Genomic DNA, 57,671 nt, shown 5'->3' with positions numbered 1-57,671 from the left:
TGCCCCAGAAGAATCTGCCGCGCTTCATCAAGCTGCCGCTTGAGCTGGCTGGTCAAGAGGGCTTGCTCTACACCGCCATCGCCTTGGAGCAGGTGGTGGCCAACAACCTGGGCTTGCTGTTCCCCGGCATGAGCGTGGAGGCCCACTACACCTTCCGGGTCACCCGCGACGCGGACCTCGAACTACGGGAATTGGAAGCGGACGACCTGATGAATGCGCTGCAGGAGGGTCTGCGCAAACGCCGCATGGGCGGGGAGGTGGTGCGCCTCGAGGTGGCTGATGACATGCCCAGCGATGTGATCGGCCTGCTGATGGAAGGCATGGCGGTCGAGCAGGAGGACGTCTACCAAATCAGTGGACCACTGGGGCTCGACGATCTCTTCGCCCTCACCGGCGTGCCGCTGCCGAAGTTCAAAGACCAGCCCCAAAAGGCCCGCATTGCAGCGCCGTTGGCGCGCGCGCAGAAAGCCTTGCTGGCCGATGGCTCGATCCCAGAAGAGGAGTTTGAAAGCATCTTTGCTGTGCTCAAACGCGGCGATGTTCTGCTGCATCACCCCTATGACCTGTTCTCCTCATCGGTTGAGGAATTAATCAATCAATCGGCCGATGATCCTGATGTGCTCGGCATCAAAATGACCCTGTACCGAGTCTCAAAAGACTCGGCCGTGATCAGTTCATTAATCCGCGCCGCTGAGAATGGAAAACAGGTGATGGCCCTGGTGGAGCTCAAGGCCCGTTTCGACGAAGAAAACAACATCCAATGGGCCCGCCAGCTTGAAAATGCCGGTGTGCATGTGGTGTACGGGGTCATCGGGCTCAAAACCCACACTAAAATCACTCTGGTGTTGCGGCGCGAAAAAGAAGAGTTGCGCTCCTACGTGCACATCGGCACCGGCAACTACAACTCGAAAACGTCACGTTTGTACACCGATCTCGGTTTGCTCAGTGCCAGGCCTGAATTGGGGCAAGACCTGGTGGAGTTGTTCAACTACCTCACGGGTTTCTCCAAGCAGCAGACGTTCCGCAAACTGCTGGTTGCACCCGTGAGCCTGCGCTCCGGCATGGAGGCTCTGATCCGCCGCGAAATCGACCATGCCAAGGCAGGCCGCGGCGGTCACATCATCGCCAAGATGAACTCCTTGGTGGATCCGGGCATCATTGCCCTGCTCTATGAGGCCTCCCAGGCCGGAGTGCAGATTGAGCTGATCATTCGCGGCATCTGCAGCCTCAGAGCAGGGGTTCCCGGTCAGAGCGAGAGCGTGCGCGTGGTGAGCATCATTGGCCGCTTCCTCGAGCACTCGCGCGTCTTCTGGTTCGGCAATGCCGGAGCGGCCGAGGTGTTCATTGGCAGTGCCGACTGGATGGGCCGCAACCTCGACCGACGGGTCGAAGCGGTGACGCCCGTTGATGATCCAGTTCTACGCAGCCAACTCGAAGATCTAATGCAGACCTATCTCAAAGACAACCGCGGCGCCTGGGATATGGGCAGCGACGGTCAGTTCACACAGCGGCAACCACAAGAGGAAGAACGCAACTCACAACTGGAGCTCATGGACACATGGCGCTCCGTACAGGGCCAAGGTCACTGAAACTGTGGCAACCCGCACACATTGCCAGCCATTTGCGATCAAAACCAAAGAGTTTTGAAGCTTTAGAGACAAAGCATCAAAAGGGCATCAATGCATTAATTACTTAGCGATCAGAAACGCTGATCGAGTTGCTTTCTGTAAATCCAGATTGTCTTCCTAATAGGACCATTTAAGTGGTCGAAGCAGTGCTATGTTCTGGCCAAATTAAATTCGGAGACCAGGGTGATGGGGACACCACTGGAGCACCGATCTGAGGCGCCTAAGCCTCGGAATCGCAGTGGCTCGCGTTCATCAACTCGCGGCTCAGGTCGCCTTAGTACCGATTCCATTGGTTGGTATCTCAGCAATATCGGCCGAGTGCCGCTGCTGACCGCCGCAGAAGAAATTGAGCTGGCCCACCAGGTCCAGCAAATGAAGCAACTCAGCGAAATTTCTGCTGAGGAGCGCACTCCCAAGCAGCGCCAGCAGGTGCGCATGGGCTGCCGTGCCCGTGACCGCATGATGGCCGCCAACCTGCGCCTGGTGGTCAGCGTCGCCAAGAAATATCAAAACCAAGGTCTGGAGCTTCTGGACTTAGTGCAAGAGGGGGCCATCGGTCTCGAGCGCGCGGTCGACAAGTTCGACCCAGCCATGGGCTACAAGTTCTCGACCTACGCCTACTGGTGGATCCGCCAGGGCATGACGCGCGCCATTGACAACAGCGCCCGCACCATTCGCCTGCCGATTCACATCAGCGAAAAACTCTCCAAGATGCGCCGCATCACACGGGAGCTCACCCACCGCTTTGGGCGTCAACCCAACCGCCTGGAACTTGCCCATGCCATGGGCATGGAGCCCGATGAACTGGAGGAGCTCCTAAGTCAGAGCGCCCCTTGCGCATCCCTCGATGCCCACGCTCGCGGCGAGGAAGACCGCAGCACCTTGGGTGAATTGATCCCAGATCCGTCCTGCAACGACTCCATGGAAAGCATGGATCGGCGCATCCAAAAAGAACACCTGGGCACCTGGATCACCCAGCTCAACGAGCGGGAACAAAAAATCCTGAAATTGCGCTTTGGCCTCGAAGGCGCTGAACCACAAACGCTGGCGGAAATTGGTCGCCAGATCAACGTGTCCCGCGAGCGGGTGCGGCAACTGGAAGCCAAAGCCATCCTCAAGCTCAGACTGATCACCAACCAGCAACAGGCCGCCTGAGTTGAGCGCTGCCGCCAACCTGCTTTGGGTCGCCCTCTGGCTGGTGTTGGTCCTGGTTGCGGCAAAAACCGCACGGCGGATTTGGCCACTGCAAAAAGAGCTCAGCCGCAAGCTGGTGCACATCGGTGCTGGCCTGGCGGTGCCGCTGGCCTGGACTCTGCAAATTCCGCGGCAGTGGGCCCTACCAGCCGCTGGCCTGGCCACGCTGATCGCCCTGATCAATCACCGCTTCCGGCTAGTGCCAGAAGTGGAAGATGTTGGCCGGCGCAGCATCGGCACCATCGCCTACGGGCTCTCCATCACCTTGCTGGTGTGGTTTTGGTGGCCGCAACGGGCTGATCTGGTCAGCGCTTGCGTGCTGGTGATGGTGCTCGGTGATGGAGCCGCCGGCTTGCTGGGCTCTTCGTTCTCATCACCCCGTTGGCAGGTGATGGGTCAAACCAAATCGCTGATCGGAACCAGCGTGATGGCCCTCGTCAGCTTGCTGGTGCTGGGCTTGCTGCTGCGTGATCTCAGCTGGCCAACCCTGATCGCCCTCAGCGCGGCAGCCACTTTGCTGGAGCAAATCAGCTGGGGAGGCCTCGACAACTTCAGCGTGCCCATGGGCGTGGCCGCCATGGCCTACTGGCTTGGGGCCTAGGCCTCAAACATCTTTTCGCAGCGCAACTGCCAATCCTGAGGCGTTCCCAAACCAGCCACCAGCAATCGGTCGGCAGGCGCCTGACCCAAGATCCGTTGCCACTGGGCAATCAGCTCCTCTTTTTCCAGCCAACCCTTGAGCAGGGCTTGATGCACGAGCTGCTGATCCCAACAGCGCTGCTCAGCAGCTTGTTGGCCCCATCCCAGCAGGCGATCGAGCTGACAGGGGCGAAACCCAGCAAACACAGGGCCCGCCGGCTGACCCTGCTCCAGACGAAAGAGATTCAGCGAATCGCTGATGCCAAAAAACTGCAACAACAGGGCCATGACGGAAGGCCTCTTGGAGAGCTGTTTGACCTTAAGCAGAGAAAAACAAGTGGCCGTGCCCGTCGCTACCAGCCGTCAACGACCTACGCCACAGGAACCGGCACCGCCGCCGCCAGTTGCTCGAGCAGTTGTTCGGTGGTGGTGAGATCGATGCAGGCATCGGTGATGCTTTGGCCATAGGCCAGCTGACTGAGATCAGCGGGCAGTTTTTGATTGCCCTCCACCAGATTGCTTTCGAGCATCACGCCCAGAACAGACGTGGAGCCCTGGCGCACCTGATCGGCCACGGCAGTCAGCACCTCACCTTGGCGCCGGTAATCCTTGTTGGAGTTGCCGTGGCTGCAATCCACCATCACCCGATCGGGCAACGCCGCGGCCTTGAGTTCAGCGGCCACCGAAGCGATGGCTTCCGCATGGAAGTTGGTTTGGCCACCACCACCGCGCAACACCAGATGGCCATCGGGATTACCGGTGGTGGAGACGATCGAAGCGTGCCCCTGACGGTTAATCCCCAGGAAATGATGGGGCCGAGCGGCGGCCTGCATGGCATTGATCGCCACAATCACCCCGCCATCGGTACCGTTCTTGAAACCAATGGGCATCGACAAACCCGAGGCCATCTCACGGTGGGTTTGGCTTTCGGTGGTGCGGGCACCAATGGCCGTCCAGCTGACCAAATCAGCGATGTATTGAGGAACGATTGGATCCAGCAATTCCGTGGCCGCCGGCAGGCCCCGCTCAGCCAGTTGCAGCAGCAGCGAACGGGCCCGGCGCAAGCCGCTGTTGATGTCGTAGCTGCCATCGAGATGGGGGTCGTTGATCAGACCCTTCCAACCCACCGTGGTGCGGGGCTTCTCGAAATACACCCGCATCACGATCTCAAGGCTGTCCTTGAGACGCTCACGAATCAAAGCCAGCGCCCCGGCATATTCCTCAGCGGCGGCCACATCGTGAACCGAGCAGGGGCCCACGATCACAAGCAAGCGCGGATCCTCGCCACGAAGAATGCGTTGAATCCGCTGACGGGCCTGGCGCACCGTTTCACTGGCCCGATCCGACAACGGCAGATCGCTATGCAAGATGGCCGGTGCCACCAACGGGCGGGTCTCCACCACATGCAGATCGGAGGTGGGGAGCATCGGGCAAGACCTAGGCATCGCTCAGCCTAAGATCCGCCGCCATCCCGGCAAATCAGAGAATGGTTTGCTGAGTTTGTCGCTGACGCCGTACCGATGAGCCTTACCCCTGACGCGTTCCTGCCGGCTTACCGCGCCGCCGCCGCTGAGCGAGAAGGCCTCGGTGTGCCCCCCTTAGCTCTCGACGCTGAGCAGACCAAAGCCCTCACAGAACTGCTGGAAACACCGCCCAGCGGGGAGGAGCAGACGCTGCTGCATCTGCTCAGCGAACGCATTCCACCGGGTGTGGATGAAGCGGCCTACGTCAAAGCCGACTGGCTCAGTGCCGTGGCCGAAGGCCGGCGCAGCAGCCCCTTGGTGAGCCCGCTGGAGGCCACCCGGCTGCTGGCCACGATGATTGGCGGCTACAACGTGGCGGCCCTGATCCGGCTGCTCAGCAACAGCGACAACAGCCTGGCCGCAGCGGCGGCCGAAGGCCTGAGCCGCACCCTGCTGGTTTACGACGCTTACAACGACGTCCTCGAGCTGGCCGCTGGCAACAGCTACGCCAAGCAGGTGATCGATAGCTGGGCAAAAGCGGAGTGGTTCACGGCCAAGCCCGAGCTGCCCGAGTCGATCACCGTCACGGTGTTCAAGGTGGAGGGGGAAACCAACACCGACGATCTCTCCCCGGCCACCCACGCCACCACGCGTCCTGACATCCCGCTGCATGCCACAGCGATGCTCGAGACCCGTATGCCCGGCGGCCTCGAGCAACTCGAAGCCCTCAAAGCCAAAGGCCATCCGGTGGCCTACGTGGGCGATGTGGTGGGCACCGGCAGCTCCCGCAAATCAGCCATCAACTCGGTGCTGTGGCACACCGGCAGCGACATCCCCCATGTGCCCAACAAGCGCAGTGGTGGCGTGATCCTGGGCGGCAAGATCGCCCCGATCTTTTTCACCACAGCAGAAGATTCCGGCGCTCTGCCGATCGAATGCGACGTCACCGGGCTGAATAGCGGTGATGTGATCACCATCCGCCCCCATGCCGGCACGATCGAGCGCGACGGCGAAGTGGTGGCCCGCTTCGATCTCAAGCCCAGCACCATCAGCGATGAGGTGCGCGCAGGCGGCCGCATTCCTTTGATGATCGGCCGGGCCTTGACCGACAAGGTGCGCAGCCAATTGGGCTTGCCGGCCTCCGAGCTGTTTATCCGCCCAACGCCTCCCGCCGACAGCGGCAAAGGCTTCACGCTGGCGCAAAAAATGGTGGGCCGCGCCTGCGGACTGCCGGGCGTGCACCCAGGCACCAGCTGCGAACCGCTGATGACCAGCGTTGGCAGCCAGGACACCACCGGACCGATGACCCGCGATGAGATGAAGGAGCTGGCCTGCCTTGGCTTCTCCGCTGATCTGGTGATGCAGAGCTTCTGCCACACCGCGGCCTATCCCAAACCGGTGGACCTCAAAACCCACACCGAGTTGCCCGACTTCATGAGCAACCGCGGCGGTGTGGCCTTGCGCACCGGCGACGGCATCATCCACAGCTGGCTTAACCGCATGCTGCTGCCCGACACCGTTGGCACCGGCGGCGATAGCCACACCCGATTCCCCCTCGGCATCTCCTTCCCTGCAGGCTCTGGTCTGGTGGCCTTTGCCGCGGCCATCGGCGCCATGCCACTCGACATGCCGGAATCGGTGTTGGTGCGCTTCAGCGGAGAACTTCAGCCCGGCGTCACCCTGCGTGATGTGGTCAATGCCATCCCCTATGTGGCGATCGAGAAGGGGCTCCTAACGGTGGAGAAAGCCGGCAAGAAGAACGTCTTCAACGGCCGCATCATGGAGATCGAAGGCTTGCCCGATCTCAAGCTGGAGCAGGCCTTCGAGCTAACAGACGCCACTGCAGAACGCTCCTGCGCCGGCAGCACGATCAAGCTCAGCGTCGACACCGTCAGCGAATACCTGCGCAGCAATGTGGCACTGCTCAAAAACATGATTGCCCGCGGCTACAGCGATGCCCGCACCCTGGCGCGCCGTATCAAAGCCATGGAGGACTGGCTGGCGAACCCGCAATTGCTGGAAGCCGATGCCGATGCCGACTACGCCGCAGTCATCGACATCGACCTCAACACGATCACTGAGCCGATCGTGGCCTGCCCTAATGACCCCGACAACGTCAAAAGCCTCTCCGACGTCGCGGGCGACAAAGTCGATGAGGTATTCATCGGCTCCTGCATGACCAACATCGGCCATTACAGGGCAGCGGCCACCGTGCTGGAAGGTCAGGGGCAAAACACGGCGCGCCTTTGGGTCTGCCCCCCCACCCGCATGGATGAGGAGACGTTGAAAGCCGAGGGCTACTACGCCACCTTCGAAGCCGCCGGCTCACGCATGGAGATGCCGGGTTGCTCGCTCTGCATGGGCAACCAAGCGCGCGTGGAAGACAACACCACCGTGTTCTCCACCAGCACCCGCAACTTCAACAACCGACTCGGCAATGGCGCCCAGGTTTATCTCGGCAGCGCCGAGTTAGCGGCGGTGTGCGCCCAACTGGGACGCATCCCCAGCCGCGAGGAATACCTGGCTGTGGCCGCTGAGCGGATTGATCCCAACAGCGCTGAGCTCTACCGCTACTTGAACTTCGATCAGGTGCAGGGCTTCGCCGATGAAGGCAGGGTGTTGAGCCAAGCCGAAGAAGAGAAGCTGCTGGCCGAGGCCTAAAGCGCCGGCGGCCTGTAGCCGAAGCGTTCGGTGATGAAGCGGTCCCGCTGGGCCACCAACTCAATGCTGGCCTGGTCGTAATAGTCCTGCCAGCGGCTGCGTTTGCCGCGGGACGGATTGCTGCGGCCGCCCCCCAGGATCTGGCTGCGCTGCTCATCACTGATGGAGATCTGCAAACGCTCCAGCACCATCAGCAGGTCCTGCTCCAAGTGCTCGGTGCGGATCACGTGATCGAGATAGTTGGCGCGGGCGTCAAAGGCGCGCAGGCTCTCGAGATCAGCGATGGAGCGAAAACCGCCGCGGCAGAACAAATCGAGATAGCGGTAGGTCAGCAGACCCACCCGTTCAGCGCAGGCATGCAAGGCAAAGCGCTCGGCGCTGTCCCAACGGCGGGCGGGCTCATGCAACCAACGCAGCCAGGTGCGAAACGCCTGCACGTCTTGAACATCGCTGTAAAGCCGCCGCCACTCTGCGGGGCGCTGGCGCAGGCTGTGCAGCCACCGCCGGCCGGCATAGATCGGCGCAGCGCGCCAACCCAAACCCCGCACGCTACCGCGGCCGTGGGTGAGGGCTTCCCACAGCATTCCCTCCTGCTGGCAGCCATAGGCCCACAGCGAGACGTACCAAGCCCAGGGATTGCGAACGGAACCGAGAAACACCGGCCCGCGATCGAACTCAGCCTGGCCGGGTTTGTTGTGCTTCCCCCGCTGCTCACCGGGAACCACCAGCGCCAACAGCTTGCCGATGTGGGTGCAAGCCGTCTTGGGCAGCTCCACATAGATCAGGCGATCGGCGATGAACATCCGCAGCCAGACCGTGGGCGCAGCAGCCTACCGATCGCAGGGATGATGGGAACACCACAGCCTTCCGCGCCTGAACCAGGAAACGCTGCTGTTTGAACCAGCCCAACCGGCGGCTGGTGCCCTACGCGCTGTGCTGGCCTTCCCCAGCACCTACTCGGTGGGCATCACCAGCCTGGGATACCAGGTGGTTTGGGCCAGCCTGGCCGGCCGCAATGATCTCGATGTGCGGCGCCTGTTCACCGATCAAGGCGACCCACCCCATCGCCACTGTGATCTGTTTGGCCTCTCCCTGAGCTGGGAGCTCGATGGCCCGGTGCTGCTCGATCTGCTGGAGCAGCAGCGCATCCCGCTATGGAGCACAGAGCGCGGGGATGACGATCCGATCGTGTTTGGCGGTGGGCCGGTGCTGACCGCCAACCCCGAACCCTTGGCCCCCTTCTTCGATGTGGTGCTGCTGGGCGACGGCGAACTGCTGCTGCCCGCCTTCATCGACGCCCTGCAAGAGGTGCGCGGGGAACCGCGGCAACAGCAGCTCAAGCGACTCGCCCAAGTGGAGGGGATCTATGTCCCCGGGCTTTATGCCCCGCGCTACGACGCCAGCGGCCAACTGCAGGCAATTGAACCAATCGATAGCGCTGTGCCGGCGCGCATCAGCAAGCAAACCTGGCGCGGCAACACCCTCAGCCACTCCACGGTGATCACCCCAGAGGCCGCCTGGCCTTCGATTCACATGGTGGAAGTGGTGCGCAGCTGCCCGGAGCTCTGCCGCTTCTGCCTGGCCAGCTACCTGACCCTGCCGTTTCGCACCCCCTCCCTTGATGACGGCCTGATTCCTGCGGTGGAGAAGGGCCTTGGCGCCACCAAGCGCCTGGGGTTGCTGGGGGCCTCGGTGACCCAGCACCCGCAATTCAATGAGCTGCTGCAGTGGCTCAGTCAGCCGCAATTCGACGACACCCGCATCAGCGTGAGCTCGGTGCGCGCTACCACGGTGACGCCGCAATTGTCCGCCAGCCTGGCCAGCCGCGGCAGCAAATCAATCACCATCGCCATCGAGAGCGGCAGCGAACGGCTGCGCCAGGTGGTGAACAAAAAGCTCAGCGAAAGCGAGATTCACGCCGCGGCCCGCTACGCCAAAGAAGGGGGGCTCAGCGCCCTCAAGCTCTATGGCATGGCCGGCTTACCGAGCGAAACCGACGACGACATCGAAGCCACAGCATCGCTGCTGCTGGCGCTAAAAAAAGCCACCCCTGGCCTGCGGCTCAGCCTGGGGGTGAGCAGCTTTGTGCCCAAAGCCCACACCCCGTTCCAATGGCAGGGGGTGCGGCCTGAAGCCGAAAAGCGCCTGAAGCTGCTGGCCAAACGGCTCAAACCCAAGGGCATCGATCTGCGGCCCGAGAGCTATGGCTGGAGCGTGATCCAAACGTTGCTCTCCCGCAGCGACAGGCGCCTAGCACCCGTGATTGCAGCCGTGCGCGGCAAGAGCGACAGCCAGGGCAGCTGGAAGCGGGCCTACAAAGAGCTCAAAGGCGATCTCCCGCCTTGGGATGAGGTAGTGCATGGCTGCTGGAGCAGCGATCGGGTGCTGCCCTGGGAGCACCTCGATGGCCCCCTGCCCAAGACAACCCTGGCCAAGCACCAGGCTGAAGCGCTTACGGCCTAGGCCAGGCGGCTGCCCGCAGCCCCGCTAGCAAGATCCAGCCCACCACATTGATCTGGCCGGAATACAGGGGCAGATCGGTGGCGTGCAGCAACGCCAAAATCACAAACGCTGTCCACCAGCCCCGCTCAAAAGGGTCAGCGCCGAACATGCCGCGCTGCAGCGAGCGAACCAAGAGCCACAGGGCCAAGCCAATGAGCATCAGGGCCGCTGGCAAGCCAAAGCTGATGGCCAACTCCAACGGCAGGTTGTGGGGATGGCCATGCCAAACGCCGGCCCGCTCGGGATACACCAGGCTGAACGCCGCCGCACCCCAGCCCAACCAAGGGCGATCAGCCACCAGGCTGACGGCCACCGACCATTGCCCCAGGCGGGTGGAGGCCAAGGGCCGTTCGCTAAAGGCCAGATCACTGAGCCGGCCCCAAATCGCCTCCGGCACGATCGCCCGCGCCGGCAACTGCAGCAGCTCCGGGATCCCAGGCAACACCGCCAGCAGCACCGGCAGCAGCAAAAGCAGTAGCACCGGCAGCAACCAAATCCAGCGGGCTGGGCCCAACACCAACGGCACCGCCACAACAGCTGCACCCCAGGCATTGCGTGAATCGGTGAGATAAAGGGCCGCCAGCTGCGAGACCAGCAGCAGCAGCACCGTGGGCTGCTTCCAGCTCCAGCGGCCCCACCACTGCCGCCCGATGCTCACGGCAACCGCCAGGAGCAATGGCCAGCTGAATGCCAACCAGGCCGCGGCCACATTGGCGTAATCAAACAGCCCAGAGAGGCGACCCGGCGGCAGACCACCGGGGTCCATGTGCCAAATCACCAAACGATTGAGCACTTCCCAGGGACCGCTCCAACCCAGCAGCAACTGACCCAGGCCTGTAACCACCACCGGCACGGTGCCAGCCACCAGCACTTGGGTGATGCGGCGCCGCGCTGCCGGCGTCATCACATAGGGCTGAAAACCCCAGAAACCCCAGAAAAAAGGCAGCCAATTCACCAAACCCGGCCAGGCCAACCAGCCGCTGCGGGCAAAGGGAGCTGCGCAGGTCATCAACGCCGCCACCGCCAACAACCAGAGGTTGACCCGATCACGCCACCAACGCGGGCGGTGATGGCGTGTGCCCTCCAGCAGGGCCCAAAACAAGGGAATAACCGCCAGCAACAAACTGCTGGCCAGCAGGAAGAGGCCAAGCTGAAACGCCAGCCAACCCGAGCGGGTGGCCACCGACGGGCGGTGCTGCTGTAGGCGCTCGATCAACGGCAAAGGCTTGGGTTGCTCAATCGAAAACGGCGGTGCGGCCGCGATAGACCATCACCTGATGGTGCAGATGCTGACGCAGGGCCCGCGCCAAGGCGAGGCGTTCCATATCGCGTCCTTTACGGATCAGATCATGGACCTCATCGCGGTGACTCACATGCACCGTGGCCTGTTCGATGATCGGGCCGGCATCGAGCTCTTCGGTGACGTAGTGGGCCGTGGCGCCAATCAACTTGACGCCCCGCTCCCAAGCGCGGTGATAGGGCTGAGCCCCGGTAAAGGCCGGCAAAAAGGAATGGTGGATGTTGATCACCGGGCTGAAGCGGCCCAGAAAATCGCCACTGAGCACCTGCATGTATTTGGCCAAAACGGCCAGATCAATCCCCTCCTCTGCCAAGAGCTCGAGCTGCCGCTGCTCAGCCTGGTGCTTGCTCTCTGCACTCACCGGCACCAACTCAAAGCGGGCACCAAAGTCTTCGGCGATCGCTCGCAGATCGGGGTGATTGCTGATCACCAGCGGCACCTGCATCGGCAACTCCCCAGCGCGGGTGCGCCAGAGCAGATCCAGCAAGCAGTGGTCTTGTTTGCTGACAAACAACGCCACACGCCGCTGCTGATCGGAAAAGTGCAGTTGCCCCTCACCACCCAACCGGGCTGAGAGGGCTTGAACCGCCTCAGGCAGGCTGGCTCTCGGCAAGCCAAAGCCTTCGAGGTCCCACTCCAAACGGCTGAGAAACAAACCCGCACCGCTGTCGGTGTGGTGATCGGCGTGGCGAATGTTGCCGCCATTGGCGGACACCCAACCCGATAACTCGCTGACCAAGCCAGGGCGATCAGGGCAGATCAACTGCAGGATTGCCGTTGGGGCAACCATGGCGAGGCGATAGCAGTGGGACCCGTTTTAACGCCAGCCTCAGTGGCTTGCTTGCCCCGCCTGCAAGCAAGCCCGCCGCGTCAGTGCCATGGAGGTGAGCGTTGGGCTCTGCCACCCCGATGACGGCCAGCTGGCCCCATCGGTGACCAGCAAATTGGAGCAACCACGCCAACGGTTCCAACCATCCAAGAGGGATGTGGCGGGATCTGAGCCCATCGGCACGCCGCCCAATTCATGGATGTAATAGCCGGGTGGCCCTGGCCGCTGGGAACCCGCTGCACTGGTGCGCACCCATGGCTCCACCAAGGGCAGATGCAGCAGCTCTTCAATCGGCCGCACCATGCCATCGGCCGCGTCCACCACCGTGTGGATGCGCTCGAGCATTTGCTCCAGCAACTGCTGTTCGGGCTCACGCCAGCCCATGGCGATATGCGGCACGGGCAAGCCCCAGGCATCACGGGCCTGGGCATCCAGCACAACCCGATTGCGCCCATCGGCCTGCACCTCGCCGTGGCCGATCAAAAAGCCCAAGGCGGTGTCGGGCTGACGCTGCAACACAGATGGTGGATCAAACCGTTGCACCGCACACCAAAGCCCATAGCCCTCACCGGTGTTGGGAATAAAGCAACTTTCTGCGCCTGATAAACCCGTGCCGGCTGGAGCAGGGGGTTGAGCCGGCAGCGTAAAGAATCGCGCCACCGACACGTGATCCATCAAGCCCAGGCCCAACAGCCCTTGGGGATCGATCAAGCCGCCGGATTGATGGTCATCGCGGGAGAGCAGCAGCAAGCGAATGGTTTCAATCGTCGAGGCGCAGAGCACCACCAACCGAGCTGAAGCCTGCTCAATAGCTCCAGTGGCGGCATCAATGAACAGCACCCCTTCGGTTTGATCCTGCGCGGGGTTGAGCAGCAGCTGCGACACCAATGCGCCACTGCGCAACGTCACCCGTCCGCTGGCCAGGGCTGCTTGCAGCGCACCCCCTTGAGCTGAAAAGCGGGGCCACGGACCATCACGGCTAGGCCGGTGCCGAGCAAAGCCGCGGGAGGCGATGAAGGGCAGATCCAAGCTTTCGCAGGTCTTGGAGAGTTGAACCTCACCCGGTGTGAACGGCGCCGCTGGCTGGGTATCGCCATCGGGCAGCAGCTCCAGCCCATCGCGGTGGCCCCAAACACCCAGCTGCTGTTCCAGGGCGCTGTAGTGAGGGGCCAGATCCTCGTGGCCCACAGGCCAACCCTGGGCAAATTCCCGCTCGGAGAGGCGCAGGGTGATGCCGCCCCAGCTCAGGCTCTTGCCCCCCACCTGGCGGCCCCGAGTCCAGAGGAAGGGCTGCTCTGCAGGGGTTGTGTAGGGATTGAGCTGCTCATCGATGTAGAGATCCGGGTTGTTTTTCCAGTAGCCCGGGTGCTGGCTTTGCAAGCGATGGCGCCCTGCCAGCAGATGCTGAAAACGGCGAGCGATGTTGCGAGGTTCCGAGCCGAGGGCCTGCTGCGCCGATAACTCCGGGCCGGCCTCCAGCACCAACACCTGCAGGCCCTGCTCCGCCAAGGTCTGAGCGGCCACAGCACCTGTGGCACCGCTTCCCACCACCACGGCGTCGTAGGTGAGGGCTGGATCAAAGCGGCGTGCCACACCTCGGTCGCTGTTACACCTGATGCTGCCGCAAGCCAGATCGGCAAAGGCGGCTCTTACACTCCCCCTGATTCAGATCCCCTGCAATGGCCTCCGCCTTGGCTTCTCTGCTGCGTCGACTCGCCGCCGTGGCACTGGTTCTTCTGCTCTGTGTTGGCTTCATCTCTCCAGCTGAGGCCAAGGGCAAAGCGGCCAAGACCATCAGCCCCGAAGACATGGCGGCAATCCGCCGTCAGGCCGAAGAGTTCATGGAAGCCAAGGATCGCCTACCCGAACTGGCCAGCTTGGTGAACGAGAGGGATTGGGTCTTCACCCGCAACCTGATTCGCGGCCCCATGCAGCCCCTCGGCCGCGAAATGCTCTACATCAACCAGCGCCTGCTGCCCCAAGACCGCAAGGAAGCCGACAAGCGCGCAGCTGAACTCAAGACCGCTCTGGCTGAGCTCGATGAAGCGGCCCGCCTGCAGGACGGCTCCCGCCTGACCAAGGAATACAGCCGGGTGGCGAGCGGCTTTGGTGCCTACGCCGAGATGATCCCCGCTGACGCCCTGAGCTGAGCGCCCAAGCCCGAATTGCCGTCATCGGCGGTGGCTTCGTTGGCCACTGCTGCGCTTGGCTGCTGCAACAGCAGGGCCATCAGGTTCAGCTGATTGCTCCGGCCACGGCTCCCCAAGGCAGTGCCGCAGCCCTGGGGCTGTTAATGGCTGAGGTGTATCAACGCCGCAGCGGCCGCGGCTGGCGCTTGCGACGCCGTTCGATGCAGCTGCTGCTGCAGTGGCAAGGGCAACTCCAGCTACCCATCCAGCGCGGCTTGTTGCTGCTGGCCTCTGAATCCCAGGAGTGGGAACGCCAGCAACGGCTGGTGCAGCAGAGCCAATCCTTGGAACTGCTTAGCGCTGCTGATCTCAGCGCGCGGGTCAACCAAGCAGCCCTGCCGGAACTACCGAATGGGGTGATCGGTGGCGTGTGGTCGGAGGGTGATGGCCAGCTCGATCCCATGCAATGGATTCAACGCTTGCAGGTGGCGAGCGCAGAACAAGGTCTTGAACGGGTTGAAGCCAACGTCATCGGCATCGATGGCAATGGCGGCGGACCCTGGACACTGCGGTTGGATAACAGCTCCAAACTCAGCTCTGACTGGCTCGTGATCGCTGCAGGGCTGGGTAGCAGCGGCCTGCTCGAATCACTGGGCCACTCCCTGCCGATGGAACCGGTATTAGGGCAGGCCTTGGAGCTGCAACTCCATCGCGGCCAACCGGCGTGGAGTGGGTGCCTGATTTGGAAAGGCATCAACCTGGTGCCGCGGCCCAATGGCCGGATCTGGCTCGGGGCCACCTTGGAGCCCGGAGACAAGGCATCGGCCCCAGCGCTGGCTGAGTTGCAGAGCCTGGAGGGCACAGCCCCCGGCTGGCTGCAACAGGCCCAAGTGCTGCGCCAATGGCAAGGCCTACGGGCACGCCCTAGCGGCCAACCAGCACCGGTGCTGGAGCAACCACAACCACATCTATTGGTGGTAAGCGGTCACTACCGCAACGGCATCCTGTTGGCTCCAGCCTGCGCTGAATGGGCCGCCACCCAAATCCAAAACAGCTGACGCCAGCCACAAAAAAGCCCCCCTTGCGGGAGGCTGAGGCAAAAAATTGAGCTAACGAAAGACCTATTTGGTCTCGGTGAATTCGGCGTCGATGACGTCATCACCGGCAGCGCTGCTGTCAGCACCACCGGCACCATTCGCCCCACCGGCGGCAGCTGCTGCACCATCAGCACCCTGCTGATACACAGCAGCACCGGCGGCGTACAGCGCCTGCTGCAGCTCTTCCTGGACGCTCTTCATGGTGTCGAAGTCGTCTTTTTCGATCGCCTCCTTGAGCTGGGTGGTGAAACCTTCCACCTTGCTCTTGTCATCAGCCGACACCTTGTCGCCAAGGTCGCTGAGCTGTTTTTCAGCTTGGTAAACGAGGGTTTCCGACTGGTTCTTGAGGTCGATGCGCTCGCGCTTCTCCTTGTCGGCCGAAGCGTTGACTTCGGCGTCCTTGACCATCTTCTCCACCTCGTTGTCGCTGAGGGTGGAGGCACCGGTGATGGAGATGGTCTGCTCCTTACCGCTGCCCTTGTCCTTGGCGGTCACGCTGAGGATGCCGTTGGCGTCGATATCGAAGGTCACCTCGATCTGGGGCACGCCACGGGGGGCCGGGGGAATGCCATCGAGGCGGAAGGTTCCGAGGCTCTTGTTATCAGAGGCCATCTCGCGCTCACCCTGGAGCACGTGAATTTCCACATTGGTCTGGCCATCCACCGCTGTGGAGTAGGTCTCGGTCTTCTTGGTGGGAACCGTGGTGTTGCGGTTGATCATCTTGGTCATCACACCGCCGAGGGTTTCCACACCCAGTGACAGCGGGGTCACGTCCAACAGCAGGATGTCCTTGACCTCACCGGCCAACACACCGCCCTGGATGGCGGCGCCAACGGCCACCACCTCATCGGGGTTCACCGTTTGGTTGGGGTCTTTACCGGTGACGCGCTTGACCAGCTCCTGAATGGAGGGGATGCGGGTCGAGCCGCCCACCATCACGATCTCGTCGAGCTCGCTGGGGGAAAGCTTGGCGTCCTTTAGGGATTGCTCCACAGGCACCTTGCAGCGGTCGATGAGCTTGGCGGCAAGCTCTTCGAACTTGGCGCGGGTCAGGTTCAGATCCAGGTGCTTGGGACCCTCAGGAGTGGCCGTGATGAACGGCAGGTTGATCTCGCTTTGGGTGGCGCTGGAGAGCTCGATCTTGGCTTTTTCAGCCGCCTCGGTCAGGCGCTGCAGCGCTTGCTTGTCCTGGCGCAGGTCGATGCCTTCGTTGGACTTGAAGGTGTCGGCCAGGTGATCAACGATCACCTTGTCGAAGTCATCACCACCGAGGTGGGTGTCACCGGAGGTGGAGAGCACCTCGAACACACCATCGCCAACCTCCAACACGGAAACGTCGAAGGTGCCGCCGCCGAGGTCGAACACCAAGATGCGCTCGTTGCTCTTTTTATCGAGGCCGTAGGCCAGAGCTGCTGCGGTTGGCTCGTTGATGATCCGCAGCACCTCAAGGCCGGCGATCTTGCCGGCGTCCTTGGTGGCCTGGCGCTGGGAGTCGTTGAAGTAAGCGGGAACCGTGATCACCGCCTGGGTGACGTTTTCACCGAGGTATTTGCCGGCGTCTTCGGCCAGCTTGCGCAGCACCTGGGCTGACACCTCTTCCGGTGCGAACTGCTTATCGAGAACGGGGCACTTGACCTTCACGTTCGAGCCGGCCTTTTCAACGCCGTAGCTCACCTCTTTGGATTCCTCGTTGACCTCATCAACGCGGCGACCAATGAAACGCTTGACGGAATAGAAGGTGTTATCCGGATTCATGACCGCCTGGCGCTTGGCGATCTGCCCCACCAGCTGGTCCTGGTTCTTGGTGTAAGCCACCACCGAGGGGGTGGTGCGGAACCCTTCCGCATTCGCGATCACGGTGGGCTTGCCGCCCTCCATCACCGAAACGCAGCTGTTGGTGGTGCCCAGATCAATGCCGACGACCTTGCCCATACGAACTCCTCGTTAGACCTCTCAAACTTGTTGCATCTTCGTCAGCAGTTCCCCCTCCCGACGAGGTGTGGTTCCCGAACAACGGCCGCCCATGAACTCCACAGCTGCAGCCCCGATCAACGCCTCCACTGAGCTGCTGGGGGTGATTGGCCAGCCCATCCACCACTCCCTCTCACCGGTGATGCACAACGCAGCCCTCGCTGAACTGGGGCTGAACTGGCGTTATCTCGCCTTTGCGGTGGCGCCCGATCGGCTGCAGCACGCCATCGAGGGCCTGGCCGCCCTGGGCTGCCGCGGCCTCAGCGTCACCATCCCGCACAAAGAAACGGTGCAGCCACTGCTGAGCAGCGTGGATGCCGTGGCTCGCGAGCTCGGTGCTGTGAACTGCCTGATCCCCGATGGCCAAGGCGGCTGGCGCGGCACCAACACCGACTGGAGTGGCTTCCTCACCCCCTTAAGCGGGCGCTTGCCGCCAGGGGGCCAGGCCCTGATCCTGGGCAGCGGCGGCGTGGTGCGGGCCGTGCTGCGCAGCTGCTGCGAGCTGGGCATCAAGCAAGTGGTGTTGCGCGGGCGCAACCGCAGCAAGTTGGAAGCCCTGGCGGAAGACGTCCGCAGTTGGGCACCCCCTTTGCTGCTCAGCAGCGGCAATGAACCTCTCGAACCCCTGCTGGAGCGCAGCAACTTGGTGGTGAATGGAACGCCGCTGGGCATGGCTGAGATGCGCGATCAAACGCCCCTCAGCCCTGAACAACTCGCCCTGCTGCCGGAAACCGCCGTCGTCTACGACGTGGTCTACACCCCCCGGCCAACGCTGCTGTTGAAACTGGCCGCCCAGCGCGGCCTCAGCGTCATCGATGGGCTCGAGATGCTGGTGCAGCAAGGCGCTGCCGCCCTCAAGCTCTGGACTGGGCTGGAGCAGGTCCCGGTGGATGCGATGCGCCGAGCAGCCGCCCTAGCCTTGGAACCCGCCGCGGCAGACCATGGCTGACATTCCCCTTTGGCAACGGCTCCTGGGCTTGCTGGCCTACCTGTTGCCCTGGTCGGACGCCCTCAGCTTTGGGCGTGAGCTCTACAACCTCTTTCCCTGGATCTCCTACCTGGCGCTCCCGGCCACCCCGGTGCTGCTACTAGAGCGCTCGATCCCCTTTGGAGGTTTTCTGCTGTTCCTGGTGCTGTTCCTGGTGGTGGTGCGCAATCCAAACGTGCCCTACTACCTGCGCTTCAACGTGCTGCAAGCGATCTTGCTGGACATCCTTTTGGTGGTGCTGGCCTTGGCCTTCAACGTCTTGCTCAGCCCCTTGGGCAACAGCCTGATGATCCGCACCCTCAACAACACGGTCTTTATTGGTGCCCTGGTGTTGGTGCTTTACGCCTCCATTCAGTGCATCCGCGGCAAAGAAGCCGATCTGCCCTCACTCTCAGAAGCGGTGCGAATGCAGCTCTAAGGCCAAGGGGTAGGGTGATCAGTTCGACGCACCGTCGAAGTCCGCCTCCGGACCGTTGGTCCGGGTTCACCCCACAGGCAGCATGAGCGCGAAGCCCAATTACGAAACCATGTACATCCTCCGGCCGGATATCGCCGAGGAGGAAGTTGAGTCCCACGCCAACAAGTACCGCGACCTGGTGGTCGAATCCGGTGGCGAGGTGATCGACAGCCAAATGCGTGGCAAGCGCCGCCTGGCTTACAACATCGGCAAGCACCGCGAAGGCATCTACATCCAGCTGAACTACAGCGGTGATGGCAAGCAGGTGGGCCCGCTGGAGAAGGCGATGCGCCTCAGCGAAGACGTGATCCGTTATCTCACCGTCAAGTACGAGGGTCAGCACAGCTCCCTGGGCCGCAGCACCGCCCCGGCCAACCCCATGGCCAGCAACACCCCTCGCACCGAAAACCAGGAGCAAGCCAAGAGCGAGCCTCAAAACGCCCCAGCCTGAGCTGGAGCGCTGACGCCCAGCAGACCGTCACGGCTTGCTGGGCTGGTTTGTGACCGATAGGGTCCGGCCAGAAGGCTTGGGCCCCATGCAGGCGGAGTGGACAGCAGATCGGGAACCGCTGCCCCACTGGCTTGAGGAACTAGAGGATCAGGCCAGTGCAGCGCGCCTGGAACTCGAGAGGGATCAGGCCGCTTCCAAGCTCGAGGAGCTGGAAAGCTTGCTGGAAAACCTCCCGGACATTTTTGAACGCAAGTTCTCGCAGCGCCTGGCCCCAGTGCTGGAGCGCCAGAAATTGCTAATGGAGGAAAACGAGCACCTGCGCTCTCAAGTGGAGCGGTTGATGCCCCAGCCAGGCGAAGTGCGCCTCAAGTTTCCCCAAGCCAGCAACGACGACACGCCTCCGCAAACCAATGAGGAGAGCCTGCCGCCGCTGCTGCGGCTCATCCGTGGTGGCCGCGCCGACGCTTGGCCGCGGCCCACAGCCGCGTGGGAAGACCCCACACGTAGATAAAGCCTGAAGCGGCGCGGTGATCGAATTGATCTTCGGCGCCGTAAGTCGCCATATCCGGCTCATAGAGGCTGTCGCTACTGGAGCGACCAACCACGGTGGCGGAACCGCGGTGCAGCTTGATGCGCACCGTGCCGTTCACGGTGGCTTGGGTGCGCTCGATGAAGCCATCCAACGCATCTTTCAACGGCCCGAACCAGAGGCCCTGATAGACGAGATCAGCCCACTGCATCTCAAGCTGGCGCTTGGTGCGCAGCACATCAGCAGCCAAGGTCAGGCTCTCCATTTCCTGATGGGCCTGAATCAGCAGCAACAGGCCGGGGGTTTCATAGATCTCGCGGCTCTTGATGCCCACCACCCGGTTTTCGATCATGTCGAGGCGGCCAACACCGTGGCTGCCGGCCAGGCGATTGGCTTCGCGGATCAAGCTGACCGGATCCAAGCGCTGGCCATTAATGCTCACTGGTAGGCCGGCCTCAAAGCCGATGCTGACCAGCTCAGGCTGCGCTGGTGCCGCCTCGGTGGAGCAAGTCATCGCGAACACCTCTTCTGGGGGCTCGACATCGGGATCCTCCAAGGGACCCGCCTCAATCGAACGGCCCAGCAGGTTCAGGTCGATCGAATAGGGGGAGCGCTTGCTCACAGGCGAGGGCAAGCCATAACGCTCGCCATAGGCGATGGTCTCCTCACGGCTCATGCCCCACTCACGGGCCGGAGTCAGCACCTTGAGATCAGGCGCTAGGGCACCAATGGCCACATCGAAACGCACCTGGTCGTTCCCTTTGCCGGTGCAGCCATGGGCCACCGCATCGGCGCCCACCTCCCGGGCAATCTCCACCAAACGGCGCGCAATCAAGGGCCGCGCCAAGGCGGTGCTGAGGGGATAACGGCCCTCATAAAGGGCATTGGCCCGGATGGCTGGAAACGCAAATTCAGTGATGAACGGTTCGATCAGATCACCCACCAACGACTGGCTGGCTCCGGCATCCAGCGCCTTCTGGCGAATCGGTTCGAGCTCATCCCCTTGACCCAGATCGGCAGCAAAGGTGATCACCTCCTCCACGCCCCACTCGTGTTTGAGGTAGGGGATGCAGACGCTGGTATCCACTCCGCCGGAGTAAGCCAGCACCACCTTGTTTGCCCGCGCCATGAATCCGGTCGTCACTTAATCCACAGGATTGTCCGATGCCGAGCGCCAAGCAATCCAAACGCCCATCGCCAGCGGCGGCAGAAACACCAAACTCAGCAGCAATGGCAGCCCAGGAGAGGGAAGCTCGAGATGGGCTCCACCCCAACGCAGCAGGGCTGCGCCGACCAGGGCACCGCCCCATGCCAACAGCAGTTGCATGGCTTTGGTGTTCATCGGTTAAGTTGATGGATTGTCAATCACGGGGCGGGACGTCAGCTGATGAGCACGATGAGCACGATGAGCACCCTCGATAGTTTCAACCCTTCGCTGACCCGCTACGACCGCAACGATCCTGCACCGGTGCTGCCGCTGCGGGAAGAGCCCGATCTGCTCAGCTGGCTGGAAACCAGCGGTCGCCTGGTAGCCGATGAGGAAGACGCCGCCAACGACCAGGCCACCGTGGAAGAGGAGGAACTCTCCGCGCTGATGGGCGACAAGGAGGACTACTCCAAGGACGACGAAAACCAGGAAGAGAACTGGGAAGACTGATTTGGGCAGCCGCGGCGCGGCTGATCTAAGTTCCCGGCGCCCGGTTCCAACCCTTTGAGCGCTCAGCAGGCCCAACGCTTTCCAGGTACTGGCTTGCAATGGAGCCTGGGCCTGATTGCCCTGATCCTGGCGGCCTGCTTGATCAGTGATGGCCTCAGTGGCGGACCGCAACTGAGCTTGCCCCTGCTGCTGGCTGGCGCCCTCAGCTGGCTGGTGTGCTGGATCGGCGTCCCACGCCTGCGCTCCTTGAAGATGGGGCAGGTGATCCGCCAAGAGGGTCCCCAATCGCACCAAAGCAAATCCGGCACGCCCACCATGGGCGGCCTGCTGCTGGTGCCGTGTGGCGTTGTGGTGGGCAGCCTGGTCAGCCCAGGCGACCCCAGGTTGCTGCCCATCGGCCTGGTGACCCTGGCCTTCATGGTGATCGGAGGCGTCGATGACTGGCGCAGCCTGACCAAACGCCACAACACCGGCCTGACACCCAAAGGGAAGCTGCTGCTGCAGGCCCTGGCGGCGGGATTGTTTTTGCTGTGGGCCGGCCTGCATGGAGCGATCCCAGCGACCATTGCCCTGCCCTGGGCCTGGCTGTTGCCCATCGGTTTGCTGATCTGGCCCCTGGGCCTGTTTGTGTTTCTGGCTGAAAGCAACGCCACCAACCTCACCGATGGCCTCGATGGCTTGGCTGCCGGCGTGGGCGCAATCGTGCTGGTGGGGCTCTCGCTGCAGCTGATGCTGCGCGGCAATGGTGGTGATCCCGCTCTGGCTGGTTATGGCGCTGCACTGGCTGGGGCCTGGCTGGGCTTTCTGCTGCACAACCGCCATCCCGCCCGCGTGTTCATGGGAGATACGGGGTCGTTGGCCATGGGGGCTGCCCTCACGGCCCTTGCCCTGTTGAGCAACAGCCTTTGGCCCCTGCTGCTGATGGGAGGCCTGCTGCTGGCTGAATCGCTGTCGGTGATCCTGCAGGTGTGGGTCTTTAAAGCCACCAAAGGACCGGATGGCCAGGGCAAACGCCTGTTGCGTATGGCGCCGTTGCACCACCACTTCGAATTGGGCGGCTGGAGTGAACGACGCGTTGTGGTGAGCTTCTGGGGCATCAGCTTGCTGCTGGTGGCGCTCGGACTCGTCCTCGTTCCCTGAAAACGCGGGCAGAATTAAGACAACTGCCACGTGCGCCCGTGCCCTACTTCACCTGGAAGGAACAAGGGCTCACGGCGGAATGCGCCAGCCTTGATGCGATGGCCTCCCGCTTTGAAGAAGCAGCCCAACTGATGCGGCGCATGGCCAGCGAAGGCTTCCGCGTTGAGCGCATTGAAGGCATGCAGCGCATCACCCACGACGATGAGGCCCTGTTTGGCGCCTATGGCTTCATCAGCGAGGAATCGCCGGTGCAGCAGCTTGATCTGGTCTTGGATGAAGGCAACCCAACCCCCTAACGGCGCACGTAGCCAACAATCCAAATCACCATAAACACCAAGCCCGAAAGGCCCAGGTAAAGCAGCACGCCGTTCTGCAACCCCGCCAGATTGAGATCAAACGGCATGGGGCCGGGATCACCGACAGTGGCGTAAGCAAAAAGCGGCATGGGGGCCTCGATCCGCACGACGGTCTAGCAGCCCCTCACCCTTTCACCAGCCCATCGCTTCATGAACAGCACCCATCTGCCCGCCACCCTGCTGTTGCTTGGCAGCGGCGAACTCGGCAAAGAGGTGGCCATTGCCGCCCAGCGACTGGGCTGCCGCGTGGTGGCGGTCGACCGCTACGCCAACGCTCCGGCGATGCAGGTGGCCGACACCGCCGTGGTGATTGCGATGACTGACGCCGAAGCGCTTAAGCAAGTGATTCGCGAACACCAGCCCGCCCTGGTGATCCCTGAAATTGAGGCCCTCGCCGTGGATGCCCTGGCCGAACTCGAAGCCGAGGGCATCACCGTGATCCCCACCGCCAGGGCCACAGCGATCACGATGAATCGCGATCGCATCCGCGATCTCGCCGCATGCGAGCTGGGCTTACGCACGGCCCGCTTTGGCTACGCGAGCTCAGCCGAGGAACTCAGCAGCGCCGCAGCACCGCTGGGCTGGCCGGTGGTGGTCAAGCCCGTGATGAGCTCATCCGGCAAAGGCCAAAGCGTGGCCACCAACCCCGAGGAACTTCAGCAAGCCTGGACAGCAGCCACCCAAGGCGCCCGCGGCAACTCCAGCTTGGTGATCGTGGAGGAATTTCTGCGGTTCGAGCAGGAAATCACCCTGCTCACGGTGCGCCAAAAGGACGGACCCACCCTGTTCTGCCCGCCCATTGGCCACATCCAGGAACGGGGCGACTACCAATGCAGCTGGCAGCCTGCCGAGTTGCAGCAGAGTCAACTGCTGGAAGCCCAACGCATGGCCCGTCAGGTGACCGATGCCCTGGGCGGAGCCGGCATCTTTGGCGTGGAATTCTTCATCGCCTCAGGCGAAGTGATCTTCTCGGAGTTATCTCCACGGCCCCATGACACCGGCCTGGTGACCCTGCGCGGGCAAAACCTCAGCGAATTTGAACTGCACCTGCGGGCCGTCCTGGGACTGCCCATCCCCAGCATCACCAGCACAGGAGCTGCCGCCAGCCGCGTGATTTTGGCCGGCGCCGACCAACGGGGGGGACCTGTTAACTACCAGGGAGTCGCCGAGGCCCTAGCTGTGCCCGAGAGCGAACTACTGCTGTTTGGTAAGCCAGAAGCGCGGCCCATGCGGCGCATGGGCGTGGCGCTGGCCAGCGGGTCGAGCTTGGCGGAGGCGCGTGGGCGCGCTGACACGGCCGCGCAGGCCGTTGCTCTTGAGATTGGCGGTTGATTCCAACTGAGCAGCAGCGCAAAGGGGCCGCGCCACCTGGAGATAACGGCTGGCATGGGCTTCCCAGCTGTAGGCCTGCTGCACAGCCTCGAGGCCCTGCTGCCGCCACTGATCCCAGGGGGCATCAGCAGCCAGGGCTTTCTCCAGGGTGGTGCGCAACGCCTCTCGGCTAGAGACATCCACCAACAACCCGTTGCGGCAACGACCCAGGATGTCGATCGGACCGCCGTCGTTGGTGGCCACCACCGGCAAACCACAGGCCGCGGCTTCGATCAGGGTCAAGCCGAAGGGTTCGGTGAGCGCAGGGTTCACAAACACGCCACGGCGAGCGGCTGCCCAGCGATAGATCGCGGGCACCTGGGAGCGGCTGTGATGTTTGGGATAGGCGACCTGGCCGTAGAGATCCTGACGATCAATGGCTTCGAGCACGTGATGCCATTCCTCCCGTTGACTGCGTTCCAGCGGGTGGAAGCCTTCGCGGTTGCCCAGCACCAGCAGCAGGTTGGCCTTCTCGCGCAGCAGCGGACTGCTGCCAAAGGCATCAATCAAGGCGGGAATGTTCTTGCGCCGATCAGGCCGGCACACCGCCAAGAAACAGGGGCGATCGGGCTCGCGCAGGAAGGGGCGGAAGAGATCAGCAATCTCGCCATCTTCCCCTCTGTGGCTGGCCTGGGGCTGAAAGCTGGTGGTGTCGACCCCAGGTGGAATCACCTCGGCCATTTCGGGGTGGAAATGGCTGTAGCGCTCATATTGAACCCGGATTTCTTGCCGGGTGCTGGTGACCACCAAGCTGGCGGCCGCTAGCGCTTCCTCCTCAGCACTGATCCGACTCTCCATCGCGTAGCGCTGGTTGACCTGCTCCGGGTTCTGGCCGATCTCGAGCAGACGACGCTGCTTCTCACGGCCAAGGGAATGACCCGTAAACACCAGGGGAATGCCGAGGCGCTGTTGGATCTGAGCACCCACCCAACCGGCATCGGCGTAATGGGCATGGATCCAGTCAGGACGGCGCTGCTGGCGGGTGATGTGGAGCACCAAAGCATCCACCAATTGGTCCAAATTGGGCCAAAGCAATTCCTTGCGCAGGTAGCGGCGGGGTCCGAATGGCAAGCGCAGAACGCTGGCTTTGGAGGTCAATGATTCGCGGTGGACCGCATATTCCGGGCTGACGCGGCGATCCTCAATGCAGCGGGTGATCACTTCCAAGCGATCGACTTCGCTGTGCTGGCCGAGAGCCTTAGCTAATTCGAGTACATAATTGGTTTGTCCGCCAGTATCAGCATCACGCCCTAATTCCAGGTCGTGACCACGAAACAAGCCGTGAAGATGTAAATGAAGGATATACAAACCCATAGACATTTACCCCCTCTTTTTTAACCATACACACATTTTTGATAATGCCGGCAAATGTTCTGTTTGATTTCTGACAAAAAAGATTTCGTAACTGAGTAGGCGTATTTCTTCCGTTTTTATTTAGAAATCAGCCAGTAAATACTCAGCGAAGCTGAAACAAAGCCAAGCCAGCAGGATCGGCAACAGGGGTATCGGGGCCAATTGGCTCACCCTTCACCCAAGCCAACAGCAAGGCCCGCAACGAACCGCCATTCCCGCCTGAGGCTGAGGGCAGATTGAAGTGGGTGCCATCGAGGGCCACCACAAGCCGATTGGGCCCCTCTGGATAACGGGCAAACGGCTCGATTGCCTCCGGCTGGGCGGGCACCACCAGATCCCTGCTGCCGCTGATCAACAACACCGGCAGAGCCAAATCGCTCAAACCACCGGCAAACACCAATCCCTGGGGGGGGCTCACCGCCACCACCCGGGCCAAGCGAGCATCGAGCAACGACTCAGGCTGAGCAGCGGGCAGCACCCCGCACTGCAACACCCAACTGGGATTGCGCGATGGGTGATTGGCCTGCTGACAGGCCTGCCAAAGCGGATCGTCCACGCTGCGGGCACCGGCCAATTGCAGCGTGGAAGTGGCCCCCCAGGAATGGCCAATCAACACCACATCACGGGCAGGGGCCCCGGCAACAGCAGGAATTTGGCCGGCCTCCAGGGCATCAAGCACGGCTTTGAGTTCAGCCGGTCGCCGCAAAAACTCCTCGGGTTTGGGGGGCTCTGAGCGTCCCGCCAACATTGAGGTTTGCTGCCGCGTGTCGCTGCCGCTGTGGCGCGGCAACAGCACCACAGCCCCATGGGAGGCCAGATGCTCAGCCCATCCCAAAAAACTCACTGGGGCATCCCACAACCCATGGGAGATCAACACCGTGGGCAATTCAGGAGCGCCCACCGGGCGAACCACAGTGAGCTCCAGTCCATCGGCTAACACCACAACGCGGCGCACAACCGCCTTGGGCCCACGAGCCAGGGCGGCAGCCGGTGCCGCCGGCAATGGGTTTTGAGCGAGGAGTTGCTGATCGAGAGCTGCCTGCTGGCTCGTCATTTTCCTGAGTGCCGGCAGCGCGCGGTCCAAGCGAATCGTGAGCTCGTCTCCAGGCAACACCCGCAGCAGCGTCAACAGGGTGAGCGGCTCACCGCTGGCAGTGGCTTGGCGCAACCACGGCAATGACGCGCCGGCTTGCACCACTGGCAGTTGCCATTGCCGCTCCGATGGTTCAACCAGGGATTGCACCAACATCTCCACTTGCCGCGCCATCGGGTTGTCCAAACCCAGCTGCACCGGCAGCGGTAGAGGCGTGGTGAACAGCGTTTGCAGCGAACGACCCAAACGACCATCGGTGGCCCGATTCAGTTCGGCAAGATCACTGCTGCCAGACCACAACGCTTCCGGGCTGCTCAGCTCCTGCAGGTTCACGCTCAGGCGCTGCAGTCCAAGAGGCCCCTGCAAATAGAGGGTTTCAACGGCTGCTGCAGGCATCGCCGCAGCCAGCAGAGACAACCCCAGGGCAAGCCGCTTCAAGCGGCCAGAGGCTGCGCAGGATGCTGCTCGAGCACCTGACGCAAATACCGGCCGGTGTGGCTGGTGGGATGGGCCGCAAGGTCTTCTGGTGTGCCAGCCGCCACGATTTGACCGCCGCGATGACCGCCTTCAGGGCCCAAATCGATCAACCAATCAGCGCAACGGATCACATCGAGGTTGTGCTCGATACAGATGATCGAATTGCCCTTGTCCACGAGGCGTTGCATCACATCCATCAGCTTGTGGACGTCGTAGAAGCTCAGACCGGTGGTGGGTTCATCGATCAAATACAACGTCTTGCCGGTGGCTCGCTTGGAGAGCTCAGTGGCCAACTTGACGCGCTGCGCTTCACCACCAGAGAGGGTTGGAGCTGGTTGGCCCAACTTCACGTAGCCCAATCCCACATCCACCAAGGTGCGCAGGCGATCAGCGGCTTGCGGGATCGCCGAGAACACCTCAGCGGCCTGCTCCACCGTCATTTGCAACACATCGGCAATGGTGTGGCCGCGGTATTTGACCTGCAACGTCTCGCGGTTGTAGCGAGCGCCCTTACAGACGTCGCACTGCACATAGACATCGGGCAGGAAGTTCATCTCAATGACGTTGACCCCCTGACCACTGCAGGCTTCGCAACGGCCGCCTTTGACGTTGAAGCTGAACTGACCAACTTGATATCCGCGGGCCTTGGCCTCAACGGTGGCCGCAAACACCTGACGGATGGGATCAAACGCGCCGGTATAGGTGGCCGGGTTGGAGCGGGGGGTGCGGCCAATCGGGCTTTGGTCAATCACGATCACCTTGTCGATCGCGCTGATGCCGCGCAGTTCTTCCAAACCTGAGGGGAACGGCACCTTGTGGCCCAAGTTGTGCTCCAAAGCTGGATGCAACAACTCATTGATCAGGGTGCTCTTGCCGCTGCCGCTGACCCCAGTCACCGCCACAAGCCGGCCCAAGGGGATCTCCACATTCAGATGCTGGAGGTTGTTGCGATGGCAATCCACCAAAGTGAGCTTGCGGCTGCCGGTGTTGCGGCGCTCCGCCGGGGTGGGGATCGAGCGGCGACCACTCAAATAGGCCCCGGTGAGGGAGTCTTCAGCAGCCATCAGATCCGCCAAGCTGCCCTCACTAACGATGTGGCCGCCATGCACCCCGGCCCCAGGACCGATATCAACAATGTGGTCAGCAGCCCGGATTGTGTCCTCGTCGTGTTCGACGACGATCAAGGTGTTGCCGAGGTCCCGCAGCTTGACGAGGGTTGAGAGCAACCGGTCGTTGTCACGTTGGTGCAAGCCGATGCTGGGTTCATCAAGCACATAGAGCACACCGGTGAGGCCCGCACCGATTTGAGTGGCCAAGCGAATCCGCTGCGCTTCACCACCAGAGAGGGTCATCGCCGGCCGATCAAGGCTGAGGTAATCAAGGCCCACATCGATCAAGAAGCGCAGGCGCAAACGGATCTCCCGCAACACCAGATCAGCGATCTGGATCTGGCGCGCTGACATCAACGGCTCGCCATCGGAGCCGCCACCCATCAAGGCATCGATGCGCTCGAGGCACTCGCCAACGCTGATGGCGGTGAGATCGGTGATGTTGTACGGGCCAATGCGAACAGCCAGGGCTTCCGGCCGCAGGCGCTGGCCGGCGCAGGTGGCGCAGGGCACCAGCTCCTGATATTTCTCCAGCTTCTGGCGGGCCGATTCACCCCCGGCATCACGGACTTGGCGCTCAAGGATGGCCAGAACTCCTTCAAAACGGCGCTCATACCCCTTGGTTTTGCGGTAGCGGCTATCGGCCTCGATCAAGATCGGCTCAACGGTGCCGAACAGCACGGCTTCTTGCTGCGTACGGCTGAGCTCCTGCCAAGGGGTCTTGAGTTCAAAGCCATAGGCCTGACCAACACTGAACAGCAGCGAGAAGTAGTAGCTGCTCTCCTTATCGCTCCAAGGTGCAATCGCGGCATACACCGGCAGCGAAGGGTCGGGCACCACCCGCTCTTCGGTGAACTTGCGCAGGTAGCCGATGCCATGGCAATCGGGGCAGGCGCCGTAGGGACTGTTGAAGGAGAACAGGCGAGGCGAAAGCTCCTCCATCACCGCGCCGTGTTCGGGGCAAGCGAAGTTTTCGGAATACAGGCGCTCACGCTGCACCCCTTCTGGAAGCTCTTCGCCGCTCTTAGGCACCACCTCCACCAAGGCCAAACCATCACCGCGCTTGAGGGCCGTGCGCAGCGAATCGGTCAAACGCTCTTGGATCCCCTCACGGGCCACCAGGCGATCCACCACAACTTCAATGTTGTGGGCATGGTTTTTGTCGAGCTCGATGTTGTCGGAGAGCTCGCGCACCTCGCCATTGATGCGGACCCGCGCAAATCCCTCAGCCACCAGGCCGCTGATCAACTTGGTGTGGGTGCCTTTCTTGCCCCGCACCAAGGGGGCCAGCAATTGATAACGGGTGCCCTCGGGCAAGAGCAGAATCTGATCGACCATCTCATCGATCGACTGGGGGCTGATCGGCCGATCACACTGGGGGCAGTGGGGTTCACCCGCACGGCCAAACAACAACCTCAAGTAGTCCTGGATCTCGGTGACCGTGCCAACGGTGGAGCGAGGGTTGTGGCTGGTGGATTTTTGATCGATCGAAATGGCCGGTGATAAGCCCTCGATGGCATCGACATCGGGCTTATCAACCTGACCAAGGAATTGGCGCGCATAGGTGGAGAGACTCTCCACATAGCGCCGTTGGCCCTCGGCAAAGATCGTGTCAAACGCCAGGGAGCTCTTACCACTGCCGCTCACCCCGGTGAAGACCACCAGCTTGTTGCGGGGCAGGGTCAGATCAACATCTTTGAGATTGTGCTGCCGGGCACCGCGAACCCGGATCACATCACTGACATTTCCGCCATTCAATGCCTGAAGGGCCTTGCCAGACGCGGCTTTGGCTCGGGGCATCGGGCCTTATCTTAAATAGATGGGGAATCATACTGGAATTAGCAGCAGAAGTGTCGCGATCACGCACAGTCACGGCAGCAGATCGGGGTAAGGCATTGGATGCCGAGCCAAATGCAGAAATCAAACAAAACAATCCCACCAATACCAAAAAATCAAAGGCTGAAGAAACACCAATGGAAGTGGCAGAAAAATTTCTATACGCATTAAATAAAAAAAACAAAGAAAGAAAAAAAGCGATCTTTTTTGATAGAGATGGTGTTCTGATTACTGATAAGCATTACATAAAAAAGATAGAAGATGTCGAACTCATTGAAGGAGCAAAAAAAGCAATACTTAAATCCAAAGACGAGAATTATGTTAATATAATTATTACGAACCAGTCAGGGATAAGCAGAGGCTTCTACAGCTGGGACGAATACTTCAAAATTAATCAACAAATGAGGTTATTAATGGGGGAAGCATCAGAGCAAATAGCAGCAATATACGCAAATGGCTACATAAACAGCCACCCAAGTACTCTGTGGCGGAAACCAAATCCAGGAATGCTTTTAGAAGCAGCGAAAGATTTTAATTTAGACTTAGAAATATCATTAATAGTAGGGGATAGGCTGACAGATCTCCAGGCCGGCTTAAAAGCTGGCATCTCAACATTCGTGCACGTGGAGACTGGCCATGGGATACAAGAAAAAGAGGATGTTATTAATTGGTTTAATCACTTGAAAACGACAGAAGAGAAACAAGGCCACAAAAGAGAATTAAAGCTTTACAGAGTCCAATCGATTAAAGAGCTAATTAAGATAATTTAGCTTTAACAATGATTGCTAAATGGATTGGAAACTAAAAAATCTAAGTCATTATAAGAATAGTTTTCGTGTTGGATACGGGAAAAATAATTAGAGCTATCAAATTGATGATAGACAGGCAAACCTTTAGATAAAAGTAATGGTGTTAGCGACGATCCACCAGATTTATACATATCAATAGCAATATCATAATCAAAGCAAATACTACAAGCTAGCTGATCTCGCGAGGGTGCAGTACAAAATTGAATTACACTAGTATTAATACCAAATTGGATGAGCTGTTGCAGTAAAGATATTTGCAAAGACTCAACAACAGTCAGACCAATTTTATCGATAAAAGGCTTTGTGGATAGTTGTACAAGAAACTCAAGAAAATCATACGTATATTTGTATGGATTACACGGGAAGCAGATAGATTGGGGGGGGGAGGAATCAAACTTATAGTGATTAGTTTGAAGCATTAGGATTGTATTCTCGGGTAAACTCCAGTCCTGGGTAGAGCTTAGTCTTAATGCATTAGGTGTGCCATTCCCTTTATGATTCGCGGTGGGTGGCAAATGATAGCCATAGCAAAAATAATATCTTGAAGATGGAAAAAATTGTGATAGCCATTCAGCTGATGGAAACAAGCCATACGATGCATCAACAACCAAGCTATTAGAAAGTTGTTTATATATGCCTGAACGAATCAATCTAGTCGAATAGTCAACATGATAATCTAAGATCATTGCCTGATCATGTAATGAGGAAATATCTAGATCTGGCGATGGTAACCGTACATAATTAATTGGAATCCCAGAGGCATCAACTAACATCCTCTCAATAGGAAATCCATTCACATGCGTAGTTAAACATTCAGACAAGATAGAAATTTCCTCGTACTCTTCGTAAGTAGTAGTGAAAGAATCTAAGTGCAGAGATTGAGAAAGATTCTCTGTTATACAACAAAGAGTTTTATGCCGCTGGCTAGCATAAGCAAGAACAATGGTGTCCGGTAAGTCAGGGGGAAGATAACAAGTTGGCCAGAGACAAGGCTCAAAGTCTTCGGAGGATAACATCCGAAGAATTCTTTTATAGTAAGAAACTGATGAATAAACTTTACCCTGCGAATGGTTGACAAACCAGTCAAAAAGCAATGAATACAGCATTCAATCTAATCTTTAATTAAGTAACACATTTTCGTAGTTAAATCAGTCCGAACAATTTTTATATTGGAAATACCAAGAACATCATCAAATAATTGTGCGACGCCAGGCGCAGAGGGTGATCCCAAAGCTGAGGAAACAACGATTGAACCCCGAGGCATTTTGGACCAGGCAGTCTTCAAAATAGATTTCTCTACTTTGTAGGTCTCTATATGTAAAAGCAAAAGAGAAATTACTGGATAGTTGTTAACGCAATAATCTTGGTAGGTGTCTAGGGAATCCCCTTTTACAAGTTTTATCCTTGGGGATACAGAGGTCCTGGCTGCACCATTGAAATGATCTACATGATCTTGTAAGGCATCAAATGATGTGCAATGGGGCATTGGATTCGTATCAGGATGACAGTAATTACCATCTTCAGTTGAAACATGGGGATAAACTGCTTGGTGATCCTCGAACAAATCAAATCCGACGATTTGTCGAGTACTATTTAAACTCTCAAATATCTCGGCTAAGTGAGCCAATATAAATAAAGTGCTGCCATTAGAGACGCCATGTAGATGTATTTCTCCTTGGACATTCAAGATCTGTTGATAAATATGGTGGTAAAATAGAAGCCTTGCATAATCAGGCGTCGTTAAGTATCTATGAGGAGAAGACGAGTATGCATCAAAATCAAGGTTATTATCAAAAGTATCTTTTAAATATTGCTTATAAGCTTGACCTTTGCTGCCAATCATAATTCTTCGAAAAAGCTAAATTATTCTAGCCCATACAAAAGAATGAACAACCTGCAATTTAACCTGACTGCAAGACTACAACATCATTTTGTAATAACGATATTGCCGATAATCAGCAGATCAATGCCACATCCATAGAAAGTCATTAAAGCGTCTCGAGGTGATTCAACAATTGGCTGACCTTTCAAATTAAAACTTGTGTTCAATAATACCGGAACAGAAGTAAATTCTGCATAAGTCAGAAGTAACTTATGCAGAAGTGGATTTTGGTTATTAGAAACTGTCTGCAAGCGGCTGGTGTTATCGACATGAACAGTCGATGGCAATGTATCAATAGCTTTTTGCTTAGCCTTAACAGCATATGTCATGGTTGAATAATCTATCAATGGATCTAATTTCCAATATTCGTTTGCAAACTCGGAGGCAGCAACTGGTGCAAAAGGTCGAAACTCTTCTCGATATTTAATGGATGCATTAACTTTCTCCTTCATATCAGGGAGTGTGGCCGATGCAAGAATTGATCGGTTACCGAGAGCTCGTGCACCTGCTTCGCTTCTACCTTGGAACCAACCGATAATTTGACCATCAGCAAGTGCCCCAGCAGCGTATGAACAAATATCGTTTTGAAGTGAATATTCGATCTTATTATTATTTAATTCGTCAATCACAGCTTGTTCATCATATTGAGAGCCCAAATATGGAACTCCAAGCGGTTTTATTTGATCTCCAAGCGTACTCGAGCCAATACAAGCACAGCCATAAGCAAGGCCCCTATCAGAAGCAACAGGGGAAACGTAGTGAGCCTTGATTTTTTGCGAACTGAATATAAGATTATTAGCTGCGCAGTTGAGAGCTACACCGCCTGCGTACACGATATTGTTAACACCGACCTCAGTTACAGCTTCTTCCATGATCTCTGAAACCCTGCGAACTAATGCATCTTGTAGTTGCTTAGCACAGTTTTTGTGATCGATGCTGAGAGGTGACTTAACGGATCGTTTAGTACATTTAGTTAAAGCTTCCGTTGCAGCAGCATTTGAAGGATAGTCAAAGGGAGATAACAAGGCAGGTTGTTTGCGTAAGATATTATTGGCAGAATCAGGATCGAAGAAGTTGATTAATGGGAGTTCCGTGGAAGCATAAGGAGCAAGACCCATAACCTTATATTCATCACCATCCTCAAAACCCAAATGATATGTAATAGCAGTGTAAATCATTCCTAATGATTCATCATTGGGAATGTGCTTAACAAGAGTTAGGCCGGATGATCTGGAACAGCGGTAGATCGAACCAGAAACTCCATCTCCACTTGCATCTAATGTAACTGCGGCAGCATCGTCAAAACAAGATCCATAAAAAGCGGCTGCAGCATGTGCCTCTTGGTGATGGCAAGGAGATACAGAGACTCTTTGACCGAATAAATGATATAAAAACAAGGTCCATCTTTCAGCAGTGTTCCTGTAAGTTATTCCTGGAACAAATATGGCATCAAGATCAGTTAGAGATAAATTAAAGTCGTCAAATAGCTTTAATAAAGAATATTTAGGCAATAACCCATAAGAACTTTTAACCCGATTAAATCGCTCTTCTTCGTAGATGGCAACCGTAGTGCCATCAATAATTAAAGAGGCTGAAGGCTCATGTTGACCAATGGTGTACCCGCCATGAAGGCCTAAAATTGTGGCCATGGTCCAGTTTAATTGAAAGGATTCTACAACACAAGATGGGGGCGTTGAATTAAAAGACAGGCCACTTTATTTGGCGGGAAAATATCCGGGTCAAGCCATCATCACTCTAAATGACTTGAATTATAGCCTTAGTATACATACTGCCCAAATCAAGTATATGATAGAATAAAATTATCTACTCGGGAAAAGTCGCTATGAAATGCAGATTGTGTAATTCCCCAGATTTAAAGCTATCACTTAAATTACCAGATAGTGAAATTGGCGATACATTTACGAAAACAGCAAATGAACAAGTCAAAAAATATCCCTACACTATTTACACTTGCGTGCAATGTGGCCATGTTCAATGTCATGATGTATTAGAGCAGTCTGAATTATTCGGGCATGATTATTCGTATACCCCATCGTACTCTAAAAAACTAGAAAGCCATTTTGACTTTTATGCCAATAAACTTGCGTCTGTCTCTAACGCAAAAAATTTGAATGAGGAGACGTCACTTGCGATTGATATTGGATCTAACGATGGCTTATTTCTCAGATGCTTGAAAAAACGGCTGCCTGTGGATGTGCTTGGTATAGAACCAGCAGAGGCCCCAAGAGCATTTTCCGAACACAATGGTATTCCTGCAATTGATTCCTTTTTTTCGAGTGCACTGGCCAAAGACCTCAAAGAACAAATAGCAAGAAAAGGACAAAAGGTAAATTTTGTCAGTGCAAACAATGTATTTGCTCACTGTGACAACCTACAAGATTTTGCAAAAGGGATCAGTGAACTCCTAGATGATGATGGAATCTTTTGTTTTGAGATCTCATATTTAGTTGACATAATCAACAAAGCGCTAATTGGGGTGTTTTTTCATGAGCATTTATCTCACCATGCATTACTCCCTTTGGATAGGTTTTTAAGAACTTATAATCTGTTCCTTTTTGATGCTATAGAAGTCGACCAACAAGGTGGCGCATTAATTTGTTTTGCTCGTAAATCAAAAGTAATCAACAATGATCAATGCTTAAAATCTGAGAGACTTAAGCAGCTTTTTGAAATTGAAACGGATATGAAACTAGATACCTGCGAAAGTGGCAGATTATTAGAAAAATCTCTCATAGCTTCTCAAGCTAGAGTACATCAGATTCTAGATAACTTAAAAAGCGAAAACAAAAGAATCGGATACTTTGGAGCTTCCAGAAGTTTATCCATGTTGTCTGCATTTTATAATTTGACCAGCTATGGAAGTATTATTATTGACGACAACCCAAACAAGGTTGGCAAATATCTTCCAAATAGCGATCTCAGGGTAGTGAGAATTGATGAATCAAAGTTGGAAGAGTTAGATTGTATATTAATAACTGCATGGGTACCTGCGCAAATTATCTTAGAAAAACTAGTTGATGACAATAGGTTTAATGGCAAAGCTATAAAATTAAACCCGGAATGTGTTGTCGTGCAGTGCTGAGCGGAGAGAGCAGTAACGAAATCAAAAATGAGATGATTAATTGTCCTTCCTGTAGATCTGCAGTTCTTGCTCTTTACGATGAAAAGTTTGAATTCCCGGCCACACAAAAGTTTGCATTACAGCCTAAAAACTCTGGCAAAGAATTATACAAGTATCTAATTTGTAAAAACTGTGGGCTACACTTCATCAGAAATGACAGTAAATTAGACCTACTGACACTTCAGAGCCAAAAAGCTTTACGACTAAAAGAGCCAACAGATCATCTGGAAGACGTCAGCAATATATATTCCAAACTAATCAACTCAAGTAATAGTAATAAAACTAAGATTTTTGGCATAAGCTACAAAGATGACAACTTATTAGATAAATTAGCTGCAAACAAGGGTTATTCAACTGTTAAAGCAAATAGGAATTTATTTGATAATGAAATAAGTTTATTAGCTCAACAAAGCCATCTTTCATTGCTAAATGATGAAGTCCAAAAGAGTAAAGCCAGAGGATATAACACCTATCTAGTTGCATCAAGATGCCTAGAACACATGAGCCTGGAAGGGCTTGATTTGCTTTTAAAAGGCGCCTCATTTAATGGAATTTATGTAGAAATGGGAAATTTCTATGTAAATAGTTTTGACAACTACTGTCTTTGGAATGAAAGACGAAACTATTTTTCTACTCAACACATAGCAAAGATGTTTGGGAGATACGGATATTTTTTACATAGCAAACATGAATTTGGAGAACTTGACCCGTACACATGTACGCTTTGGACAAAGAATAAAGAAAGAGGAGCAATAACAAGCAATTTATCGCCAGATAATCAGTTGAAAACATCCAGTGTATTTGAATCGTGTGATAAAGTTATTAGTGGAATTTGTTCCAGAATTCAAGGTGATAAATTGGCTCTATTTGGTGCAGGCCATAAAGGTATTACGCTTGCCAACAGACTTAGAGATGCTGGTTACCTCATCAATCTCTATGATGGCAATGAAGCGTTAATTGGTCAATTTGCTAATGAGTTCATGATAAAAGACCCTAAGTTGTTAGTACAAGATGGTTTGAATCAAACACTAATTTGTGCTGGTTTAGGTGCGATTTCCAAAATAAAGGCATCGCTTGAGAAAATGGGTTATAATGGTACGTTCATTAATTAAGGCTATAATCTACTGGCTGTCATGAAAAAAATAAAGGAAGGTGTGTTTAGTTGTGGCGATCTATCAATCATACAAATTGGACACAACGAAATTGATCAACTCATTGAAGAAGCCAAATCAGCAGATTTGAGGCGTGCAAGAGTTAATATCCACAAATCAGCTGATGATCTTTTGCATGAGATGATTATTGCATTTACCTCCGAAAGCGAGGTGAAAATCCACAAACACCCCAATAAAAGAGAGTCTTTTCATATAATAAGAGGTAGAGTCCAAATTCAGTTTTATGACGAAGATCTAGTAGAAATGATTGATAAAAAAGTTATTATGTGCTCTGAAAATGGTCCTTATTTTTACCGAATGCAGGACCAACTATGGCATAAAGTTGTGCCACTAAGTGATATATGTGTCATACATGAGATTACTGATGGCCCCTTCATTTTGGGCCAAAGTAGTATTTTCCCAGAAAATAAAATCAAATAGAAAGAGCTGTTATGCAAAAAAATAACGTGAAATTCCCAGCACGCCGAGCAATCTGGATCAATGAATGGCTATCAGTACTAAAACTCTTTTTATATTCAGCTATCACTGAAGAAGATCCTGGTTATTCAGGTTATTACCGTCAAAAGTATTCAAAAAATCTGAGCGATTTCCTCAGCAAAGAGAAAGGATATGTGTTCCCAGCATGCAGCGGGACAAACGCCCTTTATATCGCGCTGAAAGCGATTCCTAAAACTGAAACTAAAAATGTTGTGCATGTTTCAGCAATTACTGACCCTGGCAGTATCGCAGCAATCATAGATGCAGGTTATAAAATTAACGTCATAGATTCAGAAAGTCCACGAGACGGGCAAAGCTCCTTAAGTTCACTTAAAAATGCACTTAATCGATTTAAAACAAGTAGTGCTGCATTTTTATTAGTACATCATGCTGGTTGGTTATCGACTAATATTTACGAGTTTAAGCGTACGTGCCAACAATATAATTGTGCGTTCATTGAAGATATAAGCCAAGCACACGGTGCGAAGCTAGAAGATAAAATCGTTGGTTCTTTTGGTGATATTTCAGCGGGATCAACAATGTACAGGAAGAATTTTGTGACAGGCGGTTGTGGAGGGTTTGTCTACACCCAAAACAAACTTATCAATCAAGAAGTCATGTTGCATGGAGACAGAGGAAAGCCAATTTGGCAGAATAATTTTTATGATAACTTTTTAAGCAATCGTGATGGAAATAATGTAAAATTTTCTGCACTGAATCACGCAATCGACAATATTTCTCTTGCAATTGGGATAAGTTCACTCAATAGATTACCTAAAACTATCGAAAAAAGGCAGAGAGTTGTCAACTCTATTAAAGAAAAGATTAACCGTAAACTAAATCTAATATTTCCAAATTCTGAAAAAATATCACCGTCACCATTCATTATCCCTATAACTTTCGATAGCGTCGAACAAAAAAAACTTGTCGTCAATTGTTTGCTGGAAAATCAAATTCCTTTTAACCCTGATTACAGATTCTTAGTTTCTGACTGGGGGTGGATAAAACAACACTTAGTTGAGGATTCTCTTTACCCAAAAAATGCAAGAAAATATCTCGATATGAGTATATTTTTATACTTGAATGAACGTTATTCCGCGAAAAATTGCAGCATTATTGCTGAATTAATTAATAATTCATTAGCGTAGATCAAGAGCCTTAATATATGTACTGACTAGAGTTAGGTTTTTAATTAACCGGTTTCAGGCAGTTTTCCGTTGCAACAGGCTGGCGGCAAAGTCCCGCGCTTCACCGGAGTCGCCACCGGCCAATTCCGCCAATTCCCGCTGCCGCTCTTGGAGCGTGCTCAAAGGCTGAATCAATGAACGGGTGTTGCCATGCTCCACCTGCTTGCGCACCAACAGATGTTGATCAGCCGCAGCGGCCACCACCGGCTGGTGGGTGACACAAAACACCTGACGGTGCTGGGCCAAGCGCTGCAGCAACGCCGCCATCGCCGCGCTCACCTTGCCGCTGACGCCGGTATCGATCTCGTCAAACAGCAGGGTGATCTCTCCATCAGCTTCAGACAGGCAGGTTTTCAACGCCAGCAAAAAGCGGCTCATCTCACCGCCAGAGGCCACCTCCCGGAGCGGCGCCAGAGGTTGACCCGGGTTGGCAGAAAACAGGAACTGCACGTTCTCCGCCCCATGCTCACTGGGGTGGGCCGGCACCAGCTCAACAGCAAAGCGCACATGGGGCAGGGCCATGGGCCGCAGCGCTTGCATCAAGTCGTGCTCCAGGCGTTCGGCTGCTTTCTGGCGTTGCTCGGTGAGCTTCTGGCACGCGGCATCACGCTGCTGGCGGCGCAGCACCTCCTCCTGCTCAAGCGCCACCAAAGCCGCTGCAGCCCCACCGGCCTGCAAGGTGTCGCGCAGCTGATCACGGCGCTCAATCAAGGCCTCGAGATCAGCACCAAAGCGCCGCTCCAAGGCCTTCAGCGCAGCAATGCGCTCCTGCAAAGCCGCCAAATGCTCAGGGTCAGCCTCTAACGCGGCGGCGTAACGGTCCAAATCGCGGCCGAGATCCTCCAGGGCGCTTTGAGCATCAATCCAGCTCTGACGAATCGGCTGCAACGCCGGATCCAGCGCAGCCATGGCACTGAGCTCCTGATCGCAGGCGCCGAGATGCTCCAGCAACGACGGAGCCCCTTCAGCCCCTTCGATCAAACGCCCCTGCACCTCCTGACAACCCTGTTGCAAGCGCACCCCATGGCAGAGCCGATCTTGCTCCTGTTCCAGCAGCACCCGCTCCTGTGGATTGTCGAGTTGGGCCGCTTCGAGGGCTTGCAGTTGCTCCTCTTGATTGGCGCGATCTTGCAGCATGGCTTCCTGTTGAGCCCTGGCCTGCTCCAGCGCCGCAGCCGCCTGCATCCACAACTGCTGGCGTTGGCGCACCGGCTGCAACACAGCCGAGAGGTCGCTGCCACCAAAACGGTCCAACCAGCGGCGCTGTTGCCCGGCTCGAGCGAGTTGTTGGGTCTGCCCCTGACCGGTGAGATCCAACAGCAACGGCCGCAGCTCGGTTAAGGCCGCGCGGTTGAGGCTGACGCCATTGAGACGACTGCGGCTACTGAAGCGGCCATCCAACAAGCGCAGCTCGCGGCTTAGCAGCAGCTCCTCCTCCTCGTCCAAATCAAGCTCTTGGGCTTGGCACCACTGCCGCAAGGGCTTGGTCCAACCAAAACTGGCTTCGATCGATCCCCTGACGCAGCCATCGCGCAACAGGCGTTGGGGCTGACCGCCACCGGTCACCGCATCGAGGGCATCCAAAAGAATGGATTTACCGGCACCGGTTTCACCGGTGAGCACCGTGAAACCCGGACCGAACACCAGCTCTTGGCTGTCGATCAGGGCGATATTGCTGATGTGAAGCCCGGTGAGCACGGCGTCCCCAAGCCAGCCGGCGCAGCGTAACGGCTCCAATATCAATTAAAAGGGGGTTCCCAGCCGGGTTCCCCACCGCAACGCCGCCATGACCGCGACCAGCGATTTTCTCGAAGCGGCCGGTCTGAACAGCTACGACCCGGCAGAGATCACAAGGATTTACGCAGGCCACCCCCTGCGGCTGTTGAAACGGCTGCGGGAAACCTTGATTCCCATCGGGCTGTTGCTGCTGGGGGTTCTGTTCGATCGCCTCAGCGGACGCCTCAAAGACCCCAATATTTCAAGAGATCGCGCACGGGAAGCCGCCAACCTGCTGGCTGATTTGGGTCCGGCGTTCATCAAGGCCGGCCAAGCCCTCTCGACCAGGCCCGACATCGTTCCGCCCGTGCTGCTGGAGGAGCTCTCGCGGCTGCAGGATCAACTGCCGGCATTTCCGAGCGATCAGGCCCGAGCGTGCATCACCGAAGACCTCGGCGCACCCGTGGATGAGCTCTATGGTGAGTTGGATGCCGAACCGATTTCGGCCGCTTCCCTGGGCCAGGTGTACCGGGGCACCTTGAAAGACGGCCGCAGTGTGGCCGTGAAAGTGCAGCGGCCCGGTCTGCGGGAGCAGATCACGCTGGACCTCTACATCGTGCGGAATATTGCAGCCTGGCTGAAATCGAACATCGGCCTGATCCGCAGCGACTTGGTGGCCCTGATCGATGAGCTGGGCCGGCGAGTGTTTGAGGAGATGGACTACTTCAACGAAGCCTCCAACGCCGAGCGCTTCGCTGAGCTCCACGCCCACAATCCGCGCATCGCTGTTCCGGAAATCCACCGCGAGCTCACCAGCCGGCGGGTCCTGACCATGGAATGGATCGAGGGGGTGAAGCTCACCCGGCTTGAAGCGGTCAAAGCCATGGGGATTGACCCCGATGAGCTCGTCGATGTCGGCGTGAACTGCAGCCTGCAGCAATTGCTCGAGCACGGCTTTTTCCACGCCGATCCCCACCCGGGCAACCTGCTGGCCCTGGCCGATGGCCGCTTGGCCTATCTGGATTTCGGGATGATGAGCGAAGTCACCCGCGAATCGAGAACCGGCCTGATTCAGGCCGTGGTGCACCTGGTCAATCGCAACTTTGATGCCCTCTCCAAGGACTTCGTCACCCTTGGATTCCTGGCGGAAGAGGTGAACCTCGAACCGATCGTGCCGGCCTTTGAGCAAGTGTTCGGGCAGGCACTTCAGGCCGGGGTCAGCCGGATGGATTTCAAGGCGGTCACCGACGATCTCTCCGGGGTGATGTATCGCTTCCCGTTCCAGGTGCCGCCTTACTACGCCTTGATCATTCGCTCGCTGGTGACGCTCGAAGGGATTGCCCTGAGCGTCGACCGCGATTTCAAAATCCTGGGCGCTGCCTATCCCTATTTCGCCCGGCGCTTGCTGGAGGATTCCGATCCCGATCTGCGGCGCTCGCTGCGGGACATGTTGTTTGACGGTGAGGATTTCCGCTGGAGCCGGCTGGAGGATCTGGTGATGAATGCAGCCCGCCAGCAACAGCTGGACATCGAAGGGCTGTTGGATCAAACCCTGGATTTCCTGTTCTCCCCACGCGGCGGGGTGCTGCGGCAGCAATTGGTAAGTGCTGCTGTGGATCAACTCGATGCGGCTGGCTGGAACCTGGTGCAAAACCTCGGCAAGCGCCTGCCCTTGCGGTTGCGGCCACCGGGCCTGAAGACACCTCCGATGCGACGCACCAATGCAGCGCTGTTGAACCTCGAACCGATCCAGGAGCTGGTGCGAATCCTGCAGCAACTCCCTGGCTTTGAACCGCGCCTGATCACCAGCCGTCTGCCGCGGCTGTTAGCAGAACCTGACCTGCGCGGCATGGGCCTAGATCTGGCCCGCGGCTTGGCAGAGCGGGGGATGGTGCGTCTGGTCCGCGACCTGCTGGTGGAACCCGACATCCGTCAAGAGGCTCAAATTCCTCAAGCGGCCTAAATTCCAGGCGTTGCCACAGCCCCGGGTTTCATGCTGGATCTGCCACCGGTGCTGGCGACAGAAAATGTGGTCTTCGTCACCGGTGCCTACCGCCGCACCATGACGGTCAGTTCATTGGAGACGTTCGTTGAAACAGGGGTTCCCAAAGGACTCCTCGCCGACCTCCTGCGCTTCACCGGCTCGCAGCCCAAACCGATTCAGGGGCTACTGAAAACGGAAGTTCCGTTACCGGTGACTCTCACCAGCCGGCTTCTGAATACCCGCATTGGTGAGGCGATCCTCGAGCGAGCCTCAGCAATCGTGTATCCGCTGCGCGCCCCCGATGCCGGCGTGGTGGCCATGCGTTCAGCCCTGGTGCTGGGGGTCTACGACAACGGTGGCAAGCTCACTCCCATCAGCTTTTTGAAGGCCTATCCGGCCGAAGACATGGCCGTGAACATCCCGCAATTGCTGGCCATCGTTCAAAAAGCTGCCTCGATTAGTGATCTGGTTCGCTTCTTCTCCGATGCCCCTCTTGATGGGTTGCGCTGAGGTTGTCGCCCTGGCGCGGGTAAATTGACCTTTTGGCCGCAGCTGTGCCCTTGCTCCGTTCCGTTCGTGGCCTGTTTAAGCGGCCCACCACACAGAACTGGCAGGGCCTGATTCCCGCCTACCGCCGTTGGCTGCCAGTCAGTGATGCCACCCCGGTGATCAGCCTGTGTGAAGGCGCCACCCCACTGGTGCCAGCTCCAGCCATCTCCGAACGGCTCGGCCGCGGCATCCGCGTGTTCCTCAAGGTGGATGGCCACAACCCCACCGGCAGCTTCAAAGACCGCGGCATGACCATGGCGGTCAGCAAAGCCAAGGAAGCGGGGGCCGAAGCGGTGATCTGCGCCAGCACAGGCAACACCTCAGCGGCCGCTGCTGCCTATGCCCGCCGCGGCGGAATGCGGGCCTTTGTGCTGATCCCCGATGGCTATGTGGCCCAAGGAAAATTGGCGCAGGCCCTGCTCTATGGCGCCGAAGTGCTGGCCGTGCGCGGCAACTTTGACCGGGCCTTGAGCATCGTGCGCGAAATGGCCGATCAATACCCGGTCACCTTGGTGAATTCCCTCAACCCGTTCCGTTTGGAAGGCCAAAAAACGGCGGCATTTGAAGTGGTGGATGAATTGGGTGATGCCCCCGACTGGCTCTGCATCCCCATGGGCAATGCGGGCAACATCAGCGCCTACTGGATGGGATTCAAGGAATACCGAAACGCCGGCATGAGCCGCAAATTGCCCCGGATGATGGGATTCCAAGCCGCTGGCTCAGCGCCTCTGGTGCACGACACCACGGTGGAGCAACCCGACACAATCGCCACCGCCATCCGCATCGGCAATCCCGCCAACCGCGAAAAAGCCCTGAAGGTGCGCCAAGAGAGCAATGGCGGCTTTGCTGCCGTTACCGACGCCGCCATCCTCGATGCCTACCGCCTGCTTGGCCGCGAGGAAGGGGTCTTCTGTGAGCCCGCATCCGCCGCCTCAGTGGCAGGTCTGCTGCAACGGGCCGATGAAGTACCCAGCGGCGCCACGGTGGTGTGCGTGCTCACCGGCAATGGCCTCAAGGACCCCACCAGCGCCATCGACCACAGCGAGGCCACCTTCCACGGCGATCTCAGCCCCGATGTGGCCACGGTGGCCAAGACGATGGGCTTCTAAATCAGGCAATCCAACCGAAAAACTGTCTGCTGAAAGGCGGTTCAATAGCTGTGAAAAAGAAGGGGAAAACGGGAGGCCCGAACAGCCACCGCTTCTCCACAGCCTGGGGATCCAGGGGGAAAGCCAGGCTTCTTCCCAACCTGCTCACCCACAATCCCCAGCCACGGCATGCGGCAATTGCAGGCTGGGCCAAGGATTGGAACGTTTTCCCCGAGTTCCCCAGGCCCTATTACGGCTGTTTTATTAGTTCTTTTCTAAGAACAAAACCAATTCACTAGAAGAGAAGGTGGAACGCGTTGCAGATTCAGGCACCGTGTGGAAGCTTGGTATCGCTCGAGGCGGCATCAGATGAAATTGGTTTGCAGCCAAGCGGAGCTCAACGGCAGCCTGCAGTTGGTCAGTCGCGCCATCGCAGGGCGTCCCACTCACCCGGTGTTGGCCAATGTGTTGGTCACCGCGGATGCAGCTGCTGGTCGCATCAGCCTCACTGGCTTTGATTTGAGCCTGGGGATTCAAACGAGCTTTGCTGCAGTTGTCGAATCCAGTGGCGCCATCACCCTGCCCGCCAAGCTGTTCACCGACATCGTCAGCCGCCTGCCAGCCGATGGTCCGCTGACCCTGGCTTGCCCCGAAGGCGAAGAGCAGACCGAGCTCTCGGCTCTCACCGGCAGCTATCAAATGCGTGGCTTATCGGCGGAGGATTTCCCCGATTTGCCTTTGGCCCAAAACGGGCAGCCCCTGCTGCTTAGCGGTGAAGCCTTCGCGGAAGGTCTGCGCAGCACCTTATTTGCCAGCAGTGGCGATGAGTCCAAGCAAATCCTCACCGGCATACACCTCAAGGTGGAAGAGGGCGGGTTGGAGTTTGCGGCAACCGATGGTCACCGTTTGGCGGTGCGCCGCAATGGCGCTGGCGGCCAAGAGGGTGCTGAATCCTTTGCCGTCACCGTGCCGGCCCGGTCGTTGCGTGAGTTGGAGCGACTGCTGTCTGCCCGCCCCTCGGAAGAGTCGATCAGCCTGTTCTGTGATCGCGGCCAGGTGGTGTTTCTGTGGGCTGATCAAGTGCTCACCAGCCGCACCCTGGAGGGCACCTACCCCAATTACGGCCAGCTGATTCCTGAGAGCTTTGCTCGCACCATCAGCCTGGAGCGCAAGCCGTTCATCGCCGCCCTGGAACGCATTGCGGTGCTGGCTGATCAACACAACAACGTGGTCAAACTCACCGCTGATCCCGCCAGTGGTCAGCTTCAGCTCAGCGCTGATGCGTTGGATGTGGGCAGCGGTTCGGAATCCCTGGCAGCTCAAATCAATGGCGAGGAGATCGCCATGGCCTTCAACGTGCGTTACCTGCTGGATGGGCTGAAGGCCATGGCCGATGCCACCGTGCGCCTCAACCTCAACAGCCCCACCAGTCCTGCGGTGTTGTCAGCTGATGAGGATGGCGAGGCCGGTTTCACGTATCTGGTCATGCCTGTTCAGATCCGGAGCTGAATGCCGCTTCCCCGCCAGATCTTGATCAGTGAGCTGTTGCGCTCACGCCTGCGGGATGAGTTGGGTCAAGACCTGGGTGTTGGTCATCAGGTCTGGATGCACCCCCCGTGCCATCGCTTGCTGGGCTGGAGTTCGCGTCCGTCGGCCTTTGGACCGCGGCGTTCGGTGTGGCGTCTGGATCAACTGGTGGATTGGTTGGAGGGGCAAGTTGAGGTGGAGGGAGAGCCTGCCGACACCGAACAGCCCACCTTGGATCTGCTGCCCACCTTGATGGAGGCCACCCTGCTGGGCCAGCAGCAGCAACCCTTGGGCCGTCTGGTGGATGCGGTGGTTGATGTGCAGAGCGGACGCATCAACCACTACCTGGTGGCGCGAAGTGATCCCCGTTTGCCTGGCAGTAGCCGTTGGCGTTTGGAACCCGATCGCTTGATCGATCAACAGCCGGGGCAAGTTCAGGCGGCGTTGCAAGAGCTCGACGATCTACCGCTCGATCGCGCCAGCATCCGTCAGCAGATGCTGCGCCGTAGCCGTCAAATTCGCGATCAAGTTCCCGACTCGTTTGATGACCTGGAGGGGCGTTTGCGTTCCTTTGGTCAGCGCCTCTGGGATGGCGGGGAGGATCTGGTTGAGCGCTGGCGCGATGAGGAACCGCCCGTGGATGAGCGCCGCCGCCGTTCGCGTAGCCGCGATTGGGATGATCCCGACGATGGCGAGGATCCCTGGATCTGAGCTCATTCAGACTGGAGGCTGTCTTGATGGCTCAGCGCCTTGGCTTCCACCCCTGCTTCCGGTGCCCCAGCCTTTGATCAAGCGCCGCCAGCGATTGCTGCGCAGGTCAAGCAAGAGGGCCTGACACCAGAGGATTACAACGAAATTGTGCGGCGTCTGGGGCGCCATCCCAACCGGGCCGAGTTGGGCATGTTTGGGGTGATGTGGTCGGAGCATTGCTGTTACCGCAACTCCCGCCCGCTGCTGGGGCAATTTCCCACCGAGGGGCCGCGAATTTTGGTGGGTCCTGGGGAAAACGCTGGTGTTGTGGATCTCGGTGAAGGCCATCGCTTGGCCTTCAAGATTGAAAGCCACAACCACCCCTCAGCGGTGGAGCCCTTTCAAGGTGCCGCCACCGGTGTGGGCGGGATCCTGCGCGACATTTTCACCATGGGTGCCCGCCCCATGGCCCTGCTCAATGCATTGCGGTTTGGGCCTCTCGAGGAGTCCCGCAATGTCGGCTTGATGGAGGGGGTGGTGGCTGGCATCGCCCACTACGGCAATTGCGTTGGTGTGCCCACCGTTGCTGGTGAAGTGGCCTTTGATCCCAGCTACAGCGGTAACCCCTTGGTCAATGCCATGGCCTTGGGCTTGCTGGAGACCGAAACGATCGTGCGATCCGGGGCCTCCGGTGTTGGAAATCCTGTGGTTTACGTGGGCAGCACCACCGGCCGCGATGGCATGGGGGGCGCCAGCTTTGCCAGCGCTGAGCTCAGTGAGGACAGCCTCGACGACCGCCCCGCTGTGCAGGTGGGAGATCCCTTTTTGGAGAAGGGCTTGATCGAGGCCTGCCTCGAGGCTTTCCAAAGTGGTGATGTGGTGGCGGCCCAAGACATGGGTGCCGCTGGGCTCACCTGCAGTTGCGCGGAGATGGCCGCCAAGGGCGATCTCGGTATTGAGCTGGATCTCGACCGGGTTCCGGCCCGGGAAACTGGCATGACGGCCTACGAATTCCTGCTCTCGGAATCCCAGGAGCGGATGTTGTTTGTGGTGCAAGCCGGCCGCGAAGAACCTCTGATGCAGCGCTTCCGTCGCTGGGGCTTGCAGGCCGCTGTGGTCGGCCGGGTCTTGGAAGAACCGCTGGTGCGGGTGCTCCAAAACGGCGCGGTGGCTGCAGAGGTTCCCTCCCGGGCCCTGGCTGAAGACACACCCATTAACCGCCGTGAACTGCTCAGCGAACCTCCCGCTGCGGTTCAACAGCACTGGCAGTGGCAGGAGGGTTCCTTGCCAGCGTTGGCTGCAGAGGCTGTGGAGCCCACCCTGCTGCAGCTTTTGGATGATCCCACCATTGCCAGCAAGCGCTGGGTGTGGCGTCAGTACGACCATCAAGTGCAGGCCAACACGGTGGTGAGACCGGGTGGGGCTGACGCTGCGGTGTTGCGGTTGCGCTCCCAGCAGGACCATGACCCGCAGTCGATGAATCAGCGTGGTGTTGCGGCCACCGTGGATTGCCCCAACCGTTGGGTTGCCCTCGATCCAGAGCGCGGTGGCATGGCTGCTGTGGCTGAAGCGGCCCGCAACCTCAGCTGCGTGGGTGCCGAACCGATTGCCGTGACCGACAACCTCAATTTCCCTTCGCCGGAAACGCCGACGGGTTATTGGCAGTTGGCCATGGCTTGCCGCGGCCTCTCGGAAGCCTGCCGGGTGCTGCAAACCCCAGTGACCGGAGGCAATGTCTCCCTCTACAACGACACCCGCTTGCCCGACGGCAGCATTCAACCGATCCAGCCCACACCGGTGGTGGGCATGGTTGGCCTGGTGGACAACATCAACACCTTGGTTGGCTTGGCTTGGCCCCAACCAGCGGCAGGTGCTGCCGGGGATCATCTGGTGCTGTTGGGCGTGCCCCTGGACACGCCCCAGGACGATGCACGGGTGGGTTTGGCTGGCAGCAGTTTTCTGCAGGTCTGCCATGGGCTGTGCACCGGCCGGCCTCCCCAGACGGATCTGGCGCTGGAGCAGCGGGTGCAGCAGGCCCTGCGCTCAGGCATTCGCGCTGGTCAGATCAGTGCGGCCCACGATGTCTCGGATGGTGGCTTGCTGGTGGCTGTGGCAGAAATGGCCGTCGCCGCCGGTTGCGGCGCTCAGCTGAGTGTCCCAAGTGCGGGACGCTTGGAGCGGCTGCTGTTTGCCGAAGGAGGGGCCCGCGTGGTGGTCAGCGTTCCTGAGGCCTCGTGGCCTGCGCTGCAAACGGCGCTGCAGCAAGCGGGATGTCCGGCGCAGAGCTTGGGGCGAGTTCAAGCTGATGCCCGATTGCAGCTCCGCGTTGGCGATCAAGACTTGCTGGACGTGGCGATCGATGCCTTGGCCCATGCCCACCAACAGGGCTTGCCGCGGCGTTTGGAGCAGCCGGCACTCGGGCACAATGGTTAACCAACCATGAAGGCCTCAGCTGCTGTGACCGTTCAGGGGCCCGAACAATCCGGTGGGGCACCGGATCGGATGGAAGAGGCCTGTGGGGTCTTTGGAGTGTTGGCCTCTGGCCAGCAGGTGTCCAGCCTGTGTTATTTCGGGCTTTATGCCCTGCAGCACCGCGGCCAGGAAGCCGCTGGTATTGCCGCCTTTGAGGGCGATCGGGTTCGCCTCCACAAAGACATGGGCCTGGTGAGCCAGGTGTTTGATCAAGACGTGCTGGAGCGCATGCCCGGCGATTTAGCTGTTGGACATACCCGGTATTCCACAACCGGCAGTTCCCGCGTTTGCAACGCCCAGCCCCTGGTGTTGATGACCCGGTTGGGTCCCTTTGCCTTGGCCCACAACGGCAATTTGGTCAATGCCATGCAGTTGCGCGATCAGCTGCAACAGCAGGGTTGTCAGGCCACCGGCACCACCGATAGCGAGCTGATTGCTTTTGCTGTGCAGGCCCATGTGGAGGCCGGGCTCGATTGGGATGAAGCGATCAAAGCGGCAGCCTGTCAGTGCCAAGGGGCCTTCAGCCTCGTGATCGGAACGCCTAATGCGCTCTATGGCCTGCGTGATGGCCATGGCTTGCGCCCCCTGGTGTTTGGTTCATTACCCGAGGCTGAGGTGCCGTCTTGGGTGCTGAGCAGTGAAACCTGCGGTCTCGACATCGTTGGGGCTCGCTTCCACGACGATGTGGCCGCCGGTGAATTGGTGCGTTTCCACAGCGGGGAAGCCCAACCATTCCGCAGCCGCTGGATTGAGGAAACCCCCAAGCTCTGCGTCTTTGAGCTGATCTATTTCGCGCGTCCCGATAGCCGCTTTTTTGGCGAATCCCTTTACAGCTACCGCAAGCGCATCGGCCAGCGGTTGGCGCAGGAGTCACCGGTGGAAGCCGATCTGGTGATTGGTGTGCCCGATTCCGGTATTCCCGCCGCCATTGGCTACTCCCAAGCCAGTGGGATTCCCTTCGGCGATGGCTTGATCAAAAACCGCTATGTGGGCCGCACCTTCATTCAGCCCACCAAGGCGATGCGTGAGGCCGGCATTCGCGTCAAGCTCAACCCCTTGCCCGATGTTCTTGAGGGGCAGCGCATTGTTGTGATCGATGACTCGATCGTGCGGGGCACCACCAGCCGCAAGTTGGTGCAGGCGTTCCGTGATGCCGGTGCCCGTGAAGTGCACATGCGCATCAGTTCACCGCCGGTGACCCATCCCTGCTTCTACGGAATCGACACCGATACCCAAGATCAGCTGATTGCTGCGCGCTTGGAGCTCGAGGAGATTGAAGCCCATCTCGGCGTGGATTCCCTCGCCTATCTGAGCCGTGAAGGCATGCTCCATTGCGCCCAAGAGCAAAGCGAGAATTTCTGCTCGGCCTGTTTTGACGGCAACTATCCGATTCCTGTGGAAGACGGCATGCGCAACAGCAAGTTGATGCTGGAGCCAGCTGGGGTTGCTGCGGCTCTGAAGTCCTAGGGCGCCGCCTTAGCCGTCGATCAGGGGCAACAGCCGTTGCACAGTTTGACCTTTGGGCAGCTTGAGCTGTTGACCAGTGCCGCGGCCATCTTCCACAGGCAGTGAGTCGCTGGCTAAACGCAGGCTGCCGGCTTGGGTTTCCACGCTGAGCCGCGCTGTGGTGCTGCGTAGATCGGTGAGGGCATCGTTGCGCTGCTCAAAGCGCAGACCGATTTCGCCAATGGCGCCCCGTTGGCAGCGGCGTAGATGGTCGATTCCGAGGCGTTTGAGCTGGCCCAACTGGCTGATCAGCAGCACATCGCCTCCGGCTGCAGTGGCCGCGGCTCCGACAATCGATTCGCCCGGCAGCAAGCGCATCAACACCGGACCCTGGGCCGTGCGGCCCATCACAGGGATGGTGCTGTCATCAATGGGCAGACGCAGCATGCGGCCCGTGCTGCTGGCCACCGCTAAATCATCGCCAGGTCGGCACATCACCACCCGTTGCAATTGCACGCCGTCCTTGAGCTTGAGCACGGTGGTGGCGCGTCCGGATAGCTCTCGGAGGTCTTGGCCAGCGAGGCGTTTGAAGCGGCCATCGCTGCTCAACAAACCAACGCTGAAGTCTTGATCGGCTGGGGGCACCACCAATACATCCACCACCTGCTCGGCTTGGCCATCAACGCTGTCGGGCAAGAAGCGCTCCAAGGGACCGGGCTGCTGTGCCGCAAATTCCCAACGCAGCGCCGCAACGCGCCCACCGCTGGTGAAGGCCAGCAGTTGTGGTTCCGGTTGCACCGGCAGCAGCAACTTGGCGCTGCAGCCGTGATCGCCAAAGTCCAGGTCGTCGAGCAGGTGCAGCCGGCCCAGCACTTGGGGAGTCACCAGCCGCAGGATGCCGTCGCTTTGCCACAGCAACTGTTGATCGTTGCTGACGTTGGCGAGCGCTTGCTTGCGCAGCATTTCGGTGTTGGGCCGCTGGGCTGCCGTGCGCTGCGCCACCAGTTCATCGCCCCCTTCTTGCAGCGCCGTCCGGCGGGGAGTGGCGTAGCGCTTGCGCAACTGCTTCAGCTCACTGACCAGGGTGTCGAGCAGCGATTTGCGGTCATCGAGCAGGTGACGCAGGCGGCTCTGCTCTTGACGCAGCTCTTCTAATTCCTTGCGCAGGCTCTCCTGCTCGAGGCCGGTCAGGCGGCGCAGGGGCATGGCGAGCACGGCGTCGGCTTGCCGCTCTGTGATGTCGAGGTGCACCTGCAGGCTGGCTTTGGCGCTGGCGGCATCGCGGGCGTCCTGAATCATTTGGATCACCTTGGCCAAGTCGTCGAGGGCTTTGATCAGACCCTCCACCACTTCCAGGCGTTCTTCGCAGCGGCGCAGGGCGTAACGGGTGCGCCGCACCATCGTCAGTTCGCGGTACTCCAGGAACTGCTGGAGCATCTGGCGCAGGCTCAGCTGGATGGGTTGGCCATTGACCAGCGCCAGCAAGATGGCGCCGAAATTGTTTTGCAGGGCTGTGCGTTTGTGCAGCTGCGCCAGCACCTGTTCAGGGTTGGCATCGCGGCGCAGTTCCACCACCACCCGCATGCCCTCGCGATCGCTTTCATCGCGGATGTCGGCGATGCCGGCGACTTTGCCGTCGTTGACTTGTTCCGCCAGTTTTTCAATCCAGCCGGCTTTGCTGAGTTGATAGGGCAGCTCGGTGATCACCACCGCATTGCGCTTGTGGCGTCCTTTACCGGGTTGCACCTCCTCGATATGGGCCACCCCGCGCATCGGGATGCTGCCGCGGCCATGCAGATAGGTGTCGCGTAATCCGCTGCCGGTGAGCACCACACCTCCGGTGGGGTAATCAGGCCCAGGCACCAGTTGCAGCAACTTCTCATCGCTGAGGTTGGGGTTGCGGATCAGGGCCACCAAGGCATCCACCACCTCGCCGAGGTTGTGGGGAGGAATGCTGGTGGCCATGCCCACGGCGATGCCCGTGCAGCCATTGAGCAGCAGGAAGGGCAGCTGCGCCGGCAGCACCGTGGGTTCCTGTTGGGAGCCGTCGAAGTTGGGGGCGAAGTCGACGGTGTCGCTGCCGATCTCTTCCAGCAGGGCTTGATGGGAGACCGGCGCCAGGCGGGTTTCGGTGTACCGCATCGCGGCCGGTGGATCGTCATCAACCGAGCCGAAGTTGCCATGACCATCGAGCAGCGGATTGCGGCAGCCGAAGGTCTGCACCAACCGCACCAAGGCGTCGTAAACCGCCTGATCACCATGCGGGTGGTACTTGCCAAGTACGTCGCCCACCACACGGGCGCACTTGCGGTAGGGGCGATCTGGGGTCAGCCCCAGCTCGTGCATCGCAAAAAGAATCCGTCGCTGAACCGGCTTGAGGCCGTCGCGCACATCAGGTAGCGCGCGCCCCACGATCACGCTCATCGCGTACTCGAGATACGAGCGCTGCATCTCCTGATGCAGGGAGATCGAAACGATGCGCTCGTCCGCCATGCGGCGTGAGTTCAGGGGCTAAGAGTGGCGCTCAGCCTACAGATGGCGTCTAGTTGCTTTGGAAGGTCGCCAACCCCTTGGCACGCCGCACAGCACCTTTGACTTGCTCGTTTTCAAAGAGCTCCTGGGTGGCTGCAACGAGTTTTGGTCCCCACAGCTGATCCTCTTGAAAGGCGGCCAGAACGTAATCGGGCTGCTTGATCAGGGCTTGAACCGCTAGACCCAGCGTGTCGGCTGAGTCATCGCCGTTGGCATAGAGGGCAGCGGCGAGGGCCAGCATTGGCTCGGCTTCGCCGTCGCTCATTTCCACCGCTTGGCGCCAGCGATCGATGGCGTCGTCACGCCGGTTCTCTTCAAATAAAACGATGCCTTGGTTGTTGACGGCTTCCCAAAAGTTTTGACGCAGTCCCGATGCTTTTTCAAAGGATTTCAAGGCCGCGCCCAAGTTGCCCTGCTTGATCTGGGCGTTGCCCAGATCGAAGTAAGCGCCAGGGTTTTTAGGGTCTAAGCGCAGACCTTCTTTCAGCAGTTTTTCGGCAGCGGCCGGCCGGTTGTTGCGCAGGTTGAGGGAACCTTCGGCAAACCAAACGCCAGCATTTTTGGGATCGAGTTCTTTGGCGCGAGCCAGGGCTGCTTCGGCTTTGGCCGCCTGTTCGCTGCGGTTGTTCTCATCGGAGCTGCGCAGTTCGGCTTCGGCCAAGACCAGCCAGGCCCGCGGATCATCTGGAAGCAGTTGCACAGCCAAACGCCCCAGGCGCCGTGCTTCTGCGATCTGGCCGATTCTCAACAGCCCGGCCGCGGCGCCAGCAATGTTGACCCCCGCATCGTTGAGCTCTTCGCTCGTGGGCACATAGACATAGGGAACCAGGGCTCGCGCTGGCAGCACAGGGGAGAGCAACGCCGCGGCGCAGAGAGCGGGCAGCCAACGACGCATTCCTGAGTCCCAAAGAGGGCTCAGCCTAGGTCCGCCAAATTGCGTCGCCACATCCAGGGTTTGATGCGCCGCAGGGCTGAGGCCCGTAAGCGTTCACTCCAGGTGTCCTCACTCCAGCTCGCCATGTCATTGGCTGTACTGGTCAAGATCCACTCTCTGGGTTGCACCGCTGGATCAGCACTGCTTTGGGCGTGATGTTGATTCCAGGGGCACACCTCCTGACAGACATCACAACCAGCCACCCAGCCATGCAATGGCAGGGGCACCTGCTCATCGCGGTTCTCGATGGTGTGGAAGGCGATGCAGCGGCGGCTATCCACCACAAAAGGTTCCGGAATGGCCGCCGTGGGACAGGCCGGGAGGCAGCGCTGGCAATGGCCGCAGAGGGAGCGGGCGGGTTGATCGGCTTGGAGGCTGGCGGTGGTGAGCAGGTGGCCCAGCAGCAACCAGGAGCCATGGCTTGGGCTGATCAGATTGCCGTTTTTGCCAATCCAGCCCAAACCGGCCTCCTCAGCCCAGGCCTTGTCCATGAGGGGCGCGCTATCGACGCAGGCACGCCAACGGCAGCCGGGCTGTTGCTCCTCCAGCCAGCGGCCCAGTCGCCTGAGCCGTTGATCCATCACCCGGTGGTAATCCCTTCCCCAGCCGTAACGCGCGATTTTTGGGGTGTCTGCGGCTTGCCGCTGATTGACGTAGTAGTTCAGGGCGACCGCCAGCACGCTTTGAACCCCTGGCAGCAGCTGCTCAATCGCCTGCCGGCGCGGGTCTTGCATCCAGGCCATGTCCGCCTGGTGGCCTGCGGCTAACCACCGCTGCAGCGCTGCAGTGCGCAGGGCGATCCGCTCACCGCTTGGCACCGCAGCGATGCCAGCAAGGGCAAACCCCTGCTCCAAGGCCTGCTGTTTGAGGGCATCGGCCAGATCAGCAGGCACCCGTACAGTTGCGCCGCTGAAGCATTCTCCTGTGTCGGAACTCACCACCTCCCGTCTCTCCGGCCTGTTGCGCTGGATCGGTGGGGTTCTGGTCATCCTGCTGGGCTTTGAGCTCCTGGCGGTGCTCATGGCCAACGCCTGGGGTGAGGAGGCCTTCCATCAGTTGTTGGTGGACACGCTGCTCGCCCATGCACCGATGGCCCTGGTGGGCTTGTTGCTGATGTTGGTGGGCTCTCGGCTTGATTTCCCCGTCCAGGGCCGCAGCCCACTGCGGTGGACCGTTTTGGTGGTGGGGGCCTTGATGTCCCTGGCGCTGTTCGTGGCGATCCCTGTGCAGGTGGGGGGCAACCAACTGATCCAGTTGGAGGCGAATCGTTCGGTTGATCAAAAGCGCTCGGAATTCGAGCAAGCGCAGCAGGAGAGCCAGGATCCCAAGTTGATGGAGATGCTGCAGGCCCAGCTCGAGCAGGCCGGGCAGGTCTCTGCTGAGGCCAAGCCGGAAGACAAAAAAGCGCAGGTGCAAGCGCTGATTGATCAGCGCCTCGATCAGCTCAAGCAGCAGCAGGTGCAAGCCGAGCGCACCCGCGACCTCACCTTGGGCCAGCGTCGCTGGGGCGGAACGGCTGTGGCCCTGTTGTTGGCCTTGGCCAGCTTGGCGGTGGCTTTGGCCGCTGTGCTCTGAAGCGACAGTCCCGTCGCTAAGTTGCATATGCGACATCCTTCGACCGGCCAGCCTTGGTTCAGTCCCGTTCTCGATCTGAACCGCCGGTCAACGTGCGGTTGCAGCAGGATCTGAAAAACGATCTGATCGCCGGCTTGCTGGTGGTCATCCCATTGGCCACCACCATCTGGTTGGCCACCTTGGTCACCCGTTTCGTGGTCAGTTTTCTGACCTCGGTTCCGAAGCAGTTCAACCCGTTCAACACCCTCAACCCGCTGTTGCAGGAGTTGATCAACCTGTCGGTGGGGCTTCTGGTCCCCCTGCTGGGAATCCTGTTGATCGGCTTGATGGCCCGCAACATCGTTGGCCGTTGGTTGTTGGATTTCGGTGAGGGCACCCTCGCCCGAATCCCTTTGGCTGGATCGGTTTACAAGACCCTCAAGCAGATTCTGGAAACCGTGCTGCGCGACAACAGCACACGGTTTCGGCGCGTTGTCTTGATCGAGTATCCCCGCGACGGGATTTATGCCCTTGGCTTTGTGACCGGCATGCTCAGCGCCGGCATGCAGGCTGGGTTCCCCCAACCGATGATCAGCGTCTTTATCCCCACAGCTCCGAACCCCACCACTGGTTGGTACAGCATCGTTCCAGAGGCGTCCGTGAAGGACCTGGACATGAGCGTGGAAGAGGCCTTCCGCACAATTATTTCCGCTGGCATCGTCAACCCCGACGAGCAGCCCAGCCCCAGCAATCGCAGCTTCTCGAGCCTGCTCGCTCAACTGCGGCCCACACCTCTTTCGGCTCCTCCCAAAGCCTGACCCATGCAGAACCGCACGATTGCCCGGGAGCTTGCCCTCTTGATCCTGGGGCAGCTTCAGGACCGCCATGCTCCCGAGGCCACGACAACCGAACAGCTCTTGGCCCAGGCCATGGCGTCGTTGAACAGCCATCTGCGCGAGAGCTTGGATCAAGCGGCTGAAGAGCTGCAGCAAGCCCAACAGGCGTTGCTGGATAGTGAGTTGGCCGAAGGCCAATTGCCCCAAGTCAGGGAGCATTTGCGCCAGGGGCTGGAGCGCTCAGAGCAGGTTCTCAACCGACTTTCTTCCAGCCTGGAATACCCGCGCCTGTTGCAGCTGGCTGATCAGCAGGATTTGCGCCATTGGGCCTTGTTGCGGGCCAAGGCTGTGGCTGAGGCCCAACCGCAGCTTGATCAAGGCATCGATGCGGTGATGGAAGGTTGGCGCTTGACCCGGTTGCCGAGGATTGATCAAGACATCCTGCGCTTGGCTGTGGTGGAAATTGATGAGTTCCAAACCCCAGCGGCTGTGGCTTGCAATGAAGCGGTGGAACTCGCCCATCGCTACAGCGATGAAGCCGGTCGCCGCATGATTAATGGGGTCTTGCGGCGCTACACCACGGCCGCGGCCCGCTAGCCCATGGCTGAGTTCGATTGGTTTCAGCGGCAGGACGCCTCCGAGTCCTCTGATGCGCAGCAGCCCGACGATGCCCTCGATTGGGCCAAGCAGGCCTATGCCCGCCTGAAGGCCCAGCAGGAAGCTGAGAAATCAGCGGCGACTGCTCCTCCAGCTGAACCAGCAGCTGAACCAGCAGCGGAACCCGCTCCAGCCTCTGAGCCAGAACCAGCACCTGAGCAGCCGCCAGCCGCAGCGGCGGTTCCCGACTCTCCAGTGGCGGCTGAACTGGAACCGGAACCCGTGGCAGCGGTTCCAGAGATTGCGCCGCAACCGGAGCCTGAACCTGCTGCTCCATCAGCCCCGTCTTGGCTGGAGGCTGCGGCGGCGCGCCGCCAAGAACGGCTCGAGCAGTTGGTGGAGCAGGAACCAGCAGCGGAACCCGAGCCTGAGTTGGTTCAGGTCAGTGAACCTGAGGCTGAACCCAAGCTGGGTCAACTCGATGAAGACTTCCTCTGGTCTGCCGAGGTGCTGGCTGCTCAGGGGCGCCAGGCTGATCAGATTTCACTCGAAGAGATCGATTGGCTGGGCCGGCTGCGGCGCGGCATGGAGAAGACCCGCCAGAACTTCGTCACCACCCTGCTGGAAAACCTTGGTGATGACCCGCTCTCGGAGGCCTCTCTCGATGACATTGAAACCCTGCTGCTGCAAGCCGATGTGGGTGTGGAAGCCACCGACCAGGTGCTCGATCTGTTGCGCCGCCGCATGAATGAAGCGGTGGTGGATGGCAGTGAAGCCATCAACTTGCTCAAGGATCAACTGCGCAATCTGCTGGATGCGCCGATCAAATCCACCGGTGCCAACCCCT

At 58.4% G+C, this 57,671-nt stretch carries 50 protein-coding genes and 1 pseudogene (2 of these 51 cut by a window edge); 31 read left to right on the top strand and 20 right to left on the bottom strand.

What is annotated here, in order from left to right; translation table 11 throughout:
* The 3 genes from ppk1 to SIB46_RS08675 form a co-directional block, all read left to right on the top strand.
* Window positions 1-1,589 carry the 3' portion of a polyphosphate kinase 1 gene (gene ppk1, locus SIB46_RS08685; RefSeq protein ID WP_413295753.1) on the top strand. The gene continues 544 nt to the left of window position 1, outside the view, so only the last 1,589 of its 2,133 coding nucleotides appear in the window; its start codon lies beyond the left edge, outside the window; its stop codon occupies window positions 1,587-1,589.
* A gap of 225 nt (window positions 1,590-1,814) precedes the next feature.
* A complete protein-coding gene (locus tag SIB46_RS08680) occupies window positions 1,815-2,783 on the top strand; it encodes a sigma-70 family RNA polymerase sigma factor (protein WP_413295752.1) in 969 nt (322 codons plus the stop codon).
* A 1-nt stretch (window position 2,784) separates the two neighbouring features.
* Window positions 2,785-3,423, top strand: coding sequence for a diacylglycerol/polyprenol kinase family protein (locus tag SIB46_RS08675; protein ID WP_413295751.1), 639 nt, complete (start codon window positions 2,785-2,787; stop codon window positions 3,421-3,423).
* Here SIB46_RS08675 and SIB46_RS08670 read toward each other — a convergent pair.
* Window positions 3,420-3,749 (bottom strand): hypothetical protein, encoded by a 330-nt coding sequence (locus tag SIB46_RS08670; protein WP_413295750.1) that lies wholly within the window; start codon window positions 3,747-3,749, stop codon window positions 3,420-3,422. The two genes, SIB46_RS08675 and SIB46_RS08670, sit on opposite strands and share 4 nt — an antisense overlap.
* Before the next feature lie 83 nt (window positions 3,750-3,832).
* Complete coding sequence (locus tag SIB46_RS08665) at window positions 3,833-4,888, bottom strand: 3-deoxy-7-phosphoheptulonate synthase (RefSeq protein ID WP_413295749.1); 1,056 nt, start codon at window positions 4,886-4,888, stop codon at window positions 3,833-3,835.
* Between the two features lie 93 nt (window positions 4,889-4,981).
* Here SIB46_RS08665 and acnB point away from each other — a divergent pair, with 93 nt between their 5' ends.
* Window positions 4,982-7,585: a bifunctional aconitate hydratase 2/2-methylisocitrate dehydratase gene (acnB, locus tag SIB46_RS08660; protein WP_413295748.1), complete on the top strand. Its 2,604-nt coding sequence runs from the start codon at window positions 4,982-4,984 to the stop codon at window positions 7,583-7,585.
* On the opposite strand, the gene SIB46_RS08655 is transcribed toward acnB, so the two are convergent.
* Window positions 7,582-8,388 (bottom strand): hypothetical protein, encoded by an 807-nt coding sequence (locus SIB46_RS08655; protein WP_413295747.1) that lies wholly within the window; start codon window positions 8,386-8,388, stop codon window positions 7,582-7,584. The two genes, acnB and SIB46_RS08655, sit on opposite strands and share 4 nt — an antisense overlap.
* 130 nt (window positions 8,389-8,518) lie before the next feature.
* Between SIB46_RS08655 and SIB46_RS08650 the strand changes: the two genes are divergently transcribed.
* Entirely contained in the window at window positions 8,519-10,048 is a 1,530-nt protein-coding gene (locus SIB46_RS08650; RefSeq protein WP_413295746.1) for a B12-binding domain-containing radical SAM protein, read from the top strand.
* Here SIB46_RS08650 and SIB46_RS08645 read toward each other — a convergent pair.
* Genes SIB46_RS08645 through SIB46_RS08635 form a run of 3 tightly spaced genes read right to left on the bottom strand, consistent with a single transcriptional unit; the run spans window position 10,038 to window position 13,809 of the window.
* The gene (locus SIB46_RS08645) at window positions 10,038-11,309 is read right to left on the bottom strand and encodes an O-antigen ligase family protein (RefSeq protein WP_413295745.1); all 1,272 of its coding nucleotides are present in this window, start codon (window positions 11,307-11,309) and stop codon (window positions 10,038-10,040) included. The two genes, SIB46_RS08650 and SIB46_RS08645, sit on opposite strands and share 11 nt — an antisense overlap.
* Before the next feature lie 13 nt (window positions 11,310-11,322).
* Window positions 11,323-12,177 (bottom strand): formyltetrahydrofolate deformylase, encoded by an 855-nt coding sequence (gene purU, locus SIB46_RS08640; RefSeq protein ID WP_413295744.1) that lies wholly within the window; start codon window positions 12,175-12,177, stop codon window positions 11,323-11,325.
* A gap of 39 nt (window positions 12,178-12,216) precedes the next feature.
* Entirely contained in the window at window positions 12,217-13,809 is a 1,593-nt protein-coding gene (locus tag SIB46_RS08635) for a GMC oxidoreductase (RefSeq protein WP_413295743.1), read from the bottom strand.
* A gap of 86 nt (window positions 13,810-13,895) precedes the next feature.
* Between SIB46_RS08635 and psbQ the strand changes: the two genes are divergently transcribed.
* On the top strand, window positions 13,896-14,366 hold the full coding sequence (gene psbQ / locus SIB46_RS08630) for a photosystem II protein PsbQ (RefSeq protein WP_413295742.1): 471 nt from the start codon (window positions 13,896-13,898) through the stop codon (window positions 14,364-14,366).
* Complete coding sequence (locus tag SIB46_RS08625) at window positions 14,363-15,403, top strand: NAD(P)/FAD-dependent oxidoreductase (protein ID WP_413297747.1); 1,041 nt, start codon at window positions 14,363-14,365, stop codon at window positions 15,401-15,403. The genes psbQ and SIB46_RS08625 overlap by 4 nt, the downstream gene beginning before the upstream one ends.
* A 63-nt stretch (window positions 15,404-15,466) precedes the next feature.
* On the opposite strand, the gene dnaK is transcribed toward SIB46_RS08625, so the two are convergent.
* On the bottom strand, window positions 15,467-17,374 hold the full coding sequence (gene dnaK / locus SIB46_RS08620; protein WP_413295741.1) for a molecular chaperone DnaK: 1,908 nt from the start codon (window positions 17,372-17,374) through the stop codon (window positions 15,467-15,469).
* Window positions 17,375-17,465: 91 nt separating this feature from the next.
* Here dnaK and SIB46_RS08615 point away from each other — a divergent pair, with 91 nt between their 5' ends.
* The 4 genes from SIB46_RS08615 (at window position 17,466) to SIB46_RS08600 (ending at window position 19,820) form a co-directional block, all read left to right on the top strand.
* Window positions 17,466-18,362 (top strand): shikimate dehydrogenase, encoded by an 897-nt coding sequence (locus tag SIB46_RS08615; RefSeq protein ID WP_413295740.1) that lies wholly within the window; start codon window positions 17,466-17,468, stop codon window positions 18,360-18,362.
* A complete protein-coding gene (locus SIB46_RS08610) occupies window positions 18,355-18,819 on the top strand; it encodes a Tic20 family protein (RefSeq protein ID WP_413295739.1) in 465 nt (154 codons plus the stop codon). Before SIB46_RS08615 ends, SIB46_RS08610 begins: the two co-directional genes overlap by 8 nt.
* 82 nt (window positions 18,820-18,901) lie before the next feature.
* Window positions 18,902-19,309 (top strand): 30S ribosomal protein S6, encoded by a 408-nt coding sequence (rpsF, locus tag SIB46_RS08605; RefSeq protein WP_413295738.1) that lies wholly within the window; start codon window positions 18,902-18,904, stop codon window positions 19,307-19,309.
* An 85-nt stretch (window positions 19,310-19,394) separates the two neighbouring features.
* Window positions 19,395-19,820 carry a hypothetical protein gene (locus tag SIB46_RS08600; protein ID WP_413297746.1) on the top strand — a complete coding sequence of 142 codons (426 nt, stop codon included), beginning with the start codon at window positions 19,395-19,397 and terminating at the stop codon, window positions 19,818-19,820.
* Here SIB46_RS08600 and SIB46_RS08595 read toward each other — a convergent pair.
* Entirely contained in the window at window positions 19,750-20,967 is a 1,218-nt protein-coding gene (locus SIB46_RS08595; RefSeq protein WP_413295737.1) for an argininosuccinate synthase, read from the bottom strand. The two genes, SIB46_RS08600 and SIB46_RS08595, sit on opposite strands and share 71 nt — an antisense overlap.
* A 15-nt stretch (window positions 20,968-20,982) precedes the next feature.
* Window positions 20,983-21,165 (bottom strand): hypothetical protein, encoded by a 183-nt coding sequence (locus SIB46_RS08590; RefSeq protein WP_413295736.1) that lies wholly within the window; start codon window positions 21,163-21,165, stop codon window positions 20,983-20,985.
* A 69-nt stretch (window positions 21,166-21,234) separates the two neighbouring features.
* On the opposite strand from SIB46_RS08590, the gene SIB46_RS08585 reads away from it, so the two are divergent.
* From SIB46_RS08585 to SIB46_RS08575, 3 genes are read left to right on the top strand one after another with little or no spacing between them, the layout of a single operon-like run.
* On the top strand, window positions 21,235-21,495 hold the full coding sequence (locus tag SIB46_RS08585) for a DUF3134 domain-containing protein (protein WP_413297744.1): 261 nt from the start codon (window positions 21,235-21,237) through the stop codon (window positions 21,493-21,495).
* A 54-nt stretch (window positions 21,496-21,549) separates the two neighbouring features.
* Window positions 21,550-22,635, top strand: coding sequence for a phospho-N-acetylmuramoyl-pentapeptide-transferase (gene mraY / locus SIB46_RS08580; protein WP_413295735.1), 1,086 nt, complete (start codon window positions 21,550-21,552; stop codon window positions 22,633-22,635).
* Window positions 22,636-22,673: 38 nt separating this feature from the next.
* Window positions 22,674-22,931, top strand: a complete 258-nt coding sequence (locus SIB46_RS08575; RefSeq protein WP_413295734.1) for a hypothetical protein — start codon at window positions 22,674-22,676, stop codon at window positions 22,929-22,931.
* Here the strand turns inward: SIB46_RS08575 and SIB46_RS08570 are convergent.
* Window positions 22,928-23,080, bottom strand: a complete 153-nt coding sequence (locus SIB46_RS08570) for a cytochrome B6 (protein WP_186548959.1) — start codon at window positions 23,078-23,080, stop codon at window positions 22,928-22,930. The two genes, SIB46_RS08575 and SIB46_RS08570, sit on opposite strands and share 4 nt — an antisense overlap.
* Window positions 23,081-23,141: 61 nt before the next feature.
* Here SIB46_RS08570 and purT point away from each other — a divergent pair, with 61 nt between their 5' ends.
* Complete coding sequence (gene purT / locus SIB46_RS08565) at window positions 23,142-24,323, top strand: formate-dependent phosphoribosylglycinamide formyltransferase (protein ID WP_413295733.1); 1,182 nt, start codon at window positions 23,142-23,144, stop codon at window positions 24,321-24,323.
* A 93-nt stretch (window positions 24,324-24,416) separates the two neighbouring features.
* Here the strand turns inward: purT and SIB46_RS08560 are convergent.
* The 3 genes and pseudogenes from SIB46_RS08560 to uvrA form a co-directional block, all read right to left on the bottom strand.
* Window positions 24,417-25,676 (bottom strand): annotated as a pseudogene (locus SIB46_RS08560) (glycosyltransferase); the annotation flags it as partial.
* Window positions 25,677-25,818: 142 nt separating this feature from the next.
* On the bottom strand, window positions 25,819-27,246 hold the full coding sequence (locus SIB46_RS08555) for an alpha/beta hydrolase family protein (protein WP_413295732.1): 1,428 nt from the start codon (window positions 27,244-27,246) through the stop codon (window positions 25,819-25,821).
* Window positions 27,243-30,194, bottom strand: coding sequence for an excinuclease ABC subunit UvrA (uvrA, locus tag SIB46_RS08550; RefSeq protein ID WP_413295731.1), 2,952 nt, complete (start codon window positions 30,192-30,194; stop codon window positions 27,243-27,245). The genes SIB46_RS08555 and uvrA overlap by 4 nt, the downstream gene beginning before the upstream one ends.
* Here uvrA and SIB46_RS08545 point away from each other — a divergent pair.
* The gene (locus SIB46_RS08545; protein WP_413295730.1) at window positions 30,152-31,000 is read left to right on the top strand and encodes a D-glycero-alpha-D-manno-heptose-1,7-bisphosphate 7-phosphatase; all 849 of its coding nucleotides are present in this window, start codon (window positions 30,152-30,154) and stop codon (window positions 30,998-31,000) included. The genes uvrA and SIB46_RS08545 overlap by 43 nt on opposite strands.
* 2 nt (window positions 31,001-31,002) lie before the next feature.
* Here the strand turns inward: SIB46_RS08545 and SIB46_RS08540 are convergent, their stop codons facing one another.
* The 3 genes from SIB46_RS08540 to SIB46_RS08530 form a co-directional block, all read right to left on the bottom strand.
* Window positions 31,003-32,055 carry a hypothetical protein gene (locus SIB46_RS08540; protein WP_413295729.1) on the bottom strand — a complete coding sequence of 351 codons (1,053 nt, stop codon included), beginning with the start codon at window positions 32,053-32,055 and terminating at the stop codon, window positions 31,003-31,005.
* A gap of 95 nt (window positions 32,056-32,150) precedes the next feature.
* Window positions 32,151-32,882 carry a hypothetical protein gene (locus SIB46_RS08535; protein WP_413295728.1) on the bottom strand — a complete coding sequence of 244 codons (732 nt, stop codon included), beginning with the start codon at window positions 32,880-32,882 and terminating at the stop codon, window positions 32,151-32,153.
* Between the two features lie 83 nt (window positions 32,883-32,965).
* Entirely contained in the window at window positions 32,966-34,570 is a 1,605-nt protein-coding gene (locus tag SIB46_RS08530; protein ID WP_413295727.1) for a carbamoyltransferase C-terminal domain-containing protein, read from the bottom strand.
* Between the two features lie 206 nt (window positions 34,571-34,776).
* Between SIB46_RS08530 and SIB46_RS08525 the strand changes: the two genes are divergently transcribed.
* The 4 genes from SIB46_RS08525 to SIB46_RS08510 are packed head-to-tail and all read left to right on the top strand — an operon-like array spanning window position 34,777 to window position 38,860.
* Window positions 34,777-36,024, top strand: coding sequence for a methyltransferase domain-containing protein (locus SIB46_RS08525; protein ID WP_413295726.1), 1,248 nt, complete (start codon window positions 34,777-34,779; stop codon window positions 36,022-36,024).
* Window positions 36,018-37,175, top strand: a complete 1,158-nt coding sequence (locus SIB46_RS08520; RefSeq protein WP_413295725.1) for a hypothetical protein — start codon at window positions 36,018-36,020, stop codon at window positions 37,173-37,175. The genes SIB46_RS08525 and SIB46_RS08520 overlap by 7 nt, the downstream gene beginning before the upstream one ends.
* A 21-nt stretch (window positions 37,176-37,196) precedes the next feature.
* On the top strand, window positions 37,197-37,655 hold the full coding sequence (locus SIB46_RS08515; protein ID WP_413295724.1) for a WbuC family cupin fold metalloprotein: 459 nt from the start codon (window positions 37,197-37,199) through the stop codon (window positions 37,653-37,655).
* Window positions 37,656-37,666: 11 nt separating this feature from the next.
* Window positions 37,667-38,860 carry a DegT/DnrJ/EryC1/StrS family aminotransferase gene (locus SIB46_RS08510; protein ID WP_413295723.1) on the top strand — a complete coding sequence of 398 codons (1,194 nt, stop codon included), beginning with the start codon at window positions 37,667-37,669 and terminating at the stop codon, window positions 38,858-38,860.
* A gap of 54 nt (window positions 38,861-38,914) precedes the next feature.
* Here SIB46_RS08510 and recN read toward each other — a convergent pair whose 3' ends face one another.
* Window positions 38,915-40,597, bottom strand: coding sequence for a DNA repair protein RecN (gene recN / locus SIB46_RS08505; RefSeq protein WP_413295722.1), 1,683 nt, complete (start codon window positions 40,595-40,597; stop codon window positions 38,915-38,917).
* Window positions 40,598-40,685: 88 nt separating this feature from the next.
* Between recN and SIB46_RS08500 the strand changes: the two genes are divergently transcribed.
* From SIB46_RS08500 to purF, 7 genes are all read left to right on the top strand, one after another.
* On the top strand, window positions 40,686-42,578 hold the full coding sequence (locus SIB46_RS08500) for an ABC1 kinase family protein (RefSeq protein ID WP_413295721.1): 1,893 nt from the start codon (window positions 40,686-40,688) through the stop codon (window positions 42,576-42,578).
* A gap of 30 nt (window positions 42,579-42,608) precedes the next feature.
* A complete protein-coding gene (locus SIB46_RS08495; RefSeq protein ID WP_413295720.1) occupies window positions 42,609-43,109 on the top strand; it encodes an alpha/beta hydrolase in 501 nt (166 codons plus the stop codon).
* A gap of 44 nt (window positions 43,110-43,153) precedes the next feature.
* Entirely contained in the window at window positions 43,154-44,257 is a 1,104-nt protein-coding gene (thrC, locus tag SIB46_RS08490) for a threonine synthase (protein ID WP_413295719.1), read from the top strand.
* 348 nt (window positions 44,258-44,605) lie between these two features.
* Window positions 44,606-45,745 (top strand): DNA polymerase III subunit beta, encoded by a 1,140-nt coding sequence (gene dnaN / locus SIB46_RS08485; protein ID WP_413295718.1) that lies wholly within the window; start codon window positions 44,606-44,608, stop codon window positions 45,743-45,745.
* Window positions 45,746-46,474: an RNA methyltransferase gene (locus SIB46_RS08480; protein WP_413295717.1), complete on the top strand. Its 729-nt coding sequence runs from the start codon at window positions 45,746-45,748 to the stop codon at window positions 46,472-46,474. It abuts the gene before it with no gap.
* A 39-nt stretch (window positions 46,475-46,513) separates the two neighbouring features.
* Window positions 46,514-48,886, top strand: a complete 2,373-nt coding sequence (gene purL, locus SIB46_RS08475) for a phosphoribosylformylglycinamidine synthase subunit PurL (RefSeq protein WP_413295716.1) — start codon at window positions 46,514-46,516, stop codon at window positions 48,884-48,886.
* A 6-nt stretch (window positions 48,887-48,892) separates the two neighbouring features.
* Window positions 48,893-50,392 (top strand): amidophosphoribosyltransferase, encoded by a 1,500-nt coding sequence (gene purF / locus SIB46_RS08470; protein WP_413295715.1) that lies wholly within the window; start codon window positions 48,893-48,895, stop codon window positions 50,390-50,392.
* A 9-nt stretch (window positions 50,393-50,401) separates the two neighbouring features.
* On the opposite strand, the gene SIB46_RS08465 is transcribed toward purF, so the two are convergent.
* Genes SIB46_RS08465 through queG form a run of 3 tightly spaced genes read right to left on the bottom strand, consistent with a single transcriptional unit; the run spans window position 50,402 to window position 54,778 of the window.
* Window positions 50,402-52,864, bottom strand: a complete 2,463-nt coding sequence (locus SIB46_RS08465; RefSeq protein ID WP_413295714.1) for a DNA gyrase/topoisomerase IV subunit A — start codon at window positions 52,862-52,864, stop codon at window positions 50,402-50,404.
* Between the two features lie 49 nt (window positions 52,865-52,913).
* Window positions 52,914-53,798: a tetratricopeptide repeat protein gene (locus tag SIB46_RS08460; protein WP_413295713.1), complete on the bottom strand. Its 885-nt coding sequence runs from the start codon at window positions 53,796-53,798 to the stop codon at window positions 52,914-52,916.
* 20 nt (window positions 53,799-53,818) lie between these two features.
* Complete coding sequence (gene queG, locus SIB46_RS08455) at window positions 53,819-54,778, bottom strand: tRNA epoxyqueuosine(34) reductase QueG (protein WP_413295712.1); 960 nt, start codon at window positions 54,776-54,778, stop codon at window positions 53,819-53,821.
* Here queG and SIB46_RS08450 point away from each other — a divergent pair.
* The 4 genes in view from SIB46_RS08450 to ftsY are tightly spaced (at most 53 nt apart) and all read left to right on the top strand, a layout consistent with a single transcriptional unit that may run on beyond the window.
* Entirely contained in the window at window positions 54,762-55,412 is a 651-nt protein-coding gene (locus tag SIB46_RS08450; protein ID WP_413295711.1) for an HpsJ family protein, read from the top strand. The two genes, queG and SIB46_RS08450, sit on opposite strands and share 17 nt — an antisense overlap.
* A 53-nt stretch (window positions 55,413-55,465) precedes the next feature.
* Window positions 55,466-56,209: a DUF502 domain-containing protein gene (locus SIB46_RS08445; protein ID WP_011934427.1), complete on the top strand. Its 744-nt coding sequence runs from the start codon at window positions 55,466-55,468 to the stop codon at window positions 56,207-56,209.
* Window positions 56,210-56,212: 3 nt separating this feature from the next.
* On the top strand, window positions 56,213-56,824 hold the full coding sequence (gene nusB, locus SIB46_RS08440) for a transcription antitermination factor NusB (protein WP_011934428.1): 612 nt from the start codon (window positions 56,213-56,215) through the stop codon (window positions 56,822-56,824).
* Between the two features lie 3 nt (window positions 56,825-56,827).
* A protein-coding gene (gene ftsY / locus SIB46_RS08435; RefSeq protein ID WP_413295710.1) for a signal recognition particle-docking protein FtsY crosses the window boundary here: on the top strand, window positions 56,828-57,671 show its 5' portion. The gene runs 641 nt beyond the window's last position; 844 of the gene's 1,485 nt are visible here — the first part of the coding sequence; the start codon lies at window positions 56,828-56,830; its stop codon lies off the right edge, out of view.

This window comes from Synechococcus sp. MIT S9452, from assembly GCF_047304245.1.
In the GTDB taxonomy this organism is placed as follows: Bacteria; Cyanobacteriota; Cyanobacteriia; order PCC-6307; family Cyanobiaceae; genus RCC307.
Note: the sequence above shows the minus strand (reverse complement) of the source record. Positions and strands in the feature narration are given on the sequence as shown.

Bases quoted from the DNA above. Each gene is read 5' to 3' on its own strand.
- SIB46_RS08680 (WP_413295752.1), top strand. From the start codon at position 1,815: ATGGGGACACCACTGGAGCACCGATCTGAGGCGCCTAAGCCTCGGAAT.
- SIB46_RS08670 (WP_413295750.1), bottom strand. From the start codon at position 3,749: ATGGCCCTGTTGTTGCAGTTTTTTGGCATCAGCGATTCGCTGAATCTC.
- SIB46_RS08665 (WP_413295749.1), bottom strand. From the start codon at position 4,888: ATGCTCCCCACCTCCGATCTGCATGTGGTGGAGACCCGCCCGTTGGTG.
- acnB (WP_413295748.1), top strand. From the start codon at position 4,982: ATGAGCCTTACCCCTGACGCGTTCCTGCCGGCTTACCGCGCCGCCGCC.
- SIB46_RS08655 (WP_413295747.1), bottom strand. From the start codon at position 8,388: ATGTTCATCGCCGATCGCCTGATCTATGTGGAGCTGCCCAAGACGGCT.
- purU (WP_413295744.1), bottom strand. From the start codon at position 12,177: ATGGTTGCCCCAACGGCAATCCTGCAGTTGATCTGCCCTGATCGCCCT.
- psbQ (WP_413295742.1), top strand. From the start codon at position 13,896: ATGGCCTCCGCCTTGGCTTCTCTGCTGCGTCGACTCGCCGCCGTGGCA.
- dnaK (WP_413295741.1), bottom strand. From the start codon at position 17,374: ATGGGCAAGGTCGTCGGCATTGATCTGGGCACCACCAACAGCTGCGTT.
- SIB46_RS08615 (WP_413295740.1), top strand. From the start codon at position 17,466: ATGAACTCCACAGCTGCAGCCCCGATCAACGCCTCCACTGAGCTGCTG.
- SIB46_RS08610 (WP_413295739.1), top strand. From the start codon at position 18,355: ATGGCTGACATTCCCCTTTGGCAACGGCTCCTGGGCTTGCTGGCCTAC.
- rpsF (WP_413295738.1), top strand. From the start codon at position 18,902: ATGAGCGCGAAGCCCAATTACGAAACCATGTACATCCTCCGGCCGGAT.
- SIB46_RS08600 (WP_413297746.1), top strand. From the start codon at position 19,395: ATGCAGGCGGAGTGGACAGCAGATCGGGAACCGCTGCCCCACTGGCTT.
- SIB46_RS08595 (WP_413295737.1), bottom strand. From the start codon at position 20,967: ATGGCGCGGGCAAACAAGGTGGTGCTGGCTTACTCCGGCGGAGTGGAT.
- SIB46_RS08590 (WP_413295736.1), bottom strand. From the start codon at position 21,165: ATGCAACTGCTGTTGGCATGGGGCGGTGCCCTGGTCGGCGCAGCCCTG.
- SIB46_RS08585 (WP_413297744.1), top strand. From the start codon at position 21,235: ATGAGCACGATGAGCACCCTCGATAGTTTCAACCCTTCGCTGACCCGC.
- SIB46_RS08570 (WP_186548959.1), bottom strand. From the start codon at position 23,080: ATGCCGCTTTTTGCTTACGCCACTGTCGGTGATCCCGGCCCCATGCCG.
- purT (WP_413295733.1), top strand. From the start codon at position 23,142: ATGAACAGCACCCATCTGCCCGCCACCCTGCTGTTGCTTGGCAGCGGC.
- SIB46_RS08545 (WP_413295730.1), top strand. From the start codon at position 30,152: ATGCCTGAAGGGCCTTGCCAGACGCGGCTTTGGCTCGGGGCATCGGGC.
- uvrA (WP_413295731.1), bottom strand. From the start codon at position 30,194: ATGCCCCGAGCCAAAGCCGCGTCTGGCAAGGCCCTTCAGGCATTGAAT.
- SIB46_RS08540 (WP_413295729.1), bottom strand. From the start codon at position 32,055: ATGTTATCCTCCGAAGACTTTGAGCCTTGTCTCTGGCCAACTTGTTAT.
- SIB46_RS08535 (WP_413295728.1), bottom strand. From the start codon at position 32,882: ATGATTGGCAGCAAAGGTCAAGCTTATAAGCAATATTTAAAAGATACT.
- SIB46_RS08530 (WP_413295727.1), bottom strand. From the start codon at position 34,570: ATGGCCACAATTTTAGGCCTTCATGGCGGGTACACCATTGGTCAACAT.
- SIB46_RS08515 (WP_413295724.1), top strand. From the start codon at position 37,197: ATGAAAAAAATAAAGGAAGGTGTGTTTAGTTGTGGCGATCTATCAATC.
- SIB46_RS08510 (WP_413295723.1), top strand. From the start codon at position 37,667: ATGCAAAAAAATAACGTGAAATTCCCAGCACGCCGAGCAATCTGGATC.
- SIB46_RS08500 (WP_413295721.1), top strand. From the start codon at position 40,686: ATGACCGCGACCAGCGATTTTCTCGAAGCGGCCGGTCTGAACAGCTAC.
- SIB46_RS08495 (WP_413295720.1), top strand. From the start codon at position 42,609: ATGCTGGATCTGCCACCGGTGCTGGCGACAGAAAATGTGGTCTTCGTC.
- dnaN (WP_413295718.1), top strand. From the start codon at position 44,606: ATGAAATTGGTTTGCAGCCAAGCGGAGCTCAACGGCAGCCTGCAGTTG.
- SIB46_RS08480 (WP_413295717.1), top strand. From the start codon at position 45,746: ATGCCGCTTCCCCGCCAGATCTTGATCAGTGAGCTGTTGCGCTCACGC.
- purF (WP_413295715.1), top strand. From the start codon at position 48,893: ATGAAGGCCTCAGCTGCTGTGACCGTTCAGGGGCCCGAACAATCCGGT.
- SIB46_RS08465 (WP_413295714.1), bottom strand. From the start codon at position 52,864: ATGGCGGACGAGCGCATCGTTTCGATCTCCCTGCATCAGGAGATGCAG.
- SIB46_RS08460 (WP_413295713.1), bottom strand. From the start codon at position 53,798: ATGCGTCGTTGGCTGCCCGCTCTCTGCGCCGCGGCGTTGCTCTCCCCT.
- nusB (WP_011934428.1), top strand. From the start codon at position 56,213: ATGCAGAACCGCACGATTGCCCGGGAGCTTGCCCTCTTGATCCTGGGG.